Raw genomic sequence first — 55,113 nt, 5'->3', positions numbered from 1 at the left:
GCTGGAAGTCCTCGCGAATCGCTTCGGCGTTGTCGAGCAAGATTGTCTTGTACTCGCCCGAAACGGGGGCGTAGCTTGCGGATTCTTTAAGGACATGGTTGATCATGTCCCGCTTGGACATCGACGATCGCCCGACGAGAAAACTCTTGAACCGGGGATCGTTCTTGATCTCTGTCTTCGTTCGACCGAAGAAATCGGCGACGTTGATCTCGATCAGGTCGTTGTCCACGTCGTCGCCGTAGACGTCGCGAGCCAGCGCGCGCGCGGCCGCCGTCTTGCCGCTTCCAGGCGGTCCCTGGAGGATCAGGTTGATCGGCTCCTCGGACGCCCGCTCGAGGTACCTGCGGGCGTCGTCCTGTGGTAACTCCTCGAGAGTCGGGGCGTACGTCTCGGTCCACAGCGGCGCATCCATCGCCAGTCGGTACGAACGGGATGGGTAAGAATCGGTCGATTACTCTCGAGTGGCCGTCCTCTCGTTGCTGTCGCCCGCGTGTCCGTCCCGTTGCCGTGGCCTGCGTTCGCGTCGCGTCCCATTGCCGAGACCCGCGTTGACACCGCCGCTCAGTCGTCGTCCGTCTCGCCGTCTATTGTCATCGCCGTTCAATCGTTGTCCGTCTCGCCGTCCAGTTCCTCGAGCGTGAACTCGGCCTCGACGGCCTCCCCGTCTTCGGTCTCGATCTGCGTTGCGCCGGCGACATCGTTCGGATCGCCTTCGTAGAGGACCAACAGTAGTTCGTCGTCTTCACTGATCGAGTCCTCGAGGTCGATGGTGACGTTCTCGTACTCGCCGGGCGAGAGGTCCTCGCTCGTTCCGAGTGTCTGGGTGTCGTCGCTCGCACCGTTCGGACTCGGACCGTTTGCGTCGTCGGTATCTGCGTGTTCGACAGCAACGAATCCGTCCGCGGGTGTTGTCACGTCCGCCGCGATGCTCGTTTCGTTTCCATCGACCGGTTCGACAGCTGGTGTGCCGTCGAACTCGAGATCGATCGTATCCACTGCCCCGTCATCGGTCGTATAGACGCCGATCGTCTGCTCGCCGGGTTCGGCCCCGGTCGTCTCGATATCGAATTCTATTTCTCGGCTCTCGTCGGGTTCGAGTTCGAGTACCTGTCGCTCGAGGACGGCACCGTCTATCCGGAGGTCGACGTGTTGTTGATCGACCTCGTCGGTCGGATTTCTGATCTCCGCGGTCACGGTGATCGTTTCGTTGGTCGTGGCGGACGACGGGGCATCGATAGATTCGACGCTAAACGAGTCGCTGACGCCACCATTGTCTCGGTCAGCTATCGTCACCGTCGCGGTGTCACTGACAGGATAGCCGTCCTCGATGTACGGTTGGTCCTCCTCGCCGTCGGTTTCGTCGTAGGCGTACGTTTCGTCGCCGGTGCTGTCGAGGTGTGCAGTCGCGGTCAACTGTCCGACCATCTCGAGGCCGTCGTCGGCGGTTTGGTTGATGGTGACGTTTTCGTGTGTCCCCGCCTCGAGGTATTCCGAGACACCGACGCTGTTTCCGGTGCTGTCAGTCACGACGACGAAGCCGCCGTCCGAGACCGAGACCGACGTCACGGAGACGCTGGTTCCGTCGCTTTGTTGATCCTCGAATTCGATCGACGCCTCGGGGTCTTCGTCGACACCGAAGATAGCCGGAGCTTGTCCGATGACGGCACCCGCCGCGAGGACGACGACGAGGGCGAGCAAGATAGCAACGATTCGTTTGAGTGTACTGAATTCGGGTCTCGATCTCATGTCCCAAGTGGATACGAACCCTTTGTGGGCCGGAGATGTAAAACGTCGAGTTTGTTTGGTCAGTCACCGTCCCCTTCTTCATACGACCACTCAACTAGGGACCTATTATATTCGCTCGATTGAATATTTGTCAACATGTGCCAAGCTCACTTGAGTTCTCTGTGATTGGTTTCACTTAGCTGGGCTTCGATCACCGACGGTTGTTGCGATGGCACCGGTTTCGATCCGAAGCCGGTTTAGTCGCCGCGTTCCGAACCGTAGGTAATGCCATTGTGCGTGACGTTTCTCGGAACGAGTGGGGCGATTCCAACCGCACAGCGAAATCCCACCAGCATTTTCGTCGCGCGCGAAGGTGACGAGCTATTGTTCGATGCCGGTGAGGGAACCCAGCGCCAGATGATGCGGTTTCGGACGGGGTTTTCGATCTCTCAGCTCTTCATCACGCATCTTCACGGCGATCACGTCCTGGGAATCCCCGGATTGCTCCAGACGATGGCCTTTAACGACCGAACGGAACCGCTCGCGATTCACGCGCCGCGTGGAACTCGATCGCAAGTAAAGTCGCTCGTCAACGCCCTCGGAAACCAGCCTTCGTTTCCGGTCCGAATCAACGAAGTCGGGGGCGACGACGTCGCCTACCGCGCCGAGGAGTACGAGGTTCGCGTCTTCGAGACGGACCACGATACCCGCTCGGTCGGCTACGCGCTCGTCGAGGACGACCGGAAGGGACGCTTCGACCGCGAGCGGGCCGAAGAACTCGGCGTTCCGGTCGGCCCGAAGTTCTCGAGCCTTCACGAGGGCGAGGCCGTCGAACTCGAGGACGGCACCGTCGTCGAACCCGATCAGGTCGTCGGCGAGCCCCGCCCCGGCCGCTCGCTCGTCTACACCGGCGACACCCGCCCGACGACGGCGACGCTCGAGGTTGCCGAGGAACCGGACCTGCTGATCCACGACGCGACCTTCGCCGACGACCGAACCGAGCGCGCGACGGACACGGCCCACTCGACGGCTCGGCAGGCGGCCGAAATCGCTCGCCGAGCCGAGGCCGATCGACTGGCGTTGATGCACATCTCCTCGCGCTACGCCGGCGACGTCGAGGACCACCTCGCGCAGGCTCGAGACGTGTTCGACGGCGAGGTGCTGTTGCCCGAGGATGGGGATCGTATCGAAGTCCCGTACACGGATAACTGAACGTCAGAACGGGTGTTCTCTCGTACTGTCGGCTGTACGTCGTTCACAATTCTCGCCGCCCGGCGTGCGAGAATCTTCACACAATTGAATCGTATTTCTCCTCCTCGAGGTACCGAACCCGCGTCGGATTTATACCTTGCTCGCCCCTATAATCCTCCGTGAGCACGCGAACGAGTGCGTTGAACGCAGTCGTGTTCGGCGTCGACATTCAAAGCGGGGACGTCCGCGGTGACTCGCCTTCCTACGCGCTGGTCCAGTACAACGGTGAGGACCTCACTCGAGACGTCGTCACCCACCGCAAGCTCAGGCGATTGATCGACGACCACGAGCCGGCGATCATCGCGACGGACAACATGTACGAGCTGGCTTCGGACAAAGACCAGCTGATCCACTTTCTGGCCTCATTGCCCGCCGAAACGATGCTCGTGCAGGTGACCGGTGCGGAACAGCCCGAACCGCTTTCGCGCGTCGCCAAGCGCCACGGGATTCCCTACGGCAAGGATCCGATGAAGGAAGCCGAAGCCGCCGCCAAGCTCGCCGCCCACAACGTCGGTCACGAGGTATCGGCCTTCACCGACGAGACGACAGTGAAGGTCTCGAGGGGCCGATCGACCGGCAAGGGCGGCTGGAGCGAGGATCGCTACACTCGCCGGATTCACGGCTCCGTCAAGCGCCGCGCCCGAGAGGTCGAGTCCGAACTTGAGGAGGCGAACCTCGAGTACGACACCGACATTCGGGAGTCCTACGGCGGCTACGCGAACGCCGTCTTTACGGTACAGGCCCGTCCCGAGGACATTCCGGTCTCGAACGAGCGATCGGGGGACGTCCGCGTCGAGATCGAACGCGAACGCCGCGACGGCATCGAGTTCCGTCCGCTGGCGAAGCGACGCGACTACGTCGTCGTCGGGATCGATCCGGGAACCACTACCGCGGTCGCCATCGCCAGCCTCGAGGGCGAAATCCTCGATGTCTGGAGTTCGCGCACGAGCGACACCGCGGACGTGATCGAGTGGATCGTCGAGCGTGGGCGGCCGGTGATCGTCGCCGCGGACGTGACGCCGATACCCGAGACCGTCGAGAAGTTCCGCCGAAGCTTCGACGCCGCCGGGTGGACGCCCAACAGCGACCCGCCGATCGACGAGAAACAACACCGAACGCGCGAGCACTCCTACGATAACGACCATCAGCGCGACGCGATGGCTGCGGCGCTGTACGCGGTCGACGATCACAAAGACCAGTTCGAACGCATCGCCGACAAACTCCCGCCGGGAATTGACCGGGGTGAGGTGACCGCGCGAGTCGTCGCCGGCGAAGAGAGCGTCGAAGCCGTTCTGCGCGAGCTTACCGACGAGGACGAGACAGAAGAAGAGACGACCGAGCACGAACCGCGCGAGCTGACCACCGAAGAAAAGCGAATCAAGTCCCTCGAGCGGCAGGTCGAACGCCTCCAATCACACGTCGGGACGCTCGAGGATCGCATCGAGACCAAAGACGACCGAATCGAGGATCTCGAGGCTCAAATCACCGTTGCACGGACAGAAGAGCAGCGCAAGGTTCGAAAGGATCGGGAAGTCACCCGCCTCGAGCGAAAGGCAGAGCGCCTCGAGGACGAACGTGACGAGGCCCGCGAGACGGTCGACGAACTCGAGGACAAAGTCGAGCGGATGAAAGCCCTCTGGAAGCTCGACCACTCGAACTTCAGCGACGTTTCGGCCAAGAAAGAAGGATTGGTGCCGGTGAAGGTGATCGAACAGTTCACCAAGGGCGCGATCCGCGAGGCCGACGACCAGTACGGACTCGCGGCCGGAGACGTCGTCTACGTCCGCGACGCGAGCGGAGCCGGTAAATCGACCGCGGAACTGCTCGCGTCGTTCGAGCCGCGGGTCATCCTCAAAGATGGTGGACTCTCGGAGGCCGCCGATCGGATCCTCTTCGACGCGGACCTCCCCGTCGGCCCCGCGGGCGACGTCGCCATGCAGGAGGTCGACGAACTCGCCGTGGCTCGTGAGGAAGACATTGAAGCCGTCATCGACGACTGGCACGAACGCGCTCGAGACCGCCGGCGCGACCAGAAGGCGTCGATGGTCGACCAGCTCATCAGCGAGCATCGTGCCGGGGACAACGAAGCCGACTGACGGAGCAGCCCATCGATTTGATTGTCGGTCCGCCGACGGCTCACTCCGGCGTCTCGAGCGGCGAGAGAACTGCCGGGACGTCCTCCGGTTCGACTTCCTCGGTCAGGTCCTCGAGTTCGTCGACGGGGCCGTTGACGAACATCGCGTGGACCACGAAGCCGATGGCGACGACGGCAAAGACGGTGACAGAGAGCTCGAACGCGATTGGCGTCGCGTACCCGACGACGAAGCCGGCGGCGAGGCTCGCGGCGATACAGGCCAGCACCAGATCATAATACTGTAGCGTGTATCCCATACTCGTCTCTAGGCGGAGTGACGTCGTAAACCTATTTGAACGCGTTCCGTCCCCGGATACTCCTCGAACCAGACCTATTTCGAGCGTGGTCCCGTTGCTGCCTCACATCATGCCGAAGGCACCGAGCATCCCCGAAACGAGCGCCTTGACCGTGAGCGCCAGTCCGAGGAGCACGAGCGCCATGCCGCCAGCGACGAGTAAGCTTTCGATGGCGATGAGAACGATTCCGACGAGAACAATAGCGAGTCCTGCAATCCCCAGCGGGCCGAGCTTATCGAGCATACGCTTGAGTCGATAGCCGACGAAAATAAACGGCGTGGTTTGGCCTTTCAACGCGTCGGATGGTGAACGGAGATGAACGAGGATAATACATTTCCTCCGTCGTAATGACAACTGTAATGGTGGTTCGCCCTCAGATCTCCGATACCGACAGCATTCGTGTTAGGTTGTTTTACAGTCCATGCCTTCCGACAATAATTTACAGTATCTCGATTACGTCTTCGATATTCCGGGATCGACCAAGCGTTCGATAGCTTCGACGCCGGAACTACTCGTCCTGTTGCTCGGCGTTTCGTTCGTCCTCGTCGAATTTTACGAACTCGTCGATCAGTACAGTTGGCAGTTCGTCGCCCTGGCGTCACAACTCGCCCCGACGCTCTTCGAACAACAATACGTCTTTTCGCCGCGAACGCCGCTCGTTTTCGCGTTCGTCGTCGCGCTCGCACTCGCAATCGGTTGGCTGTTCGCGTTCGTCTGTGCAACCGGCGTGTGTCGAATCGCGGCGTCCACCAATAGTCGGTTACTCTCGCGCCTTACGGCTCTCCGTCGCGGCTTCGCCACGAGCCGTCGGACGTTCGTCCTTCTTTTCACGATACTGGTACTGACGGGAATTGGTATCCTGTTGCTCGTCGTTCCCGGCGTTATCGCCGCGATTCGATTGTTCGTCGCACTGCCCGTCCTCGTCCTCGAGGATCGATCCGTTCGAAGCTCGATTCGGAAGAGCTGGCGGGTAACTAGCGGTCAGGAGGTCAGAATCGGGCTCGTCGTGGCGTGTCTGGTCGGACTCACGATCGGTCTCGCGTGGATCCCCGTACTCGGTCCCGTGCTGGCGTTTGTCGGCGGTGGGTTCGTAACCAGTACCGCGACCGTGGCTGTCTACGACGCACTCGAGTGATCCACTCGTTTTTCGAGCGGTCACCACGCACGCTCGCTAACTAACAGTTTTAAAACCCTCGCCCTCCAACCACGGCGTATGAGCGAGGACGAGGGCAGCCGTAAAAACCTCCGAATGCCGGACGACGACGAGGTTTTTGCGACTGTCACGAACATGCTCGGGGCGAACCGAGTCACAGTACGATGTGCTGACGGGACAGAGCGCACAGCACGCATTCCAGGTAAAATGCAAAAACGCATCTGGATTCGTGAGGACGACGTCGTCCTCGTCGAACCGTGGGACTGGCAGGACGAGAAAGCCGACATCACCTGGCGCTACGAGAAGTCTGACGCCGACCAGCTCAGAAGAGAAGGGCATATTCAGTAACCAACCTTTTGCGCTGCGGTCTACCGCGTTCTGGCCAGTCATGACTGGCCAGAACGCGATGTCCCTCGGCAAAACGTTGATGAAAAGCACTCCTCCTTCTGTTCCGAACGCATAGCGTTCTCCACATCAGTCGTCGGCCCGAGCGCGAAGCGCTCACGGGCGTTGCCCGTTCGCTATTGCGGTTCTCGCCCTGTGGGCTCGAACCGCGCTTCGCTCGGTGAACGGCGTCGTTCGGGTTCTTCGAACCGCTCACTCGCCGAGAGTTTGCTGGTGGACCATTTCACGAGCCGAAATATCGTTTCATGTGTCGATCAGCGAGGGCAACTCTGTCTGGTTCGCTGTCTCTCGAGTTACCTTCTTCCATCCGCTATCAGTAAGTATATTGTCCTTCAGAACTTCTGTCATGATGGAAGCCGCGCGCTCCAAAACGTGGACGCGTGGGCATTCGTTTGAAATGCCCCGGGTGCTAGAACACCCGAAGCGTGTGGCTTCCAAGCGAGCACTTGGTTGCCATGTTTCAGTTGCTCCTACCGAGACAAAAAGCTCTCGAACGACAGTTCAGTATCACTTTCGATCAATTCGCGGAGTCGAACGGACCCCCATCCCCCGCAAATTACGCCTGGAGGACGCTCTGGAGGCGATTCGGATGACCTCGAGAATCGACGCAACGGACTCGAGTGTTGAAGGAACGAACTCGAGTGCTGGTTCCGAAGATGGGACGAGCGTCGACCGCTCCCCGCCAGCAGTTTGCTATCGGTGTGGCGAATCGGTTCCGGCCGGTCGCGTCCTCGCCGTTTCGACCAGCCCCGGCCCGGACCTCGCGGAGCGCTACGCCGCAGTCACTCGAGCGTGTTGTCCCGATTGTGCGGCCGCGATCGGCGTGTTGGCGCTTTCGAACGGGCCTCGAGCGGGTTCGTCACCGGATTCGGACTAACTCACCACCGTCGTCGACCGCTTCGGTTTTCGCGCTCTCGAATCATCTCACGTATTCGTCGGCTTCCTCGTTCGTGAGGATACCTGCCAGTTCGGTCAGAGAACGCTCGCCAGCGATACGCTCGACGGTATCTGAAAATGACTCGTCGATTCGTTTCTGGCTCTCGAGCGGGTGTGGGTGGCTAATCGGCGTGATCGCGATTTACGTTTGAGAGGCCGAAAACACAACCGTAGTCGGTTGTTTTCGGAGAATACAACCCTATACCGTTGTCTTTGAAACTGACGGATAACAAATACCGTTTTCAATGTCACCAAACAGCCCTGTCGATGCCGAGAAGTCCGTGATGCGTGGCGGTTCCACGACTGCTTCCGGCCACTCTTCGAGATGTCTCTACAAATCCGCGACGTCTTCGATCGCGTCGGTTAGCTCCTTGATGCTCTCGAGATCGTGCTCGCCCATGTGGCCGATGCGGAACGTCTTCTCGCCGAGTGCGGAGCCGTAGCCGTTCGAGAAGACCATGTCGTACTCCTCGCTCACGGCGTCGATGGTTTCGGCGACGTCGATCCCCTGGGTGTTCTCGATACAGCTCACCGTCCGGGATTCATAGCCCTCCTCGGGGAACATATCGAAGTGCTCGCGAGCCCACTCGCGGGTGTACTCGGCCATCTCCCGGTGGCGCTGGTCGCGCCCGTCGTGGCCTTCCTCAAGCATATGTTTCATCTGCTGTCGGTAGGCGAGCATGATCGGGATGGCGGGCGTAGAGTGGGTCTGGCCCTTCCGGTCGTAGTAGTCGATCGTGCGCTGGAAGCCGCCGTACCACGAGGCCGAATCGGACTCGAGTTCGGCCTCGTAGGCGTCTTCGCTGACGACACAGACTGCCAGGCCGGGCGGCATGGCGAAGGCCTTCTGGGTGGACGTGAAAATCACGTCAATGTTGTGCTCGTCGATGTCGACGTAGTCGCCGCCCAGCGCGGAGACGGCGTCGACGACGAAATAGGTGTCCGGATACTCGGCGATGACGTCGCCGATCTCTTCGATCGGATTGCGGACGCCGGTCGAGGACTCGTTCATGACGGTCGCGACCACGTCGTAGTGCTTGTCGCTCTCTTCGAGCGTCTCGCGGATGTCTTCGGGTTTGATCGCCTGACCCCACTCGTACTCGAGTCGGTCGACGGTTTTACCGAGCCGTTCGGCGACGTTGGCGTGGCGTTCGCTGAAGCTCCCACAGGTCGGGACGAGGATGTTCTCATCGACGAGGTTGAGCGTCGAGGCTTCCCAGAATTCGGTGCCCGAGCCCGTGAGGATGATGACGTCGTTGTCGGTGCCGAGGAACTCCTTCGTGTCCTCGACGATGGTCGTGTAGAGATCCGTCATTCGGTCCATGCGGTGGCCGAACATCGGCTCGCACATGGCCTCGATAACGTCCTCTCGAACTTCGGTCGGGCCCGGAATATACAGCGTCTTGTCGGGGTAGTCGTCTTGATACTCGCTTTTTTTGGTCACGAAAACCACCTGATAGGAGCTACTGGGTCGCGCGTCGGTATGGTACTTTTGATGGCGCACCGAATTCGGAGCGCCCGTCTCGATTTTACTCGCCCTCGAGTGAACGGGGAATGACGACCTCGATTGTCGATATCACCTCGCATCGACTCGCGTGTGATTCGAGAGTTCGATCGTCGCTTGGAGACGAATTCAGTCGACATCCAAAAGAGCGTTCAGTCGGCACCCGGAGACGAACGAGACTTCGGTGCCGAACGCCCCTCGTTGTTGCGATTCGTAGAGCGGACGTACGGATTCCGCCGGACCACAAACCCGTTCGTCGGCACCGACGGACGCGTGTATCCGTCCTCGACTATCGGCCGAACGAGCTTCCAGAGGCTGTCGATCTTACAGAGCGTAAAGCCGAGGACGATCAGGCCGAAGCCCGCGATCGTCGCGACCGTGATCGACTCGCCAAGCAGAAGCCAGCCGAAGACGGCGGCGATCACGGGGGAGGTGTAGTTGACCAGGCTGAGCTCCGTCGCGCCGACCCGCTCGAGCAGGACGAAGTACGCGAGGAAGCCGCCAGCCGTCGAGACGACCCCGAGGTACGCGAGTGCGGCGACGATTTCGGTCGTGAACGCCGACGTGACGAAGCGTTCTCCGGGGTGGAGTCCGCTCAGGCCGTGCAACGTGAGGGCACCGACCCCCATCGCCCACGTCTGGAGCGAGACGACGGGAAGCGTCCCCCGCGTTCGCTCGAGGACGACGGAACCGATGGCGATCGAGATCGCGGATCCGAACAACAGTCCCACGCCGAGGGCCTGGCCGCCGATCGAACCGCCCGAGAGGGCGATGACGACGACGCCGACGAGGCCCAGCATCAGGCCGACGGCGGCGGGCGGGCGAATCCGTTCGCTCGGGAGCAATGCGAGCGCGATCGGCGGCGTGACGATCGGCGTCAGGCTCAGCACGATCGCGGCGACGGCGCTCGAGACGTACAGCTGTCCGACGAACAGCAGTCCGTAGTGAGCGCCCACGAGGAGCACGCCGCCGACGGTGATCGCGATTACGTCGGCGCGCGTTCGCGGTCGCCACTCGAGGCCTAACACGGCGACGACGGCGACGAACAGGAGGGTGGCGACATCGAGCCGAAAGGCGGCAAAGAGGATCGGCGGAAGCGACGTGAGTCCGATTTCGATCGCACTGAACGCGGTTCCCCAAGCGAGTGCAAGCGCGGCGAAGAGGAGAATATCTCTCTGTGAATTCATTTTATTATGGGAGGTGACTCGAGCACTTGTATGTTGTTATGTCGGACATAGAGCTCCTCTACCTCCCAAATTCTTCGATAAATGTTATCGTGGAACGTGGGTGTGGTTGCGTATGGTACTAATTCCTATGACATACTCTGAACCGGTCGACTGTCAGCGAAACGGGATGCTCGAAAAGGGACTCGTCGTGTCGATAGGTACGGGTATTTGTCGAGGTGTCGACTTGTCGGCTCGATTTAGGACCCAATTTGACGGCACTGTCTAGATGAGAGTTTGAGGAATGAGCAGGTGGTGGCGAGAAGTGTCCAATGCAACTCGCCAACCTGCTCAGAGAGACCTTAGACGTGGATTGTGATGAGGTTTGGGAGAACGAGCGCACCCCGACACCCGTCAGGGTGTTCGGGGTGCGCCTGCATTCGATGGGATTGTCAGTTCGGGAGGTTGTCGCAGTCCTCGAATTACTCGGTATTGACCGTTCTCACGGCGCAATCTGGAACTGGACGCACAGATTATCAGAGGCCCAGAGCGACCCGCCGACGGCTGCGCCGTCGCGGGTCGCGGTCGATGAGAAACAGATCGAGGTAGACGGCGAGAAAAAGTGGTTGTACGCCGCGATCGACACAGAATCGAAGCTACTGCTCGAAATCGACGTCTACAGCCGCCGCGGGACTGACCCCGCGGCGGCGTTCTTGCACCGACTCACCGAGAAACACGAAATCGACGAGACAGAGTTTCTTGTCGATGCTGGCGGCTATCTGACTGCCCTCGCTCGTCACGAATTGAACGGTCAGCTCAACTACAGCGACCGAAACCACGTCGAAAAGTGGTTTCAGACCGTCTCAATGCGGATTGACCGCTTTCACTCCTTCTGGCGGGGCAGTCCGGCCAGCGCAAAACGCTGGCTCAGACGCTTCAGACACCACTACAACCACGATCGACCGAATCAAGCACTCAATGGCCGAACGCCAGCCGAGGAGGTGCTGAACTAGACAGTGCCAATTTGACGCATCGATCGACGGTCGAATGACTACCGACTCTGGTTTCCGAAAAAACGGACAGTACCGAACGGTTATTCGACGTTGATTTCGCCGTTCATCGTACTCGAGTGTGGTTCGCAGACGTACTCTGCCATGTCGTCGCTTGCTTCGACACCCTCGAGCGTCTCGGTCTCTCCCTCGCTCGAGCTGAAGTCAGTCTGGTACTCGTCGTCTACAAGCTCCCCGTCGTCGTCCCAGATTTCGAGGTTGTGCTCGTCGCCGTCTGCGTTCTCCCACGTAAAGTCGTACTCTTCGCCCTCTTCGAGGTTGAGTGTCGGGTTATCTTCGCCCTCGATTTCTTCGGGTGCGACGCCTTCCCAACCGCCAGTATAACCGAGGAGTTCGATTTCCGTTCCGGGTTCGATGGTCTCTCCACCGTCGTCGCCACCGTCATCGTCATCGTCGCCACCGTTCCCGTCGTCATCGTCACTGCATCCTGCGACCAGCGCGGTTGCCGCAGCAGCGCCTGTGACCTTCAGTGCGGTTCGCCGTGAGACCGTTCGCTTTCGTGCCATCGTGACTTTCTTGGTACTACGTACATAAAAAGTGATTCCCTCTGTCGTTACGCAGTCATGTGTGTGCATACCACATTACTGCCGACAACTTTCCGCAAATCAAACGGAAGACGAGTTCACGCGCCGGTGTAGATTTTATGCCTCGCCCTCACGAACATGTTTGTGTCCGGATAATGATAGTCTAAGGAAGATCGGAACGGCGACGAGCGCGATGGCGATTTCGAGGCCGCCGACGACGAGAAATGCCAGATCGTAGCCGTACGTGTCGGCGACGGTGCCGCCGATGAGGAACCCGCCCAGAAAGCCGAGGCTCCCTGCGAGGTTGAATCCGCTCATCGCGACGCCGCGTTCGTCGTCGGCGGCGATGTCGGTTACGAGCGCCATCGTCGCCGGAGAGACGAGCGCGCCGAGAATACCGACCGTAACCATCGCAAGCGCTGCGAGTGTCACCGTCGGTGCGACGTTAACGCCCAGAATCCCGACGCCATAACAGAGCGAGCCGACGACGATCGGAACCGTTCGGCCGATTCGATCCGAGAGGGCTCCCATCGGGTACTGCAAGAGCGCGAAGGGAGCGAAAAAGCACGCCAGCAAGAGCCCAGTCTGTGCGGGATCCAGTCCGAACGTGTCCTGAAAGTAAAGCGTCCCGACGAGGGCGAAAAACCCGGCCGTGAGTCGATCGATAAACCCGAACGCGTAGGGAATCGAGAGCGTCGGTCGCCGGCGAACGCCCTCGAGAAGGTCTCGAGCCGTCCGTTTACCGCTCGGTGCTCTATCGGATACGACAGTGACGAGCCCGCCGACACAGACGAGCAAGACCCCGGCGGCGACCAGCGGGGCGAGCGGGTGAACCGTCGTGAGTTGGCCCCCCATCGGAGCGCCGAGGGCCGCGCCGAGTCCGATCGCGATCCCCGCGGCACCCATATTCCTGCCGTGGCCCCCCTCGAGATCCATCAGCATCGTCATCGTCAGCGAGAACGCGCCGATGGTCATCGCGCCTTGAAGCACCCGCAGGAGGAGTACGCCTTCGAAGGGAACGGAGCCGAGCAGGGGCGCTACCGCGAGCGCGAGATAGCCGACGGCACCGGCGAGTGCGCCGATGACGATGAAGGGCGTTCGTCGGCCTGTCATGTCGCTTGCGGCTCCCCAGACGCCGACGAAGGCGACGTACGCCGCGAACTCCGCGACGAGGAACCACATGCTCGCGTCGAGCGCCGTCGTTGCGAACGGTGAGGACTCGCTACCTGGGTCGGCACCGAGGGCTTCGACGAGGGTCGCGACCCCCGGATAGAGCAGGAGCTGCGAGAACAACACCGCGAACACGACGGTTGCGAGGACGATCCGATCGCGACGACTCGAGGACACACTCGAGCGTAGCAACTACTCCCCTAAGAAATCGTCCGTCTCGGTACTGCGTGTCGTTCGCACTCACTAGTATGGCCTCATGTGCGAGATATCATCTCTCAAGGTCTGCGGTTTTTGCCGTTACTGAGACGCATAAGTCCGTGGGGAAGTATGCATGCAAAACATGAGCGACGACAGGAGCGACGGGACCGACGAACCCGAACGGTGTCGATTCGGAACGCGAAGCGTCCACGCCGGACAGTCTCCCGACCCCGAGACGGGCGCGATGGCCCCACCACTCTACCAGACGACCTCCTACGTTTTCGACGATGCCGACAGCGCTGCGGATCTTTACGCCCTCGAGAGCGAGGGGCACATCTACTCGCGGATTTCGAACCCCACCGTCGAGACCCTCGAACGGCGGATGGCATCGCTCGAGGGCGCACCCGGTGCGGTGGCGACTGCGAGCGGGATGGCCGCCCTCGACTCGGCGGTCCTCGTCCTCGCCGAGGCGGGCGACAACGTCGTCCTCTCGACGGACACCTACGGCGGGACGACCGCCTACTTCGCGAAAACTGCCTCCAGGCGGGATATCGAGACTCGACTTGTTCCCACGCTCGAGTACGACGCCTACGAGGAAGCAATTGATGAGGACACCGCCTTCGTCCACGTCGAAACGATCGGCAATCCCTCCCTTGTGACGCCCGATTTCGACCGTCTCTCGACCATCGCCCACGATCACGGCGTGCCGCTCGTCGTCGATAACACGTTCGCGACGCCGCATCTTTGCCGTCCGCTCGAACACGGCGCGGACGTCGTCTGGGAGTCGACCACCAAGTGGCTCCACGGCTCGGGGACGACCGTCGGCGGCATCCTCGTCGACGGCGGCGACTTCCCGTGGGGCGAACACGGTTACGACGAGATTTCCGGACAGAATCACGCCTACCACGACGTCGACTTTTCGCGGGACTTTCCCGACGCGCCGCTGGCCGCGACGGTTCGATTCCGTTCGACGCGCAGTCTCGGGAACCAGCAGTCGCCGTTCGACGCCTGGCAGACCCTGCAGGGACTCGAGTCCCTGCCCCTGCGGATGGACAAACACTGCGAGAACGCGACTATCGTCGCGGAGTACCTGGCCGATCACGACGATGTGGCGTGGGTCACGCATCCGGGCCTGAAGACCCACCCGACCCACGACAACGCCTCCGAGTATCTCTCCGATTTCGGCGGGATGATCGCCTTCGGACTGGAAGGGGGCTTCCAGGCCGGCAAACGCTTCTGCGAGGAAGTCGAGGTCGCCCAGTTCCTCGCGAACATCGGCGACGCGAAGACGCTCGTGATCCACCCCGCGAGTACGACTCACGGACAGCTTTCCCCGGAAGAACAGAAAGATGCCGGCGTCACGCCGGACCTGGTCCGACTTTCGGTCGGCATCGAGGACCCTGCGGATATCCTCGCGGATATCGACTCGGCGATCGAGACGGCGTCGGCGGCCAGTTCGGACTCGAGCACCGAGAATCGAGGAGAACCCGCGGAGGAGCGGCCATGACGACTAAAGAGACTGTCGACCTTGGCGAGTTCACCTTCGAGAGTGGCGAGTCGATCCCCTCGCTTGAGGTCGCCTACGAGACCTACGGCGAGTTCACGGGCGATAACGCAGTCTTAATCTGTCACGCGCTGACCGGCAGCGCCCACGTCGCCCGCCGCCCCGATTCGGGCGATCAGACCGCGGGACAGGCTCGAGCCTGGTGGGGCGACGTCGTCGGCCCCGGAAAGGCCATCGACACCACCGAGTACTACGTCGTCTGTGCGAACGCGCCGGGGTCGTGTTACGGGACGACCGGCCCCTCGAGTACGAACCCTGAGACGGGCGAGCCCTACGGCACCGACTTTCCGCCCGTCACGGTCGGCGACTGGACGCGCTCCCAGCGGAAACTGCTCGACGAACTCGGCGTCGGCCGCCTCCACGCAGTCATCGGGGGCAGCGTCGGCGGCATGAACGTCCTCGACTGGCTTCGACGGTACCCCGACGACATCGAGTACGCCGCATCGGTCGCGGCCGCGGCCCGACTTGACGCGCAGTGTCTCGCCCTCGATACCGTCGCCCGGCGAGCGATCACGACCGACCCGAACTGGAACGAGGGCCACTACTACGGCGGCCCCGAGCCCACCGACGGCCTCGCTCGAGCCCGCCAGATCGGCCACATCATGTACCTCTCGAAGGCCTCGATGGCCCGCAAGTTCGGTCGCCGATCGGCGGGTCGCGAGGCGACTCGAGAGAAGCCGACGGATCCGGCCGGCGCGTTCTTTCCGTACCGAGAAGTCGAGTCCTACCTCGATTACCAGGCGGAGAAGTTCACGGACCGGTACGACGCCAACAGCTACCTCTACCTGACTCGCGCGATGGACGACTTCGACCTCGCGGCGGGCTATGAATCCGACGCGGACGCGCTCGCGGCGTTCGAGGGCGAACTGCTCATCCTTTCGTTTACCGGAGACTGGCACTTCACCGTCGAACAGGCCGAGGTCCTCGCCGAAGCCTGTCGCGACGCGGGCGTCGACGCCTCCCACCACGTCGTCGAATCCGACCACGGCCACGACGCCTTCCTCGTCGAACCCGAGAAGGTTGGCCCGCCGCTGTCGGCGCTTCTCTCCACGGGCCTCGAGGGGCGTGCGATCACGGACACGGCCGAAGACGAGGAGGAACCGGAGGCGTTCGCGCCGGTACACACGAGTCTGTTTTCGAAGTAACTGGTCCGATTCGGCGTTCTCTCGTCGGCGGTCGATTCGACGTGCTTTATCGAAGTCAACGCCCGATTCCACTCCGCTAGACCGAAACGCACATTCCTTTTGCCTGAAATAATTGTGACAATGGACAGACAACTCGAGTACGACAAAGGCCCAGCGGTGGACGAACAGGAAGACGAGGTAGGTTCGGGCGACGCCTCGAGTGGCGGCGATGATCCGGGACGTGACGGACTCGCACTCGTCGGATCGGTCGTCCGCTCGAGTAAAGTCGGACTCGGGTTCGGCGTCGGTTCGTTCGTCGCGGTCTATGCGATATGTTACCAGTTAGTAGGGGCGATGTTCTCCGCCGGACTGTTCGCAGGGGGAGACCAGGAACCGAGCCGGTGGGTGGTCACCGGGCTAACCGTGTTAGGGAGTCAGGGTGCAACGATCATGAACGGCGAGGAGCCGATATAGATGGGGTTCAGCGTGTACAGTAGCCTTACGTCCCACGTAACGGCGCTCGTTCCGATCGTCGTGCTTTCGACCGCCGGCTTTCTCCTCGTCCAGACACTGCGGGAAGCGAGACTCAAGGAAACGGCCAAAAGCGGTGCGATAGCCGGAACGTTCTTCGTCTCGAGTTACGTTCTCCTCTCGGTCGTTCTTGCTGAGATTTCGACCTGGATTCCCGAGGAAGAGGGAACGGGGACCGCTACTGGCGGGGCGGGGGCCGAAGAGTCCGAAGCGATCGCGGTCGCCGTCGACTCGTCGCTGGTTTTGACGACGGTTGGCACCGTGCTCTCGATCGCGCTGATTGGGGGAGCAATCGCAGTGTTCGTCTATCACTTGTCTGGACGAACCGAGTCACCCCGTTCGCGAACAGCGGACTCGGTTCAGTCCGAGTCCGACGAGGTATCGTCGTAGCTCGTCTCACAGGAACCGACTCGGGAGAATCGATGTCGCTCGGACGACTATTCGTCTTTACGTTCGATCGAGGACGCCTTCGGCGAGCAACGTATCTCGAACCTCGGCCATCGACGTGACGACGACCTCGCAGGCCGGTTCGACGGCCGGTTTCGGATCGAACCCGATCGGAAGTCCGGCAACCTCGAGCATCGGGAGGTCGTTCGCACCGTCGCCGACGGCAACCGTTTCCGCCATCGAGACCCCGACGTCGCCGGCGAGGCTCTCGAGTGCGGTATCTTTCGTCCCTTCGATGAGGGGACCCTCGACGTCTCCGGTTAGTTCACCGTCTTCGATCGGGAGTTCGTTCGACACGATGTAATCGACGGCGACGCCCTCGCCCTCGAGCGCCGTCGCGACGCCGCGCTTGAAGCCGCCGGTCAGAATCGCGGTGGTGACGCCGGCGTCATTGAGCGATCGAATCAGCCCTGCCGTTCCCTCGCGGAGTTCGACCTCGTCGAAGGCGGACTGGGCCTCGGCTTCGGAGAGTCCCTCGAGCAGCGCTGCGCGATCGCGGAGACTCTTCGCGTAGCCGATTTCGTCGTTCATCGCGCGTTCGGTGATCGCTTCCATCTCGTCGGCGACCCCGCATCGGTCGCCGAGCAGGACGGTCATTTCTGAATCGGAGAGCGTTCCGTCGAAGTCGAAAGCGACGATGGTCATCGACCGATGGTTTTCAGGCCGGGAATAAACCAGTTCAGGTTTTCGGTCGGACAGTAGGAGCTGTCTCTAATCTCCTCGGTTGCCATCGAAATCTCCCCGACGGCGAAGTTGCGGCAGGGTTACACGGGGGACGACAGAACTTTGTGTTACTGTCACATGGTACCGAGTGCATCGACATGAAACCGTGCCAAAACTGTCAGGCGGTCATCGACGAGTATCTCTTGGACAAACAACTCGAACCCCTGCGTGAACTCACGGTCGACGATTTCAACGTCTGCGTCGACTGCGCGACCATCGTTTCTGATGCGTGCGTGGAGTGCAACGGTGCGGTCTACGTTCCCCGAAGTGCGACTGCGACGCCCGACTACTGCCCGGCGTGTCGATCCGACCTTATCGAACGGACCGGTCAGGATCCCGGGTGGAATCTCGAGACTCCGTCTGTCTGAACGGCGCGTCGTGATACTGTCACGGATCCGGCTTGCGGATCCACTGTTTCCTCGAGTGGACAGTGACGTCGCACCGCCAAACAGCGGGCTACTGTCTACCTATTCGGTTCTTTTGGCCGTCCGATGCCGACACGAGAGACAGCGACTTTAACGGACCGGCGTTTACCCTTGAGTAATGTCAGTCGCCGACGAATCTTCGGACGACAACCCCTACCTCCGAGATCCGCCGACGGAATTTGTCCCCCTCGAGGAGCTCTCGGCGGAGGAGGCCGAACATCAGGTCGAGCAGCTCCGGGCGGCCATCCGCGAACACGACCGTCGCTACTACGTCGAGAACGATCCGATCATCGCCGACAGAACGTACGACGCGCTCTTCGCCAGGCTTCGGGAACTCGAGGGCGCGTTCTCGCTCTCCCATCCCGACAGCCCGACCCGAAGCGTCGGCGGGGAGCCCATCGACGCGTTCGAGACCGTAGAACACGTCGCGCCGATGCTCTCGATCGACCAGAGCGGAGACGCCGAAGACGTTCGTGAGTTCGATCGCAGGGTTCGCAACGAGGTCGGCGAAGGCGAGGGCGTCGAGGATATCAGCTATGTCTGCGAGCCGAAGTTCGACGGCGTCTCGATGGAGTTCGTCTACGAGGAAGGGAGCTTGGTGCGGGCGGTGACTCGCGGTGACGGCCACGAAGGCGACGACGTGACCCGAAACGCGCGCACGATCGGTTCGGTTCCTCAGAAGCTCCACGGCGATCCGCCCGACTTCCTCGCCGTCCGCGGCGAGGTCTACATGCCCAAAGACGAATTTCAGGCCCACAACCGTGACCGGATCGAACGCGGCGAAGAGCCCTTCGCGAACCCGCGAAACGCGACCGCGGGAACCATTCGTCAGCTCGATCCGACCGTGGTCGCACAGCGCCCGCTCGAGGTCTTTTACTTCGACGTGCTCGAGTCGAGCGAGCTCGAGGACACCCACCGCGAGGAACTCGAGCGGCTCCCGGAACTCGGCCTGCGGACGAACGACCGCGTCGAGGTCGTCGAAAGCGCAGAACGGAGTTCCGCGGACGCCGCAGGTGACGAAGGATCGGGAGATGCGATCGAGGAGGCCATCGACTACCGGGATCGACTGCTCGAGGCTCGAGACGACCTCCCCTACGAAATCGACGGCGTCGTGATCAAGGTCGACGACCGCGAAGCTCGCGAGGAACTGGGCCAAACGGCTCGTCACGACCGGTGGGCCTTCGCCTACAAGTTCCCCGCACGCGCGGAGGTAACCCCGATCGTCGATATCGCCGTTCAGATAGGTCGAACTGGGCGGGTCACGCCAGTGGCCCTGCTCGAGCCGGTCGACGTCGGCGGCGTCACCGTCTCTCGAGCGAGCCTGCACAACCCCGACGAAATCGCTGAGAAGAACGTCAACGTCGGCGATACCGTCCGCGTCCAGCGAGCGGGCGACGTGATTCCCTACGTCGAGGAGGTAATCGAGAAAGCGAGCGAGGGCCACTACGAACTCCCCGAGCGCTGTCCGATCTGTGAGAGTCCGATCGAACGCGACGGCCCGATGGCCTTCTGTACTGGAGGCCTCGCCTGCGACGCCCAACTTCGGCGTTCGATCGAGTACTACGCGAGCGATGACGGCCTCGACCTCGAGGGCCTCGGCGAAAAGAGCGTCCGCCAGCTGGTCGAGGCCGGCCTCGTCGACTCCATCGCCTCGCTCTACGAACTCGAGCGGGCGGAACTCACGGCCCTCGAGGGCTGGGGCGAAACCAGCGCGGACAACCTGCTCTCGGAACTCGCCGAGGCCCGCGATCCGCCGCTTCCGGACTTTCTCTCGGCGCTTGGCATTCCCCACGTCGGCCCGGCGACCGCACGCGAACTCGCACGGGAGTTCGGTACGTTCGCCGCGTTTCGCGAGGTAGTCGAGGACGAACCGGATCAACTCGAGGGGGTCGACGACGTGGGTGAGACGGTCGCCGAGACGATCCACGAGTTCTTCGCGAGCGAGGCAAACGCCGAGGCGGTCGACGACGTGCTCGAGCACGTTTCGCCCCAAGAGGTGGACACCGAGACCGACGCCGGTAACGAATTCGACGGGCTCACCTTCGTCTTCACTGGCTCGCTCGAGGGCGTCACTCGAGGTGACGCACAGGAGACCGTCGAAGCCCACGGCGCGAACGCGACGGGAAGCGTCTCGGGGAACACCGACTACCTCGTCATCGGCGAGAGTCCGGGGGCGACGAAGCTCGAGGACGCCGAGGAAAACGACGTGGACGTGCTCGAAGAAGGCGAGTTCCGGGAGTTTCTCGTAGAGCACGGGATCGATCTCGAGGGCGAGTGAGGAAACGGCAATTTCCCTCTGAGTCACTTCGTCGGTGGTATGCAACCGGTCGGTGTCGACGACCCGTCGAAACGCTCGGCTGCCGGCCGGTTAGAGTTCCTGAATAGCGAGGCGGTCGATATCCACCCGTCGACGCCGCGCTCTCGAATCACGGCCCCAGTAATCGCTGTAGGTGTACTCCACGATTGCCGATGCGGAGGCCCGTAGTTCGACGCCGAATTGATGGATGCTTCCGTCGGTTAGCTCAAACTGCGCGGAACCCGTTTTTTCGTCCCCACTGGACCACCCCAGGTCTTCTATTCGTTCCTTTACGATCGTGTCGTTCGACATGTTTCGAAGCAAGATGAAGAGTTCCGTAGATGCGTTGCCCGTCGTGGAGGTGGTCGTTCCCCGGGCTTTGTAGTCGACGTTCACCTGGTAGCTCCCGCTCTCACCGCGGGCATCGGTAAGCAACCGAACGACGTACTCCGAGGTGCCTCCGACCACGGTTCCACAGCACCTATATTCTCACGCAAGATTTTAAATTTAAATATGGTGTCGTATATGCCGAGCTAAGCGTTTATGCTAATTGCAAATGGAAAGAGATAATTGGTCCCGGACAGAGTGACCATCATTGAGATGCCGTCGGATCGCCGTCTCTTGGCACTGTGTTTGCTCTCGGCAGCCGTCGGGTTCGCGAGTTGGAGGGTGTTTCTCAGCCATTTGAACGGAGGGGTGATTCTCCTCGTAGCGATCGCGACGCTCGCGGTCTTGATGTTCGTAGACGGGTTCTTCAGCTATTAACGGCGGTGGGTCGACGGTTCGTGAGGTACCGCGTGAAACTCCGACGACGCCACCGGTAACGTCTCCGGAACACTGATTCTTATCGACGAAGACCCGGATGAAATGCGATGCGGGATCGAACGACGCCCCGATCGTCAACGGAAACGAGCCCCTGGAGTCGTTGTTGGACGGCAATCGACCTCGAGCACGGACGTGGAGCGATGCACGAAGTGGGGATTCGGGTTCACGTATTAGCAGTGCAGAAATTTTATTCGAGCCGATTCGGAACCGCGTACTATCTCCTCCGAATCGGCACTTCTCACGCCCTTCAGGCGCGTTCTTCTCATCGCCGTCGTGGCCGTTGGACTCGTCACCACTCCGTTTGGGTCGCCGATTCGGGTGTTTTCATCGCGTGTGGTCGTCAACAGCATACCAAGTACGTGGCCTTCGAAGCTCACGGCTTTGCCGGCCAGATTGTCTTCAAAGACGGGTTTGAACTAATAGAAGAAATTACGCAGAGCTAGCTCTTCACCGCAATCGCCATGGTTGGCTGAGTCTGTCCGGTTTCCGTCACCGTCACGCTATTAACCAGCCGCTCCAATCATAGTCTATGAGTAACGGTAGCATTGATCGGGAGTTGGCCGACGAACTCGAGAGCGTCTGTCGAACGGCGGTCGGCGACGAACTCCGAAGTATCACCTACTTCACCAAAGACGACGTCGAACAGTTGTATCTCAGATCCGATCTCGAGCAGACCGCAGACCTCGTCGGCTTCGCCGAACACGAGGCGCTGGGCTTTCGGTCGCAGTCGGCCTACCGCAACTCCCAACTCGGGGAGTACGAAGCGACGATACGGATGTTCGAAAACGGCTACCTCACTCGCGTTATCGCCGGCGATGCTGGCATCTGGGTGACGACGGATCCGCTCTCGATAGAGCGGTTCGAGGAGCTTTCGACGGCGCTGCAATCGGTTCTCGAATCCGAGAAGTAGACGAGTTTTTCAATCACGACACTACAAACCGAAACAGATCGGTCACCCGGAAACGAAATCGTGAACGGTGGCGTCCGAGCGGACTACAGATCGGTCCGGTCGAACCACAAGAGTGCGACAACCACCGGAAGGACGATCCAGAGTAGCAAGACGACGAACGAGAACCAATCCTGCAGGAAGAACGGAATTCCGTCCGCGAAGGCTCGATCTTGGACCATCCCCGCTCCCTCTAATCCGCTCGCTTCTGTGGTAAGGGTTAGCGCGTTTGCGAACGCATTACCGGGGTCGATGTTGTTGATGAACAGGGCCCAATCGGGGAGCCGCTCGGTCTGGAACCGATTCCCGTTAGCCGTGAAGGTGTATTCGACACCCGAGATGTACCCCTGCATTCTCAGCATGTCGAGTCCGATAATCATGATATTCCAGATGATATAGAAGAGGGCAAAGACGAAGAAGCCGGCTGCGGCGGCGACTGTCGTCGATCGAGTCAGTGACGAAATCGAGACGGCGATACTCGTATATGCGATCCCGTAGATGATCGAAATCGCCAGCAGGCCGAGGAAGTCACCGATTGCGAAGGAACCGATCATTATCCCGACGACGGCACCTGCGAGGAGGAAGCCGATCACCAGCGAAACTGTCAGAACCGCCGATCGTCCGAGAAGCTTTCCGAGGATAACGTCCCGTCTGGAATGCGGCAACGACAGCAACACCTTGATGCTGCCCGACTCCCGCTCACCCGCAATGGCCTTCCAGCCGAGCACGATCGCGATAACCGGGATGATGAGTCTCGTGCTTTGACTCAAGATCGAAATCAGTGCTTCCGTGGAGAACTCGTCTTCGAGGTACCCGACGAGCGCACCGAGCCCGACGATGATGAAGAAGAAAAAGACGCTGAGTCCCCAGAACAGCCACGAACGCACGGCGTCCTGAAAGTCCTTCTTCGCGATCGCTCGAACGCTTCCCGGATTGACCGAACTCATACTCGAGCCTCCGTTGTGTACGATCGGAACACTTCATCGAGCGACGCTTCCTTGGTCTGGAAGTCTTTGACCTCGAGTCCCTGTTCTTCGATCTCGTTCAGCACCGTCGTCTTCGACCCGTTACACTCGACGATGAGCGATGGCGGGCTCTCGTCGGTTCTAATGGAGGATACCTCCGGAAGCGCGCGGATTTCGTTGACCACGCCGTTGTCGATGCGGTCGACGCTCACGCGGAGCGTGGTTCCGCCGCTGACGGAGTCACGGAGCCCTTCGACCGTATCGATCGCGACCATCTCTCCCTCGCGGAGGATGCCAACGCGGTCACAGACTGCTTCGACCTGCTCCATGATGTGACTCGAGAAGAAGATCGTTGCACCGCGGTCTGCTTCCTCGAGGACGATCTCTCGCATTTCGCGGGCCCCGTTCGGGTCGAGTCCCGTCGAGGGCTCGTCGAGGATGAGGAGATCGGGTTCGCCGATCAGCGCCATCGCGAGCATGAGTCGCTGGGACATCCCCTTCGAGTAGCCGCCTGCTTTCTTGTCGATCGCGTCGGCGATGCCGACGCGTTCGACGAGTTCGTCCGGATCGTCGTCGGCATTTTTCGAATCGAGGGCGAACTCGAGATGCTGACGGCCGGTGAGCCGGTCGTAGGTCTCGAATCCTTCAGGGAGGACGCCGGTTCGTTGGCGGATGTCTCGGCTCTGTGCCTGCGCGTCCATCTCGAGGACGCTTACTTCACCGGCGGTCGGCCGGATGAAGTCGAGGAGGATGTTGATCGTCGTGGACTTTCCAGCACCGTTGGGACCCAGAAAACCAAACACCTCACCCTCGCGAACCTCGAAGCTGAGGTTCTCGAGCGCGAGCGTTTGGCCGTAGGATTTTGTCAGGGCATTGGCTTCTATCGCGGCCATAGGTGGCCTCTCTCACTGGGAGCCGATAAGGTTTTTCCACTGACGATAACGACCAGAAAACCTGATAGGCATTCTAAAACCCTGTAAATCCGTGTTAGATCGACACGCTTAGATCGGATCGTCCGGATCGTACTTTTCTGCCGTTCGTTCGACTTCCGAGGCGTAGCGCTCTCGAGTCTCCTCATCGGACACCATCTCGAGTTCGTCCGTGTCGATATCTGTCGCCGCGGTCACCGCTGAACCCTGCTGTAAGGACATCGCCGATCGCTCCCGTTGGTGATACCGCGAGCCGTCGGGCGTCGCATAGACGATGGTCACGAGATTTCGATCATCGAACGTCCGCTCGACCAGCCAGCACCGTTCCGTCGAGTCACTCATGATTCGTTCTTGCGGGTCGACCACCGAGAAAGTATCGCGTCGGGGTTTTGGGGAAGTCGGTACCTCGAGTCGGTGTGGGAGACGCTGTGACGGTAGGCTGAAACCCCTCGACTCCCTAGGCCCGCCGATGAACGCCGAGACGGTTCGCGAGCGCGCGACATCGTTACCGCGAGAGCCCGGCGTCTACCAGTTTCGAGCCGACGACGTTACCGTCTACGTCGGCAAAGCCGTCGACCTCCGGGATCGCGTGCAGTCTTATGCCGATCCGCGGAGCGCGCGGATACGGCGGATGGTCGACCGCGCCGACGACATCGAAATCGCCGTCACGGACACGGAGACCCAGGCGCTGTTGCTCGAGGCGAACCTGATCAAGCGCCACCAGCCCCGTTACAACGTCCGGCTGAAAGACGACAAGTCGTACCCGATGGTGCAGTTGACCGACCACGTGGCACCCCGAATCGAGATCACGCGCGATCCCAACGAGTCCGCGACCGTTTTCGGCCCGTACACGAACAAAGGGCGGGTTGAAACGGTCCTGAAGGCCTTGCGGGAAACCTACGGCGTCCGTGGCTGTTCGGATCACAAGTACTCGGGTCGAGACCGGCCGTGTCTCGACTACGAGATGGGACTCTGTACCGCGCCCTGTACGCGAGAGATCGACCTCGAGAGCTATGGTGAGGACGCGACCGCGGTCGAACGATTCCTCGAGGGCGAGACGGGGATCCTTGCGGACCCACTGCGCCGGGAGATGGACGCCGCGGCCCAGGAGCAGAACTTCGAACGCGCGGCCAACCTCCGAGATCGCCTCGAGTCCGTCGAGGCGTTCCACGGCGAGGGCGGCGAAGCCGTCCAGTCGGCGGGCCACGAACGAGCCGTCGACGTGTTGGGCGTCGCCGTGGAGGGCGAAGACGCGACGGTCGCCCAACTCCGCGCCGAGGACGGCAAGCTGGTCGAACGCGATCGACACGGCGTCGACGCGCCGGCTCCGGACCACGAGAGCGAGCGCATCGCGTCTGTCCTCGCGGCGTTTCTCGTCCAGTACTACGCCGAACGGGACCTTCCCGACGCGTTGTTGTTGCCCGAACGCCACGGCGACGAGGAGGTCGCGGCCTGGCTCGAGGCCGAAGGCGTCGACGTCCGCGTTCCGGGTGCCGGCCGGGAGGCGAAGCTGGTCGACCTCGCGTTGAAAAACGCCCGCAGAAACGTCGGTGGCCGCGACGAGTGTGGCATGCTCGCCGACGCGCTCGGACTCGAGTCCGCCGACCGAATCGAGGGCTTCGACGTGAGCCACGCCCAGGGGAAGTCGGCGGTCGGGAGCAACGTCGCGTTCGTCGACGGCAACGCCGAGAAGGCCGACTACCGCCGGAAGAAGCTCACCGACCAGAACGACGACTACGACAACATGCGAGCCCTCCTCGAGTGGCGCGCCCGCCGAGCCGTCGAGGGTCGAGACGACCGCCCCGACCCCGACCTGTTGTTGATCGACGGCGGAGCGGGACAGCTCGAGGCGGCTCGAGACGCGCTCGAGACCGTCGGCTGGGACGTGCCAGCGATCGCCCTGGCGAAAGCCGAGGAGCAGGTTATCACCCCCGATCGGGAGTTTTCTTGGCCGTCGGACGCCCCGCACCTGCACCTTCTCCAGCGCGTGCGCGATGAGTCCCACCGCTTTGCGGTGCAGTATCACCAGACGATCCGCGACGAGGTGAAGACGGTACTAGACGACGTGCCGGGCGTCGGCCCCGAGACGCGAAAACAGCTCCTCGGGCGGTTCGGGAGCGTGGAGAACGTCCGCGAGGCGACCCTCGAGGATCTGCGGAGCGTCGCCGGTGTCGGGGAGAAGACGGCGGAGACGATCAAGTCGCGACTGTAGAGGATGTCGTCTCGATTACGCCGTCTCGCTGAACAGCCCGACAGCTGTCTGCTACTCGCCCTTGGGATGCAGGGTTAGGTCTATACCCCGCGGCGTACAATGGTACTCCGTGTCAAACGACGACCCGCTCGACGACTTACTCGACGAACTCGACAGTCAGGGAGACCTCGAGACCTCCCAACAGAAGCTCTCGATTCGGATGGAAACCCGCCGGTACGGGAAGCCGGTGACGATCATCGAGGGATTCGACCTCTCGAATTCGGAAGTTCAATCGGTCGCGTCGGATCTCAAGGGAGCAGTCGGAGCCGGCGGAACGGTCGACGATGGTCGGATCGAACTACAGGGCGACCATCAGGACCGCATCCCGGAGTTGCTTCGCGACCGCGGCTTTGAAATTCGGAGCTGAGCGAACTCCCTGCTCTCTGAACTGAAGTGAGCCCGCTTCTCTCGAACAAGGGGTCCATTGCAGCAGAGAGTAATTCATAGAACATCGAGAACACCTTTACCACTCTCCGCCCAATTTCGGGTATGCACGTTCGACTCGCGACGGCCGAGGACCTCGAGTCGATCAGCGACGTGGCCAGGGAAACCTGGCACGACACCTACGACGAACTCGAGCCCGAGACGATCGACTGGGCGATCGACGAGTGGTACGGCGAGGAGGCGATTCCGCTCGAGGCACCCGGAACAGTGGTGCTGGTCGTCGAACTCGAGGAGGAGGGCGAGAGAGGCGACAGTCAGACGGTCGAGGACGCTAACGACGGAACCGAACTCGAAAATGCTGGTCACGAAGCCGAAGAGGAGGCGGCGGACGATATCGTCGGCTTCGCTCAGGCCATCGTCCACGGCGACACCGCGGACGTGCTTCGGCTATACGTCCACCCTGACTATCAGGGCCGCGGGATCGGGACGACGCTTCACGAGCGACTCCGAATCCAACTCGAGGCCTACGATATCGAGCGCATTCAGCTGATCGACTTCGCGTTCAACGACGAGGGTCGGGGTTTCTACGAGTCGCTTGGCTTCGAGCAGACCGGGGAGGGCGAGGTCGAGATCGACGGCGAGTTCTACCCGGAACTGGTGTACACGCTCGAGGTGTGACGACGGCTCGAGCGGGTTTTGCACTCGGGCTCGAGTCTGACTTGCGGTCCCGGATCCCGAATTGAACCCCCTCAGTTCGGGTGGAAGTTCTTTCGTGATCGCTGTGGGAGGCACGACCATGGAGATCAGACCAGCCACGGAAGCCGACCGCCGGGCAATCCGCTCCGTCGCCCGGGAGACGTGGCACGACACCTACGACGAACTCGAGTTCGAGACGATCGAGGAAACGGTCGCAGAGTGGTACAGCGACGAGGCCCTCGAGCGCGCCCTCTCGAGACCGGGAACGGCCTTTCTCGTCGCCGTCGTCGACGACGAAATCGTCGGCTTCACCCACGGCGTCGTGGAGGGAGACGAGGGCGACATCCTTCGACTGTACGTCCATCCCGACCACCAGAACGACGGCATCGGAACCGGGCTCCACGAGCGCCTTCGGGCGAACCTCGAGGATTTCAACATGAATCGAATGCGAGCGATGGATCTGGCGGGCAACGAGGGCGGGCAGGCGTTCTACGAGTCACAGGGGTTCGAACGAACGGGCGAAGGAGAGGTCGAAATCGGCGGCAAGAAACGGCGGGAAGTAGTGTACACGCTCGAGTTGTGATGATCTCGGACGTTCGGTCATCCCTTTATGCCTCGTTTCATCTCCTCGGACACTGTCTGATTTTGTGCAACGAGGGAAAAATACCCGCTGTTGATTCACGTCGTATTGCAATCGATGCGAACGAGCGGCCTCCTCAGAACTCTTCTGCCGGCGGCGCGATTCCCTCGTCGCCGCCCTCGAGTTCGAACTCCTCGCGGACCTCTCGCATTCGGTCTCGAATGTCTGCCGCGAGTTCGAACTCGAGGTTCTCCGCGGCTTCTTCCATTCGATCTTCGAGTTCCTGTATGTACCGGGCGGCTTCGTCGTCGTCCTCGAGGTCGCGTCCGGAGACGCTCGAGGTGTCGGTCTTGCTCCCCGGCAGGTTCGTCTCGCTGACCTCCTTTTCGATGGTCGTCGGCTCGAGGTCGTGTTCTTCGTTGTGTCGTTGCTGGATTCGGCGGCGACGCTGGGTTTCCTCGATCGCGTCTTCCATTGCGCTCGAGGGCTCGTCGGCGTAGAGGACGACCTCGCCGTTGACGTTCCGGGCTGCACGGCCCATCGTCTGGACGAGGGTCGTCTCCGAGCGGAGGAATCCTTCCTGGTCGGCGTCGAGAATCGCGACGAGACTCACTTCGGGGATGTCCAGGCCCTCCCGGAGCAGGTTGATTCCGACCAGCACGTCGATCTCACCCAATCGGAGCGACCGGATGATCTCGTGGCGCTCGAGGGTGTCCGTTTCGTCGTGCATGTACGCCACGTTCACCCCGGCTTCCTCGAGGTACTCGGTCAAGTCCTCGGCCATCCGCTTGGTGAGCGTCGTCACGAGGGTGCGTTCGTCGCGCTCGATACGGCCGTCGATCCGATCCATCAGGTTGTCGATCTGTCCGCTGGCTGGCGAAACTTCGACCTCTGGGTCGACGAGGTGGGTCGGACGAACGATCTGTTCGACGATCTGTTCGCTCTCCTCGCGTTCGTAGTCGCTCGGCGTCGCCGAGACGTACAGCGTCCGGTCGGTCTTTTCCTCGAACTCCTCGAAGGTCAATGGGCGGTTGTCGTAGGCCGTCGGGAGCCTGAATCCGTTCTCGACCAGCGAGTCCTTTCGGGACTTATCGCCGGCGTACTGGCCCCGAATCTGGGGGATCGTCTGGTGGGATTCGTCGACGACGGTCAGGAAATCATCGGGGAAGTAATCGAGCAACGTGTAGGGTGCCTCTCCGGAGTCGCGATCCGAGAGGTACAGCGAGTAGTTCTCGATTCCCGAACAGTAGCCCGTCTCCTGCATCATCTCGAGGTCGAAAGAGGTCCGCTCCTCGATCCGTTGGGCGGCGACGAGGTCGCCCTTGCGCTCGAAGTAGCTGATTCGGGAATCGAGGTCGTCCCGGATCTCGTCCATCGCGTTCTCGAGTTTCGTCTCCGGAATGGAGTAGTGCTCCGCGGGGTGGACGAGCACGGCCTGCTGTTCGCCCTTGGCTTCGCCCTCGAGGGGATCGACCTTGATCATACGGTCGATTTCGTCGCCCCAGAGCTCGACGCGGACGGCGTAGCGGCCGTACATCGGGTAAATCTCGACGGTGTCGCCGCGCACGCGGAAGGTCCCCTGCGTGAAGTCTACGTCGTTGCGCTCGTAGTTCAGGTCCACGAGCTGGGCGAGCAACTCGTCGCGGCCGACCTCCTCGCCGACCTCGAGCCGCAGGGACATGTCGATGTAGTTTCGCGGGTCACCGAGGCCGTAGATCGCCGACACCGAGGCGACGACGATGACGTCCTCTCGAGTCAGCAAGGATCGCGTCGCGGAGTGGCGGAGGCGGTCGATTTCGTCGTTGATTGAGGCGTCCTTGTCGATGTAGGTGTCGCTCTGTTCGACGTAGGCCTCGGGCTGGTAGTAGTCGTAGTAGGAGACGAAGTACTCGACGGCGTTGTTCGGGAAGAGGCTCCGGAACTCCTCGTAGAGCTGGGCCGCCAGGGTCTTGTTGTGGGCGATAACGAGCGTTGGCTTCTGGATCTCCTCGACCGTCCACGAGACGGTGTTGGTCTTTCCGGATCCCGTCACGCCGAGCAAGGTCTGTCTGTCCATTCCCGAGAGGTATCCCTCGGCTAACTCCTCGATTGCCGTGGGTTGGTCGCCGGCGGGGTCGAAGGGTGCGTCGACCTCGAACGGCTCGGCGGCGTCAGGACGGTCCGGCTGTAGTGGGCCTCGAGTGTCGCTCACGATGACCCGAATAGGGACTCGAGGCACTTTACCCGCACGCTTGGCGCTCGAGGCGGGGGCTCGAGTCGATAGAAGATGGAGAATTGACCGAACGAACAGGTGCGCAATCGGGGTTAAGTAGTCGTACCGGAGCGATTGGACGTTGGTAAACAGAGCAGAAGCGAGATGAACCCAGCGCCGTACAGTGACTACCAAATACCATACAGAAGACTAATGGAAAAAACACTTATTAAGTATCGGTATTGATTGACACTATGAACGAATCTATACTGTCTCGTCGATGTGTACTTGCTACAATCGGTATTTCGACGCTCTCTGGTTGTTCAGATTCACTACCGTTCAGTTCTGATAGCGGTATTCGAATGGGGAATATGCTCGTCGATAATTTAACTGAAGATTCGCAATCTATACAGCTTCAGCTATCGCGTGACGGCGAACAAGTCTATGATAACACCGTCGAAGTTGATGCGAATACGTATGAGATCGTTGACTCATCGTGGTCAACAGAACCGGCAGAGTACTCGCTTCTCTATGCTACTGCAGAAGAATTAGAGCGGATTTCTATTCCAGAGGACGTTGAGAAAACGGTTACTGCGGATGATTGCAACCATATCTGGGTAACATTTGGTGGGCCACGAGAATTCAACGTGGAAGTCACCGGTGACAAGGGATACGAAGAATTAACGTGCTGATACTTATTCGCAGTCCATTGAACCCGTCCTTGATTCGTTCAGACATCCGCCCTCGACTTTTTGCTGATGGCTGTGACGACTGATTTCCCTCTCGATTAGTGCCACTCGAGCAAATTACCCCAATCCGGCCAGTAACCGAGCCGCTTACCGCCGTCGCCGGAGGCCCACGAGCACCGCAAGCAGTAGCGATCCGAGTGCAACGGCCGCACCGAAGCCGTGCATCGGCTCGTCACCCGTCGCTTCCTCGATCTCGATCGTTCCGGTCCGCTCGATCGCGTTCTGTCGGTAGTCTCCAGATGTGCCCGCCGAACTGTCCGTGAACTCGAGTTCGGTCGGACCCAGCTCGGCGTCTTCGTCGACCTCGAACGTGATCGTCGCGACCGGGGCGTAGTTCGTCGTGCCGTCACCGGGTGGATCGCGCTCTTTCTGGATCGTGACGTTGCCGGTCTCCTCGTCTACCTCGTTCGTCCGGTGGATCTCGACCTCGTCGCCGTCTATCTCCTCCTCGAACCAGGTACCGTACTCGACGTTCGCAACCGAGAGGTTGTCGGTGTCGTGGCCAACGGTCACATCGATATCGGTCACGCCGTTTCCTGAGCCGTCGCCGTGACTCGAGAAGAGCACGTCGACCTCGACGGTTTCACCTGGGGCGGCCGTCACGTCCTCGTCGTCGAACGACATGACCGCGGAGCCGTCCCCGGCACCGACCGGCGCGACCAAGAGCGCGCTCGCGACCAGACAGACCGCGACCACGACCGCGCCTCGAGCGAGCCGTCCCGTCGTCATTCGTCGACCTCCGGAACCGTCAGTTCGACCGGCGGCATGTCCAGAAACGCCGTGTCGTACCCCTGGTGGCGCGCGACCTGCGGGAACGAGTCGATCTCGACGGTCACGTCGTCGCCCGATTCAACGTCCTCGAGGGGCCCGCCGTAGTGGAGGTCGAACTCGTCGTCGATCGTCTGCTCGAGCGAGACCGATTCGCCGTCGTCGACGGACGCCGACAGCGACATGTCCGCCAGCGGAACGCGGTTGTACGGCGTCCGCGGAGAGACGAGAAGATACTGCTCGTCGCCGTCGACGAGCCGTGAACCGGGCTCGAACAGTGTCGTCACGAAAACGGCGTCGCCGCTCGTGGCCTCCTCGTCGCCGTCGGCCGGCTTGAGGTGGGTGCCCGGATACTCCTCGGCGGGCGGCAACTCGGAGTAGGGAACGTGTGCGTGATCATCGTGCTCGCCGTCAGCATCGTGTTCGTGGTCGTGATGATCGTCATCGTCGCCGTGTTCGTGGTCTTCCTCGTCGTGATGGTGACCGTCGTCGCCGTGTTCGTGATCGTCGTCTTCGTGGTGGTGATCTTCCTTGTCCCTGTGGTCGTGTTCTCCGTGGTCCATCGGCTCGAGCGCGCCGAGTTCGCCCCACTCGTCTTCATCGAAGTACTCGACGCCGGCGACGACCTCCTCGCGGAACTCCTGGTCGTACTCGAACTCGAACGAAAGCGTCTGGGTTTCCTCGTACTTGCCCTCGAGTTCGCCCGTCGTTCGAACGTCGAGCGGAGGAAGTGTCACCTCGGCCGTGTGGGTTCCGTCCTCCTCGAGAGTGACGTTGTCGCCGAAGTGAAAGCCCATCTGCTGGGAGATCATCGGCCAGGGAGTCCGCGGCGAGCCGACCTGTTCGCCGTTTTTCTCGACTCGAAGCTGTGCGCCGCTGTCGACGGGGAGGACGATGCCGGTGTCGGTGTCCCAGACGGTCATCATGAGGTGGACGCCGTTGCCGTCCTCGGGCACTTCTTCTTGGATTTCGTTCCCGCTGATGATCCAGAAGGGATGCGGGTACGAGAGCATCGGTGCGAGCGTGTACTCGCCCGCTTCGACCGGCTCGAGCATCCGCATCGCCTCGCGGTGAGTCGGCAGATAGACCGCGTCCGGTTTGTCCTCGATTTCGTAAAATTGGGGCATCGCGGGGTCGTCGCTCGGATCCGGATCCGCCGATTCGTCGTCGAGCTCGAGCGTACAGCCTGCAAGGCCCGCAATCCCTGCAGCTGCGCCTGCGTGTACGAGAAATCGTCGTCGATCGATTCGCCGCTTCGTGTTGTCTGTGTCTGACATTGGTTGGTGTAATCGTTCGCTTTGGGGTCGACTATTCGGGCGACGCCGGTGGCAACGAGCGATGGGATCGAGGCGGGACGAGGTAGTTCCCTCGTCGGTCGACGAAGATGTAGCCCATGATCCCGTTGTTGAGGGTCTGCACGTCGAGATCTGCACCCGTCATCGCGTCTCGAACAGCCCGGAACTCCGTGAGTTCGCGCTGGAGCGAGAGGAAGTGCAAGCCCGGACTATCGCCGTCGACCGTGTTGAAGTCCCGCCGCAAGAGAAGCGGATTGCCGTTTTCTCGAGCCCGCGCGGCCTTCTGGGCGTGTCCCACGACGCCGGGGTTCGTCGCGTCTGCTTCGGTCGCCTCGATCCGCTCGTCGGTGAGTCCGCTCGAGGCTCCCAACGCTTCGCCGACCTCGCCCACCAGATCCTTTTCTGCGTGTTCCGGGCTGAACGTCTTCATCACGCGCTGGGTGTGGTTTTCCTGTTCGAACCAGACCTCGAGTTGAATCCCCATCGAGGAGAGCTGCTGGGTCGTCCCCCCGGCGAACGGCCCCGCTTCGATGGTGACCCGGTCTTCGGTCGCCTGACTCTCCCGAAAGCCGGATCGAAAGCCCATGAAAAACGGAGCGTCCTCCGGAACGGAGTCCGGAACGCCACCGACGTCCGTGTGTTCGGCCGGGAGGCCCTCGCCGACGAACCCGGTTCGGCGGTGGTCGTCGAGTCGCTCGAACACGCCCGTCAGATCGTCCTCGACCGGTTCGTCGTTTAGCTCCTCGAGTTCGCCAAAGAGCGCCTCTTCCGCCCGGAGCACGACATCGGCATGGTCGCTCGCGAGGTGGATCACCGCGTCGAACTCGTCGAACGCCGGATCCTCGCTGACGGTCAACGGCTCCGGCTCCGGTAGGTCGACGGCTTCGGGGAGCTCCCCGTCGAATCGGTCGAAGTACGAAGGCGTGTAGCCGATCGTAAACAGCAGTCCGTCGTTGCTCCACTCGTAGGCTCGCTCGAGCGTTCGGAGACTTGTCTCGACGGTTTCGCGCGCGTCGTCGAACGAGTCGCCGTCGCCATCGTCGAGTTTGGCCTCGAGGGAAAGTGCAACCAGCACGTGGTGTTCTGGCGGCTGGACGTTGCCGTCATCGTCGGTCTCGAGAAACCCGTCCCAGGCGTGTTGGCGCTCGGGAAGCGAGTCGTCGTCGGTTCCCGTCGGAACGTCGATATCGTCCTGCTCGTCGACGCAGGCGCTGATGGCGCTGGCTCCGCCGACCGCGACGGCCATTCGGAGGTAGTCCCGACGAGAGAGTCCGTTCCGCGCTGGAACTGTCACTGTCGAGGTGTTGGTCTCGAGAAATATATATGTGTATTTCGGGGTCGATTCCCACCGTTACCGTGAACGGACTCGCGCCGTTTTTCCGGAACTGACCTCCTCTTCAGCCGTACAGAGGCTCGATTCTGGCCGTCTCGGTGAGACCGAACGCTATTCGGCCGTCGTCAAACTCGGCAAAGGTTGCGACGGTTCCTGGTTCTCCCGCTTCGACCCGAGCGACTGAACCGAACTGGTTCGGCAGTCTTCGAAGGGGACCCACAGCGTTTTGGGCGATGTCGTGGTGGCGTCTGGGTATGGCCGCTACCAAACTTCAGAACGCTCGCACGGAACTCGAGGACGCCGTCGAAACCGCGGACGACGACGTTCGCGACGACCTTCGCGACGCGGCGGGCGAGTTCGCCGAACTCGCATCCGACGCCGACGACGTGGATCACGCGGTCCTCGATACCCACCTCAACACCCTTCGTCAGCTAAAGAAACGAGCGGGCGGCGAAACCGAGTCGGCCGTCGACCGCGCGCTCGAACACGCCGAGGACTACCGTGAGAACCTCGATCAGGCCTGAGTAGCGTATTCTCGCCGTCCCGAATAACCGATACTCGAGACGGCCTCGATACGATTCCCTCGACGATCGATCTTGCACGTCCACCTCGGCGTTCGTCTCGGCTAGCAACTCCTCGAAGCCGATGTGCTCGAACTGGTCGACTCGAGCGACGAACTCCGACTTGGGAAACCGACGGCCCGACCCGCCGTCAGTGAGCGGACCGCTCAACTCCCTCGGAAGCTGTGCCGCGATGTCGGTCGCCTGATCTTCGCTCAACCGCCCGCGTCGCGTCAATCGCGGTCTCGTCGTAAATGCCGCCCCGCTTTCCCCCGTCGATTCGTTCGTTCACGGCCTCGAGAAACTGCATCTGGTCCATGTCCGGCCCCACAGCGGGCCGCTCCCTGAGGGGTTGGGGAGCACCTGCAGGCGGCGCTCTCGTTACCGGCCCTCCCGCTTACTCGGTCGCGACCGTGTCGAGATCCTCGAACAGATCGTCGTAGCCAAAGGCCTCGAACCGGTCCAGAAGCGTCTCTCGCTCCGTTTCGTCGACGTGTTCGATCACCGTCGAGACGACTGCCAGCGTGATCGTCTCCGTCTCGCCCGTATCCGCCCTGTCGGTGCGCTTTTCGATGCGCCGGAGAAACTCCTCGGTGGCGAGTCGTTCGTCGTCGCTCCCGTGCGTGAGTTCGTCGCCGATCTTCTCGGGTAGTTCCCCGTGGAGTCGTTGTGCATCGGCGGTCTCGAGTTGCTCGCCGAGGGTTCCCAATACGGCTCGAGTCGCGTCAGCCGCGTCGTCGCGGTCCGCGAGCTCTGCCCGCCGTTCGATGGTCTGATAAAATTCGTCTCGCTCCATATCGGCGATACGGCCGGCCGACCGGTGGGCGTTCGGCTGGCGAATGCATGTCGGAACGATACGCGGAGAAGCGTCCGCCGCGAGCTACTCGAGCCGATCCAGCACCGCCTCTTTCTCGTAGGCGAGCGTCAACGACCGTGATCGACCGCGGCCGTCGATTTCGGCGTAATCGGCTTCGATCAGCCCGAGTTGGTCGAGTTTATTGACGATTTCCGAATACCGGGTGTAGCCCAGTTCGGTTTCTTCGCGGAAGGCCTCGTAAACGTCGCCGGCCTGTTCGCCGTCGTTGGTGGCGATGACCTCAAGCAGAGCACGTTCCGTGTCGCTGAGCCCGGAGAGGCTCTGGGAGAGGCTCACGTATTTGGACTTCTCATAAGCGTTCTCGACGTCTTCGCGCTCGACGACGCGACTGGCGCGCATCTCGGCGGTGAGTCCCGCCCGTCGAAGCAGGTCGATGCCGACCCGGAGGTCGCCGCTGTCGGCGGTCAGTTCGCCGACGTATTCGAGGGTATCTCGGGTGATAACGCCCTCGTTGAACCCCTTGCGGACTCGTTCGTCGAGGATGTCGACGATCTCGGGCTGGTCGTACACCGGGAAGTAGACGTCCTCGGGGCGGAACACGCTCTGGACGCGCGAGTCCAGTTCGTCGATCACCTCGAGGGTCGGATCCGAGGAAACGACGACGACGCCGATCTTCGCGCCGGGATACTCCTCGTGAGCCCGGAGCAAGGAGTAGAGCGTATCCGAAGCCTCGTTTTCGTAGAAGAGGTAGTTCACATCGTCCAGTGCAACGACGAGGACGCGATCCTCCTCAACGAGTTTCTCGGCGATCTGGCCGAACAGCTTCTTGAAGGAAATACCTGAAGAGGGTGGCTCGTAGTCGAAGGTTCCCTCGAACAGTCTCGAGAACACCGAGTAGCGCGTCGAGTTGACCTGACAGTTGACCCGAATCGTCCGAATGTCCCCGGTCTGTGCGCCGACTTCATCGAACAGTTTCTGAATCGAGGTGGTCTTGCCGGTCCCGGGCGGTCCCCGAACCATCACGTTGAGCGGGCGCGACCCTCGAACCGCAGGGCGCAAGGCGTAGGTCAGGCTCTGGGTCTGACTCTCGCGGTGTTTGAACGTCTCAGGGACGTAGTCGATCTCGAAGACGTGTTCGTTGCGGAACACGGATTCGTCCCACGACAACATCCCCTCCTCGGGGTCCCCATCCATTAGTTTCACCACGCTCTCCGAGCTACTTAGTTGTTTTTGGCGTACGGGCGGTTCCGTTTCCGATAATATCCCGTTTCAGGCCGTCTCGATCGGTTTGATCCATCGGTCGAGATCTGCCGGCGCGATCCGGGAACTGTGAGCGACTCGAGCGTGTGCTCGGGCTAGCGTTTCCGCCTCCCCGTCGCCGTCGGCCCGGAGCATGAACGAACAGCGCTCCCGCGGGCATTCGAATTGGTATGGCATACCCGTAGGTTCGTGCGAACGGGAATAGCCGTTGTACTTGCACATCCGTGGCGGGGGTATCGGAATTTTGCAGATTCCAAAATTGCGTACCGATTCCTGTATTACCCGTCGAACAGGACGATTCCGACGATAACCGCGGTCACGGCCATGAGCGCCCCGCCGGTCAGAAAGAGCATCGCGTAGGAGCTGACCGAGAGCAAGAATCCGAACGCGACCGGCGACACCGAAATCGCACCCGTCTTTCCGACCTCAAGGACGCTGACGATGCGCCCGCGGACGTCGGCGGGGGCGCTCATCGTGACGATATCGTTCGCGACCGGATCGAAGAGGCCGTCGCCCATGCTCGTCAGTCCGAGGATGGCGATGACGGCCCAGGTATCGGTCGTCAGGAGGAGTGCCCAGGTTCCCGCGCCGAAACAGAGTAGACTCGAGACCAGAATCGTCGGGCGGCTGATGCGGGTGGCGAGCCATCCGGCGTAGGGGGCGGCGACGAACCGTCCGATCCCCAGGACGGCGACCGCCACGCCGCCGATCAACTCGCTGGTTCCAAGCACCGTCACCGCGTACAGTGGGATGAACGTAAACAGCGCGTAGCGCACGAAAAAGAGGACGATAACGCCGAAGATGACGATACCGGCCTCCCTCGTGAGCGCGTTCCAGACTTCCCGTACCATCGTGCCAATGCGGGAACTAACGGCCGGAGCGGGCGTGTCGCCCAACGGGAGCGTGTCCGGGTTTCCAGGCGTTCCAGTGCCGGGGTTCTCGAGCGTTCCAGCCTCAGGGTTCGGCGAGGCGTCGGATTTGCTGCCGGCAGAAACTCCCTTCGAAGAACCAGGGTCTGGCGACGAATCGGGTTCCGGGAGCCAGAAATAGCACATGACGAACGCGACGAACGTGATGCCATACAACAGGAATGGGAGCCGCCAGGAGACGTCCACGAGAACGCCGGCGGCCAGCGGCGAGACGATGCCGCCGAGGCCGGTAATGCTCGTGAGATACCCTTGCGCCGTGGTCGCGGTAGCTCCGTCGTAGAGGTCGCCGATCAGCGTAATCGCCATCGGAAGCAGGCCCGGGAAGGCACACCCCTGAACCGCACGGAGGAGCAGGATTACCGCGAAGGTGTCGACGAACCCGATCAGCACCCCGGCCGCGCCGTAGACCAGCAGCGACCACAGAAACACCGTCCGTCGACCCCAGATATCCGTCACGGCGCCGACCGTCGGGATAGCGACCACCGCCGTCAGGAAGAAGGCGGTCATCACCATCCCGACTCGAGCCTCCGTCAGGTCGAACGTCGACGCCATCCCCGGCAGCGCCGGGGAGACGAGCGTACTCGAGAGCACGCCGACGCCGGCGAGCGCGAGAATAGCGTAGAGCTTCGGATCGGCTTTCAGTGCGTTCGATCCCGTCATTGGACTACCCCGCAGTCGGCGGCTCGACTCTCGGCAGACGCCCTATTCTTGTCACGTGTTGGCAATCAACCACGATCGAACGTAACTCGACAGGTTGTAAATAGGTGCCGACTTTCGAAGATTCCGCGACCGCTAGTGGATACTCGGTAGCGGAAGAACCGCCATCGGGCCTCATTCGACATGCTTCGGCCTCACTCGAACTTCTCGAGCAGTCGGTCGTAGAACACGGCCTCGCTTTCGTCGGCTAGCTTCTCGACGATCAGCTCCGGCGTTGAGCGCGCGAGGTGATCCTTGATCGGCGAGCGGTTGACCTCGAGTTCGCCATCAACCAGTCCAACGGCTTCGATGCCGTCGACGGTCACGTCGTAGGCGGCCATCTCGCGGATTTCCCCCGCGAGGTGGGAGACGAACACCGCCGTCGCCCCGTTTTCGGATAACGCCTCGAGAATTCCCGCGATAATCTTCGCCGACGCGCCGGGTTCGGTGATGCTCTCGAGTTCGTCGACCAGCACCAGCGATCCCTCGCCGCCGTCGGCCAGGCCGGCGAACTGCTGAACCGTCGACTCGAACGCGCCCGCGTCGAGGGTGCCCTGGGTCTTAGCATGATAGTGGAGGTCATCAAAGCGTTCGAGCCGAACCCGATCCGCCGGAACTGGAAGTCCCATGTGGGCAAGCACGACAACGCTCGCAACCAGATCGAGCGTCGAGGTTTTCCCGCCGCTGTTGACCCCCGACAGGAGGGCGACGCCGGCAACGTCGTAGTCGACCGGCTCGATCTCCTCGAGCGGTTCCGAGAGCAACGGCGAGCGGCCGCCGTCGATCTTGAACCCGCCTTTCTCGCCCCGATTGTCAGCGTTCGCGCTCGTCGAACCGTCCGACTCCTCGCCGATGAACTCCGGCATCGTACACTCGAAATCGCGGGCGAACCGGGCGATCGCGAGCTCGACGTCCAACTCGAGAGCGGACCGGACGAGTCCCTCGGCACTCTCGCGTCGATCGGCAAGGTCCGCCGCGAGATCGCGTTTCAGCCGCGCGCCACGGCGTTCTTTAGTCGCCGTGAGTTCCTCCCGAAGTCGGCTCACGGTCCCTTCGTCCCGTTCGACCGGAAACGTCGGCTCGTCGCCGAAGGCTCGGCGGGCGAGTTCGGCCTCGCCCGCATCCAAATCGAGCGCATCGATCAGGTGTTTGCGGGCGGCCTCGACGGCCGCGGCGTACTCGTCTGCCAACTCTCGAGAGAGCAACGAGTCGACGCCGGCTCCCTGTTCGACCAGCGAGAGCAAATCCGATCCTTCGATCGTGACGTCCTGCTCGCGGATCGCCTGTCGAAGGTGATCGTTGGCGACGGATTCGCCGGCTCCGACTGCCGCGTCGAGGTCGTCGATGGCCGTCGCGAGCCGATCCAGCTCCTCGTCGCCGGCGACCGTTCCGTCTCCGTCCACCCGCGACAGGCCGTCCTCGAGCGCATCGAGATCACAGTCCGTCTCGAGGTCGGCGTTGCGGTGGACGGAGATCGCCGCCCGCAAGCTGTCGCGATTGCGCGCGAAAAAGGCTAACGAGCGTTCGGGGACGACGTCCGCTGGGTTCTCGAGGGCGTCGGGACGAACCTGTACGTCGCCCTCGACGGTGACGCCGGCGAACGCCTCGTCGAGCGCGATCACTGTCGAGTAGCCCCGAGCGAGCTCGGCCAGTCCCTGTGCGTCTTCGACAACCTCGACGGAGAGTTCGGGAATCGCCTCTCGAGCGGCCGTATACCGCTCGGCGTCGGTCGTCGCCAGACACCGCTCGCGGACCTGTACGTCGCCGCCGGTCTCGAGCGGCTCGACCCCTTTGAGCGCCTCGAGAACTGCCGGGTCGGGGTCGCGCTCGAGCGCCTCGCGCGCGAACCTTTGTACTTCTTCGATCCGCGACCGGCACGGACTCGGGTAAATCGTCTCGAGACGCTGGGCACCGTAGGCGGTTACGGTGCGGTCTTTGCACAGCGAAAGGACCTCCCGGTAGATCTCGCGCGCACGATCGGTCGCGAGAAAGCCGCCGGGATCGTCGTGTTCGCGTCGAATCGCCCCGCGCGCGATGCGGGCGGCCCGCCCCTGCGTGATCCCCGGGGCTTGTGCGAGCGCCGCCACGTCGCCCGTTCTAAGCGCCTGCTCGGGGTCGTCGAGCGCTGCCAGCGAACGTGCGGTCTTCTCGCCGACGCCCGGAATCGTCTCGAGCTCCATCGACCGGGCTATTCTATCGAAACGAGAAAAAGGTCCCGTCCGCGCGGTGGGTCACTGCTCGAGTCGCGCTCCGGACGGGGTGGTCCGTCCGATTCGCTCTATTGCCTCTCGAGGCGTCGTTACCGGTTTAAATCGCCGGTTCCGGGGGTTCGGAGAGCGCATCTTTCATTACTCGCTGGCCCTGACCACCGATTGTGGATCTCTCCATCGTCGACCTCGCGCCGATACCCGAGGGCGGGTCAGCAACGGAAGCGTTCGAGAACACGGTAGAGCGAGCCCGGAATGCCGAGGAACTCGGCTACTCGCGCGTCTGGGTCGCCGAACATCACGATTTTACCGATTCATTGGCGAGCACGACGCCCGAGGCGCTCATCCCGCATATCGCCGCCAAAACGTCGGATATTCGTGTTGGGTCTGGTACCGTTCTGCTCAACCACTACAGCCCGTACAAAGTCGCGGAGTCGTTCAGCGTCCTCGACGCGCTCGCTCCCGGTCGGATCGATCTCGGGCTCGGTCGCGCGACCGGAAACCCGGTCAGCGACCGCGCGCTCCAGACCGATCGGAGCCAACACCGTGCAGGTTCCAACGACGACCACCGGGAGAAAATAAACGAGGTCGCCGCCCACCTCTACGACGGCTTCCCGGACGACCACTCGTTCAGCCAGCTCGAGCTCGCCCGCGCACGCGAAACTATCCCCGATATCTGGGTCCTCGGTTCGAGCCCATCGAGCGCCGCAATCGCCGGCCAGCTCGGGCTTCGATACTGTTTCGCGGCGTTCATCAGACCCGGTCCCGCTGTTCGGGCGCTCGAGGCTTACCGGGAGAACTTTCAGCCGTCCTCGTTCGGTGCCGGGCCCGACGAACCCCACGGCATGATCGCGGCGAACGTCACCTGTGCTGAGACTGACGAGGAGGCCGCTCGGCTCCGCGCCACCACCGAAGCGACTCATCAGCGACTCCGGCAGGGAACGATCGACCGGCCGCCGATCCGTTCGACCGAAGCCGCGATCGACGAACTGGGATACGTTCCCGACCCGACGCCGACCTCGCTCGAGCCGGGTCAGTGGCCCCGACAGATTTCCGGTAGCCCGGCTACGATGCGGGAGCTGTTGGATCAGATGACGGACCAGACTGGCGTTGAGGAGGTCGTCATCCAGCAACAACTCGCCGACCCCGACGACGTGCTTCGGTCACACGAACTGTTGGCCGACGCGGCGGATCTCTCTCCGCGTTGATCCTCTCCCACAAATATAATATATTTGTCATATGTGGTTGCGTGTTGTGGGATACTGGTGACGGATCGGGAATCGGTCGGGTGACTGCACTCGAGCTTTCGGATCGCGGCGCGAGCGTCGTCGTTGGAGATCTCGGCGTCGAAGGCGGCTATCTGAGCCAGTAGGACGCTTTTCGATCGGGTTCCGCTTTGGAGGTCACTTCACCGACTCAGCGCCGATAGCCTGGCTGTGTGTGCACCCCAAACGAACTTCCTCGTTCGGACGGTAGGACGCCCATGGTTCGTCTCCCACGATTCGGCCGGAACAAGCCGGACACGATAGTCCAGAACTCGACGGCTGAAGACCAGCGAGAGGGTTCTTCGTCCAGCGCTGGACGTAGACGTAAGCTCGTCCTCGCGCTCGGAATCGGCGCGATCGCGTATCTGGTGGTTCGCCGGCGAAACCGCGAGGGTCCGAGCCTCGAGAAGCGGTTGGCGGAATCGCTCGAGTCGGACGACGCTGACGGCGACGGACTCGAGGGTGCACAGAAAATTGCAATCGGCGAACCGGCTTCCGAACCGGACGAAAGCGAGACTGGCATGGATGGAGACGAGACGAGTACGGACGAAGACGAGCCAGCTATCGAGACGGACTCCGAGGACGTCTCGACGACGGAACGATCGGACGCCGAAATCGACGAACGTACAGAGACGGACGTTCAGGAAGAACCCGCAGAGCCGGGTGAGATGACGATCGACGAGGATGTCGCGGAGGAAGTCGTCGACGACGAAACCGGCGAGACGGACGAACGCGAAGGGGAGCATGAATCGCGCTCCGATATCGACGACGTAACCGACACCGACGAGGAGTGAACCCACCGAGACGGATAGGTAGTCCAGTCAAGCTATTCCAACCCGAAGGGATCGAGTCGTTCCGGGCACGGCGTCGAGTCATCGACTCGAGTGCGTCGAACGCTGTCCGGGCTTGCGTGCTCCGGCGCCGTCGTTATTTCGTTGGCTCGGAAAGAACACGTATGGCACTCACCCGATTCCTCGGCTCGAAAGCGACTCGCTCGCTGACGGTTGTCTCGGTCCTCGTCGAAGCGAAGCGATCGTTCGACCGCGGAAAACGAACTCGAGGCGCACTCCTGCTCGTCGTCGCCGTCTTCGCCTGGAAGTGGGCCCTCATCGGGATGGCCGCTCAGGGCGTCGTCAAACTGCTTCGGGGCGGACGCTCCTCGAAAGCTAGCTCAGGTTAATCTTTTTCGGAGTCGGAGATGTCCCGTGGATATGCTTCGTTAGATGAGTCCCGTGATAAACGCGATCCCCATCGCCACGAGGACGATTGCGGTAATCGTCGGCAAGTACGGCGTGTACCGCTCGATCCGTTTTTGATGATGTTCATAGCCCGCGATCAACAGAAGCGTCGGAGTGACGATGGCGATGATTACCGCGATCGAATAGAGTAGCATCAACTCGAGACAGCGCTCCGTCCCGACGCAGATCGCCAGGATCTGGATCGGTTCCTCGTGAGCGAATCCCAGCAACAAGGCGGTCATTCCGAGCGCGTAGAGCCCCCGCTGTGCGTGTTCTTCCTCGAGGTGTTGGTGTCCGCCACCGCCGGGGAGGTGCCGTCGCACGCGGCTGAAAACGCTGGTTTCGGAGTCGTCCTCGTCTCGAGCATCGTGGTGGTGCTGAGAACGGTCTCCAGTGTGGTGCGTCTCGTCTCCACCGTCCGTGTGGTGGCTGTGGCCGCTGTTTCCGTGTTCGTGAGTGTGATCGGAATCGTGGCGGTCGTCGCCGCGCTCGTCGGTTTGTTCGCCGTCGTGATGCTCGTGCCCTTCGTGATCGTGTTCGTCCATCGCGTGGCCGCCGTGGCGATACTCGTGTACGCCGAGTAAGATCAGGAGCGTCCCGGCGACGTATCGCATCCACGGTCCCTCAGCGAAGGCGGCGAACGTGCTGAACCAGAAGTACGCGAGGACCAACAGGACACTGCTCACGAGGTGGCCCACGCCGAGGATGAGAGCCGCAACGAACCCGTAAAATAGCCGTCGCTGTTTGTTCAACGCATAGGTCGCCGCGATCGGCCAGCCGTGATCTGGCAGGACGCCGTGGACGAACCCAATGACGATAACGCCGAGGACGACCCCGATCTCCATACTGTATCCGCGGGCGGTTGTCGGTATACAGGTTGTTATGAACGTTCCCGAGAAGCCGTAATACCGCTGTTAACGGTTGCTAACCTATCCTGGACGTATGCTAGGAACACGACCACCTCCAAGCCTGTTTTCACAACAAGCCAACGGCTCAGTTGCCGTCGTCGTATTCGTACTCTGCTACCGGATCTTCGACGCCTTCGGTTCGCGAGCCGACCCACGCGCCGAGTGCAAGTCCGTAGACGAGGTGCCCGGCGTGAAACAGCGCGAGCTCGTCGTTCTCGAGTCGGATGTCGAGAACCTCCTTGAGCATGACCTGGGAACCGAACGCCGAGAGAACCATTCCGTACACCGACCCCCAGACGATCCCTCGCTGTTCGGCCTCGATCGAGCGCTCGGCGTCCTGGAGTGCAAAGAGACCGCCGAAGACCGCCCCCGCGCTCATCCCGTAAACGAGGTGCAAGAAGAGTCCGGCAACCGGATGATCGTCCGGATCCCCGTCGGCGACGTACTGGGTCCAGAAGTTCGCCGACGGCGGGAGCGAACGAAGGATCGGGAGCCGGAACGCAGTCATGATACAGGTCGCGACGAATCCGGCTTGCAGCCCTCGAACGGAGGCAACTGCGGTGTGTTCAGCGCGCGACCGTGTGTCGTCGTCCTCCGTATCGTTACTCGACTGCAACTGGCGTAACCGATCGAATGCGAACATTGTAGCCTCCAGACCAGTCACACAACCTGTAGAAACTTAACGTTCGTGCGCGCACTAGCCACCACTTGCCTATATTTCGTCTCTGTTGTCGCTATTTGTCGAGCCTTCTCGCGTCGTAATTGATACGTTACGAGCCGCTTGCGTTCGTCGTGAAACTGCTCTCTCTACAGACTCAACGTGAGCACTCTCTGTACGTCTAGTGTACTCACACCACGTCTACGGGGAACTGACGATCGAATGAGCTGTTTCGGAAACAAATCAAGAAATCCAACGAACACAGATGAATTGGGAGAATAACCGAATCAAACAATAGAATATTCTACTGAGGTGTCGGAATTTCTTCTATTGGGGTTTTTCTGCTCTATCTTACAGAAATATATAACACAAGCATTATACGGCTCGTGGCACTTGATGTAATTGTAATGGCGAAAGGCAACGTTGATTTCTTCAACGACACAGGCGGCTACGGTTTCATCGAGACAGACGACGCGGACGACGACGTGTTCTTCCACATGGAAGACGTTGGCGGCCCGGACCTCGAAGAAGGCACAGAGATCGAATTCGACATCGAACAAGCACCGAAAGGTCCCCGCGCAACCAACGTCACCCGTTTGTAAACGGGTCCGCGTTCAGTAGCCGGTTTTACTTTCTTTAACACTCGAGAGCCATTGCGCTCTCGAATTCCGACTTACCGCCCTTGAGTGACAACTGCTCTTCTCGAGTCACGTCCCCGGAATCGCTTTTTCATGTTTCCTCGAAAATTGATCGTATCGTCACACTCGTCATATTCAACTAGCCCGTTGCACTCGTCGTATCCAACCAGGCCGTTGTTGACATGTCCAGATCACTGCCCAACTCGCTGGCAACGCACGTTGCACTCGTCGTATCCAACCAGGCCGTTGTTGACAGGGGTATGAGAGAACATCACCATCACGATTTTCACTGTCGGTCACCACCACACTGGTATGAGCAGTTCGCGAAAGCCCGAGTGGCTGAAGACTCAGCCACCATCGGGTCGAGAGTTCGCCGATATCCGGGAGACCTTGCGGGAGCAAAACCTCCATACCGTCTGTGAGGAGGCAAACTGTCCGAATCTCGGCGAGTGCTGGTCCGGCCGCTCAAGTACACCTGCCTCTAGCGGGGATGCTGGAGGCGGACAGACCGGCGGCGGGACGGCGACGTTCATGCTTCTGGGAGACCGGTGCTCTCGGGGCTGTAACTTCTGCGACGTCGAGACTGGCGGAATGGAGCCGCTCGACCCGGACGAACCGGAAAACGTCGCAAGCGCCGTCGCGGAGATCGGGCTCGATTACGTCGTCCTCACGAGCGTCGATCGGGACGATCTGCCGGATCAAGGTGCGGGTCAGTTCGCGGCGACTATTCGGGAGATCAAACGACGCCATCCCGGTATCCTCGTCGAAGTCCTCATTCCGGACTTTCAGGGCGAAAAACGGCTTCTCGAGAAGATAATCGACGCCGAACCGGACGTTATCGCCCACAACGTCGAAACTGTCGAACGGCTCCAGTACCCCATACGAGACCGTCGCGCGGGCTACGAACAGAGCCTCGGGGTGCTCGAGTACGTTGACCGGAACGCGGATATCTACACTAAGACCTCGATCATGCTCGGCCACGGCGAGTACGATCACGAGGTCTACCAAACTTTAGCCGACCTCCGCGAGCGCGGCGTGGATATCGTCACGCTGGGACAGTATCTCCAGCCGTCGCGATCACACCTCGACGTAAAACGGTACGACCATCCCGACAAGTACGAGACGTGGCGACGCGTCGCCGAGGAGGAACTGGGATATCTCTACTGCGCCAGCGGCCCGATGGTTCGTTCGTCGTACAAAGCCGGCGAACTGTTCGTCGACGCGGTGTTGCGCGAAGGCGAGAGCGTTGAGCGTGCGCGTGAGTGCGCTCGAGGAAGTCACGGTAGCCGCGTCTAATTTACGGCTCTCGGGGCTAATCTGCCCCAATCTGTTCGCTTCACCTGCCTCCCCCGACCGTTCACCGCATACCCTGTTTTCCTGACTAATCTGATTCAGGGGGCTCCACGCCATCTCGTCTCCGAGTTCGATTTCGTTGGGGCCTCCAGAGTTGAGAGCTGGTCGTCCGTCCAAAACGTGTGTGAAAATTCGTTATCTTTTGGACACCGTTCGATGATAGTTCGAGAAATAAGACATTCGTCCGTTCGATATCCGGCTCACTGAACACATCTGTGCAATGATGGCAATTTTCCTTCTAACAGTAAATTATTTACGAAAATTCTTTACCTCGAGCGGTTGTTGATACGAGTATGCTACGGAGGTTCTTTCCATGAGTACGTTACAACGCGATCCTCGAGAGAAGGTGCAGGTGCTCGACGACTCCGGCCAACTCCGCGAGGGGGAGTCGGTGCCCGATATTTCGGCCGAGGAAATGGTCGAGATGTACGAGGAGATGCGACTGGTTCGTCACTTCGACCAGCGCGCGGTTAGCCTCCAACGACAGGGTCGGATGGGAACGTACCCGCCGCTGTCGGGACAGGAGGGCGCACAGATCGGGAGCGCGCATGCGCTCGCGGACGACGACTGGGTGTTCCCGAGCTACCGCGAGCACGGAACGGCGCTCGTTCGGGGCACGTCGCTCAAGCGGACGATGCTGTACTGGATGGGTCACGAACTCGGCAACCGAATCTCCGAGGACTCGAACACGTTCACCGTCGCGGTTCCGATCGCAACCCAGATTCCCCACGCGACGGGTGCCGCGTGGGCGTCGAAACTCAAAGGCGAGGAGAAAGCCTTCCTCTGTTACTTCGGCGACGGAGCGACCAGCGAGGGGGACTTCCACGAGGGACTGAACTTTGCCGGCGTCTTCGACACGCCGTCGGTCTTTTTCTGTAACAACAACCAGTGGGCGATCTCGGTTCCCCGAGAGCGCCAGACCGCGAGCGCGACTCTCGCACAGAAGGCCTCTGCGTACGGATTCGAAGGCGTTCAAGTCGACGGGATGGACCCGCTGGCGGTGTACAAGGTCACCAGCGACGCCGTCGAGAAGGCGAAGGATCCGGGCCAGGGCGAACTCCGTCCAACGCTGATCGAGGCCGTCCAGTACCGCTTCGGGGCACACACCACGGCCGACGATCCGTCGGTCTACCGGGACGACGACGAGGTCGAACGCTGGAAACAGAAGGACCCGATCCCGCGCCTCGAGACGTTCCTGCGGTCGGAAGGGATCCTCGACGACGAACGCGTCGACGCGATCGATTCGCGAGTCGAGAACGAGGTTGCGGAGGCGATCGAGGCCGCCGAAAACGTCGAGCGCCCCGACCCGGAGGAAATCTTCGCCCACGTATACGAGGGAATGCCCAAACGATTACAGGAACAGCTCGAGTGGTTCGAAACGATTCGAGAGCAACACGGTGACGACGCGCTCCTGGAGGACTAACAATGGCAGCAGAATCCACGGCGGAGGTCGAAAATCTCACGCTCGTACAGGCGGTCAGAGATGGATTGTATACCGAAATGGAACGCGACGAGGACGTCCTCGTCATGGGCGAAGATGTCGGCAAAAACGGCGGCGTCTTTCGCGCGACCGAAGGGCTCTACGACGAGTTCGGCGAAAATCGAGTGATCGACACGCCACTGGCCGAGTCCGGTATCGTCGGCACGGCGATCGGGATGGCGGCCTACGGGATGCGTCCCGTCCCCGAGATGCAGTTCATGGGATTCATCTACCCTGCCTTCGACCAGATCGTCAGCCACGCCGCTCGCCTCCGTACGCGCTCGCGCGGGCGATACACGTGTCCGATGGTCGTTCGAGCCCCCTACGGCGGCGGTATTCGCGCCCCCGAACACCACTCCGAGTCGACCGAAGCGATGTTCGTTCACCAACCCGGGCTCAAGGTCGTCATCCCCTCGACGCCCTACGATACGAAAGGGCTCCTGACGAGCGCGATCCGGGATCCGGACCCGGTCATCTTCCTCGAGCCGAAGCTCATCTACCGGGCGTTCCGCGAGGAAGTCCCCATGGAGTCCTACGAGGTGCCACTCGGCGAGGCGGCGGTCCGGCGCGAGGGATCCGATATCTCCGTGTTCACCTGGGGTGCTATGACGAGACCGACCCTCGAGGCCGCCGAGAACCTCGATGGCGAAATCGACGTCGAGGTCGTCGATCTGCGGACGATGTCCCCGCTGGACGTCGACACCATCGTCGATTCGTTCAAGAAAACCGGACGAGCGGCCGTCGTCCATGAAGCGCCAAAGACGGGCGGACTCGGCGCGGAGATCGCCGCGACGATTCAGGAGGAAGCGCTCCTCTATCAGGAGGCACCGGTCGAACGTATCAGCGGCTTCGACACGCCGTTCCCGCTGTACGCGCTCGAGGATTACTATTTGCCAGAACCCGCACGCATCGAGTCGGGTATCCGAGACGCGGTGGGGTTCTAGATGGTTCACGAATTCAAACTCCCCGACGTCGGCGAGGGAGTCGCCGAGGGCGAACTCGTCTCGTGGTTGGTCGAAGAAGGCGAGGCGGTCTCGGAAGACCAGCCCGTCGCCGAGGTCGAGACGGACAAAGCTCTCGTCGAGGTTCCGTCTCCGGTCGACGGTTCGGTCAGGGAACTCCGGGCCGAGGAAGGCGAAATCGTTCCCGTCGGCGACGTGATCATCACGTTCGACGTCGAGGGCGAGGAGACCGCTGACGCATCCACCGACGCCGAAGATGGTGATAGCGCGTCGGAAACAGCGGACTCCACGGTGACAGCTGATTCCGGATCTGACTCCAAGTCCTCCACCGAAGCCGAACCTGCCGGCGACCCCGGCGCGACGGGCGGCGATATCGAGGAGGTCGCCACGCCCGAAGGGCGAATCTTCGCGCCCCCGCGCGTGCGACGCACGGCGCGCGAAGAAGGCATCGACCTCGAGTCCGTCCAGGGGAGCGGCCCCGGCGGCCGGATCACCGAGGGGGACGTTCGGGCGGCCGCCGACGGCTCGGCGGAGACCGATTCCGTGACTCAGGCCGCATCCGGATCGAGTGGCGAAACCACCTCGAGTGCCGACTCCGCCTCGAGCGGTGGCGCTTCCGCGAGCGCCAGCGCCGCTTCTGGGAACGAAGCCGAAGCCACGGACTCGAGTGCGGTAGCGGATGCGGCTAGTGAGGTCACCCAGTCGCGGACACACGTCGAGTCGGCCGACCGCGACCAAACGCTCGCGGTACCCGCGACGCGTCGACTCGCTGAAGAGGAAGGGATCGACATCGACGCCGTTCCGACGGACGAGACACGAGACGGCGAGCCGTTCGTCACGCCCGAAGCGATCGAAGAGTACGCGACGATGCAACGGCAGGCCCAGGAAGCCGATGCGGCCGCCGTTTCCTCGGCCGGCTCGGCCGCCGACGAATTTGAGGGCGAACGCGAACGTCGGGAGCCGTTCAAAGGCGTTCGAAAGGCCATCGCCGACGCGATGGTCGAATCGAAGTACAGCGCGCCACACGTCACCCACCACGATGAGGTCGACGTCACCGAACTCGTCGAAATCCGAGAGCGGCTCAAGCCCCGCGCCGAAGCGCAGGGAATCAAGCTGACGTACATGCCGTTCATCACGAAGGCCGTCGTCGCCGCCCTCGAGGAGTTCCCCGAAATGAACGCGGTGATCGACGAGGAAAACGAGGAGGTCGTCTACCGGAATTACTACAACATCGGCGTCGCCACGGCGACCGACGTCGGGCTGATGGTCCCCGTTGTCGACGATGCGGACGGGAAAGGGCTGCTCCAGATCGCCTCGGAGACGAACGAACTCGTCCAGAAGGCTCGAGAGCGCTCGATCTCGCCCGACGAACTGCAGGGATCGACGTTTACGATCACGAACGTCGGCGGCATCGGTGGCGAGTACGCAACGCCGATCCTCAACTACCCAGAGTCGGGCATCCTCGCGATCGGCGAGATCAAACGCAAACCTCGCGTGGTCACCGACGAGGACGGCACCGAATCGATCGAACCGCGCTCGGTCATGACCCTTTCGCTGTCGTTCGACCACCGGCTGATCGACGGCGCGGTCGGCGCGCGGTTTGCGAACGCACTGATGGAGTACCTCGAGGACCCCGAACTGCTACTGTTGAAGTAGCGGGCGGGCGAAGGGACACGCAAGCGGACAAAGAGACTCACTACAATGGTCGTTGGAGATGTCACAACCGGAACGGACGTACTGGTAATCGGCGCTGGACCCGCGGGCTACGTGGCCGCGATCCGTGCCGGACAACTGGACCTCGACGTCACGCTCGTCGAAAAGGACGCCTACGGCGGAACCTGTCTGAACCACGGGTGTATCCCCTCGAAGGCGCTGATCTCGGCGACGAACGTCGCCCACGAGGCGAGCCACGCCGAAGAGATGGGCATCCACGCGAACCCCGCGATCGATCTCTCGGGAATGATGGGCTGGAAAGACGAGGTTGTCGACCAGCTTACGAGCGGCGTCGAGAAACTCTGCAAGGCAAATGGGGTCAACCTGCTCGAGGGAACCGCCCAGTTCGACGGCGAAAACACGGTCCGGGTCTCCCACGACGGTGAAGGGCAAGGGAGCGAGAGCCTCGAGTTCGAAGACGCGATCATCGCGACCGGCTCCCGTCCCATCGAGGTCCCCGGCTTCGAGTACGGCGACGAGCCCGTTCTCGACTCGCGGCAGGCGCTTGCCCTCGAGTCGGTTCCCGACTCGATGGTTATCGTCGGCGCGGGCTACATCGGAATGGAACTGGCGGGCGTCTTCGCGAAACTCGGCACCGACGTGACCGTGATCGAGATGCTCGAGGACGCGCTTCCGGGCTACGACGACGACCTTTCGCGTCCCGTTCGCAAGCGCGCGGAGGAACTCGGCGTCGACTTCGAGTTCGGCTACACCGCCTCGGAGTGGCACGATCTCGAGGACGGCGACGAGATTCGCGTCGTCGCCGAACCCGCCGAGGAGGCGGCCGCTGATGGCGGCGAGATGGAAGCCCCCGAGACCGAATCCCTCGAACTCGATACCGAGAAGGTTCTCGTCGCCGTCGGCCGCGAGGCGGTTTCGGACACGCTCGACCTCGAGGCTGCGGGGATCGAGACCGACGACCGCGGGTTCATCCCGACGGATGACCGAGCGCGGACCAACCGAGAGCACGTCTACGCGGTCGGCGACGTCGCCGGCGAACCTATGCTGGCTCACAAGGGATCGATGGAGGGACAGGTCGCCGCCGAAGTGATCGCCGGCGAGCCGTCAGCGATCGACTATCAGGCGATGCCCGCCGCCGTCTTCACGGAGCCCGAAATCGGAACCGTCGGCTTGACGGCAGACGAAGCGGCCGAGCAGGGGTTCGACCCGCTCGTCGGCGAGTTTCCGCTTCGAGCGAGCGGGCGCGCGCTGACGATGAACGAATCCGACGGGTTCGTTCGCATCGTCGCCGACGAGGAGGCCGGATTCGTGCTCGGCGCGCAGATCGTCGCCCCCGAAGCGTCCGAACTGATCGCCGAAATCGGCCTCGCGATCGAACTCGGAGCGACCCTCGAGGACGTCGCTCGAACGGTACACACCCATCCGACGCTCTCGGAATCCGTGATGGAAGCAGCCGAAAATGCGCTCGGACACGCGATCCACACGCTCAATCGGTAGGGCGGTAGCCGTCCGAGCGCCACCCGACCGTTTCCGTACTCTTCGACGGCTACACCCTCATCTTTCTCGCTTTTTCCCGAGTCGTAGGAACTCCCATACGACTCCTTCACCCCTCGGTGTGAATTCGCAACTGTACCATGGGGAACCTGAATTCGACTGCAACCGTTCGACGTCGCACCGTTCTTTCAGCTGCCGGTGCAGGTGGGCTGATGGCGCTCTCGGGATGTACTTCTTCGTTCTTCGAAGAGGATCCCGACGTTTCCGAGTCTGACGATGGCGACGAAGACGATGAACCGCTGACCGACCATCCCTACACGGCACCACCCCAAATCGTGTATCTCGCCGATCAGGGATACGAATCGACACTCCGGACGGTCTCCGCACGCCACGAACTCGTGACCGAGGAGGCCAGTGGTGGCCCATTCGAGCTTCCCGAGGTATGGGCCTGGCAGGCAGACGATCTCGAGCCGTCAGTTCCCGGCCCGATCTATCGAATGGAAGAAGGGGAGACGTTCGAGCTCACGTACGACAACGACCACACCCGACCGCACACCGTTCACGTCCACGCCGTCGGGAAGGTGTGGGACGACGACGGCGCACCCGTTACCAACCGCGACCGCGTCGGGGCTGGCGAGAGCCACACCTACACGCTCGAGGGTGACGTTCCGGGAACGCACGTCTATCACTGCCATTACCAGACTCACAATCACCTCGATATGGGAATGTACGGTATTATCCGGGTCGATCCGGAGGGATACGAACCGCCGGACCGGGAGTATTTCCTGACGCTTCGCGACTGGGATACTCGCCTTCACGAGCAAAACGCCGGCGGCGACGCCGATTACTCGCCGACGGATCGCTCTTCGGACGCCTACACGATCAACGGACGGAGCGCTCCCTCGACGTTTCATCCAGAACTCGGATCGCCGCTGATCGTCTCCGCGGGAGAGACGGTTCGCCTCCACATCGCGAACAACGGTTACGAAAGTCACCCGTTCCACACCCACGGCCACCGGTTCACGGTCGTCGAAAAAGACGGCTCGCCGATTCCCGAATCGGCGCAGTACGACGAAGACGTCGTCAATATCGCCCCCGCCGAACGGTTCACCCTCGAGTTCGAGGCGGACGCCGACCCCGGCATCTATCCGGCCCACTGTCACAAGGTCCATCACGTTACCACCAACGGCAGCTATCCGGGCGGAATGGCGACCGCGATCGTCTACGAAGAAGCGATGGAAACCGAGGAGTTCGGTGAAATCATGGACGACGCGGGATACGAAGGATAGAGCTCTCTTACAGTCTTTTTACTGTACGTACAGCGAGTATGCGATGATCGTAAATCCGACGAGTACCATGAGGCTCTCGACGAGAATTCCCACCGTCAGCCCGATATTCAACACTTCGTGAACCATTCCCGCGAGAACGAATCCGAGCGTGACGATTCCGAACCCGGCCGTGAGATAGCCGAGTGCGGGCTGGCGCGTTCGGCGGTATGCCTTGAACGCGAAGTAAGTAATTATGCTCCCAACGACGAGTAATAACGTTTTAACGACCATCAACGCCATCGAGGCGGTGGTCGGTTCGATTAGTTCCGTGCTCATGTTTCCTTTCGCACCTCCGACCACAGTTCCGCGAGCCGTTCGTCAGCAGTCCGGGCCGGTCGCTCGATTCGGACTGCGAGCGACCGGTCGTCCTCGAGAACGAGCGTAATCTCTTCGAACGAGACCGTGTACTTGCTCGCGTGGTGGCCGTCGCGTCTGATGTCGGTCGACTCCTCAAGTAAGGTTGCGTCGGTGAGTAACTCGAGTTTCCGATACAGCGTCGATTGTGGAATTTCACACCGCTCGGTCAGCTCGGACGCTGTCAGCGGTTCGTCGAGATTCCGGATAATCTCCCGACAGTCGGGGTCGTCGAGCGCAGCACAAATCTCTTCGGCCGAGGGCATCGACTCCGAAGCGATCGGGTCCCGGACCATTCGTCTCCCTTTAGTCACTCCCGTGATTTATTCGCATCGATGCTGATCACCGCTGTTGCCTGCTGACGCCTCGAACACGAACATCTTCGCCTTTGGTTCTGGGCGTGTCACGACGCCTGGCTAACCGAGATACCCCAGGATTCGTCGGTATTCGAAAGAAAGAGTTCTTGCGTGCGCGCTCGAATAGGAAACTGCGCGGGTATCATTCGGTTAGACCGTGTCTGCAAGGACGGAATGATTGGCCGACCTCCGCCCGCGCGATATTACTATCTCCTCTCGAGCGGATGCGCTATTTTTTCCTGTCTCCATTTATTAGTGTCAGCGGAGTAATTGACGGGTGGAAAACCGTGCCATGGTAGCGGGATGCGGAGGGAAGTTCGTTCGACGGCCTTATGTAGGGACCGTCTCCTCGTTATGAATGTAAACGACGTGACGCAGGATGTCG

Annotated in this window: 59 protein-coding genes (1 of these 59 only partly in view); 30 read left to right on the top strand and 29 right to left on the bottom strand. The window is 61.5% G+C overall.

The window, feature by feature from the left end; translation table 11 throughout:
* Positions 1-412, bottom strand: the beginning of a protein-coding gene (locus QNM96_RS11375) for an AAA family ATPase (protein WP_283836456.1). Its footprint begins 596 nt before the window's first position; only the first 412 of its 1,008 coding nucleotides appear in the window; it begins with the start codon at positions 410-412; its stop codon lies beyond the left edge, outside the window.
* 188 nt (positions 413-600) lie between these two features.
* Positions 601-1,746: a CARDB domain-containing protein gene (locus tag QNM96_RS11370; RefSeq protein ID WP_283836454.1), complete on the bottom strand. Its 1,146-nt coding sequence runs from the start codon at positions 1,744-1,746 to the stop codon at positions 601-603.
* 264 nt (positions 1,747-2,010) lie between these two features.
* Between QNM96_RS11370 and rnz the strand changes: the two genes are divergently transcribed.
* Both rnz and QNM96_RS11360 read left to right on the top strand, forming a co-directional pair.
* Complete coding sequence (gene rnz, locus QNM96_RS11365) at positions 2,011-2,937, top strand: ribonuclease Z (protein WP_283836452.1); 927 nt, start codon at positions 2,011-2,013, stop codon at positions 2,935-2,937.
* A gap of 158 nt (positions 2,938-3,095) precedes the next feature.
* Positions 3,096-5,072 (top strand): DUF460 domain-containing protein, encoded by a 1,977-nt coding sequence (locus QNM96_RS11360; protein WP_283836451.1) that lies wholly within the window; start codon positions 3,096-3,098, stop codon positions 5,070-5,072.
* A gap of 40 nt (positions 5,073-5,112) precedes the next feature.
* On the opposite strand, the gene QNM96_RS11355 is transcribed toward QNM96_RS11360, so the two are convergent.
* Together QNM96_RS11355 and QNM96_RS11350 are read right to left on the bottom strand one after the other, a co-directional pair.
* The gene (locus QNM96_RS11355; RefSeq protein ID WP_283836450.1) at positions 5,113-5,367 is read right to left on the bottom strand and encodes a hypothetical protein; all 255 of its coding nucleotides are present in this window, start codon (positions 5,365-5,367) and stop codon (positions 5,113-5,115) included.
* Positions 5,368-5,469: 102 nt separating this feature from the next.
* Complete coding sequence (locus QNM96_RS11350; RefSeq protein ID WP_283836449.1) at positions 5,470-5,649, bottom strand: hypothetical protein; 180 nt, start codon at positions 5,647-5,649, stop codon at positions 5,470-5,472.
* 178 nt (positions 5,650-5,827) lie between these two features.
* Here QNM96_RS11350 and QNM96_RS11345 point away from each other — a divergent pair, with 178 nt between their 5' ends.
* The 3 genes from QNM96_RS11345 to QNM96_RS11335 all read left to right on the top strand — a co-directional run bounded on the left by QNM96_RS11345 (position 5,828) and on the right by QNM96_RS11335 (position 7,841).
* Positions 5,828-6,541 carry a YciC family protein gene (locus QNM96_RS11345; RefSeq protein ID WP_283836448.1) on the top strand — a complete coding sequence of 238 codons (714 nt, stop codon included), beginning with the start codon at positions 5,828-5,830 and terminating at the stop codon, positions 6,539-6,541.
* Positions 6,542-6,619: 78 nt separating this feature from the next.
* Positions 6,620-6,907 carry a translation initiation factor eIF-1A gene (eif1A, locus tag QNM96_RS11340; RefSeq protein WP_283836447.1) on the top strand — a complete coding sequence of 96 codons (288 nt, stop codon included), beginning with the start codon at positions 6,620-6,622 and terminating at the stop codon, positions 6,905-6,907.
* Positions 6,908-7,553: 646 nt separating this feature from the next.
* Positions 7,554-7,841 (top strand): hypothetical protein, encoded by a 288-nt coding sequence (locus QNM96_RS11335; RefSeq protein ID WP_283836446.1) that lies wholly within the window; start codon positions 7,554-7,556, stop codon positions 7,839-7,841.
* 42 nt (positions 7,842-7,883) lie between these two features.
* Here QNM96_RS11335 and QNM96_RS11330 read toward each other — a convergent pair whose 3' ends face one another.
* From QNM96_RS11330 to QNM96_RS11320, 3 genes are all read right to left on the bottom strand, one after another.
* Positions 7,884-7,958, bottom strand: a complete 75-nt coding sequence (locus QNM96_RS11330) for a hypothetical protein (RefSeq protein WP_283836950.1) — start codon at positions 7,956-7,958, stop codon at positions 7,884-7,886.
* A gap of 273 nt (positions 7,959-8,231) precedes the next feature.
* On the bottom strand, positions 8,232-9,344 hold the full coding sequence (locus QNM96_RS11325; protein WP_283836445.1) for an alanine--glyoxylate aminotransferase family protein: 1,113 nt from the start codon (positions 9,342-9,344) through the stop codon (positions 8,232-8,234).
* Positions 9,345-9,556: 212 nt separating this feature from the next.
* The gene (locus tag QNM96_RS11320; protein WP_283836444.1) at positions 9,557-10,591 is read right to left on the bottom strand and encodes a DMT family transporter; all 1,035 of its coding nucleotides are present in this window, start codon (positions 10,589-10,591) and stop codon (positions 9,557-9,559) included.
* 308 nt (positions 10,592-10,899) lie between these two features.
* On the opposite strand from QNM96_RS11320, the gene QNM96_RS11315 reads away from it, so the two are divergent.
* Complete coding sequence (locus QNM96_RS11315; RefSeq protein ID WP_283836443.1) at positions 10,900-11,580, top strand: IS6 family transposase; 681 nt, start codon at positions 10,900-10,902, stop codon at positions 11,578-11,580.
* A gap of 80 nt (positions 11,581-11,660) precedes the next feature.
* Here QNM96_RS11315 and QNM96_RS11310 read toward each other — a convergent pair whose 3' ends face one another.
* Positions 11,661-12,143: a plastocyanin/azurin family copper-binding protein gene (locus tag QNM96_RS11310; RefSeq protein WP_283836441.1), complete on the bottom strand. Its 483-nt coding sequence runs from the start codon at positions 12,141-12,143 to the stop codon at positions 11,661-11,663.
* 135 nt (positions 12,144-12,278) lie between these two features.
* Positions 12,279-13,508 (bottom strand): MFS transporter, encoded by a 1,230-nt coding sequence (locus QNM96_RS11305; RefSeq protein ID WP_283836440.1) that lies wholly within the window; start codon positions 13,506-13,508, stop codon positions 12,279-12,281.
* A 163-nt stretch (positions 13,509-13,671) separates the two neighbouring features.
* Here QNM96_RS11305 and QNM96_RS11300 point away from each other — a divergent pair, with 163 nt between their 5' ends.
* The 4 genes from QNM96_RS11300 to QNM96_RS11285 all read left to right on the top strand — a co-directional run bounded on the left by QNM96_RS11300 (position 13,672) and on the right by QNM96_RS11285 (position 17,138).
* The gene (locus QNM96_RS11300; RefSeq protein WP_283836439.1) at positions 13,672-15,036 is read left to right on the top strand and encodes an O-acetylhomoserine aminocarboxypropyltransferase/cysteine synthase; all 1,365 of its coding nucleotides are present in this window, start codon (positions 13,672-13,674) and stop codon (positions 15,034-15,036) included.
* Complete coding sequence (gene metX, locus QNM96_RS11295) at positions 15,033-16,238, top strand: homoserine O-acetyltransferase (RefSeq protein WP_283836438.1); 1,206 nt, start codon at positions 15,033-15,035, stop codon at positions 16,236-16,238. Before QNM96_RS11300 ends, metX begins: the two co-directional genes overlap by 4 nt.
* Before the next feature lie 120 nt (positions 16,239-16,358).
* Positions 16,359-16,691 (top strand): hypothetical protein, encoded by a 333-nt coding sequence (locus tag QNM96_RS11290; protein WP_283836437.1) that lies wholly within the window; start codon positions 16,359-16,361, stop codon positions 16,689-16,691.
* Complete coding sequence (locus QNM96_RS11285) at positions 16,692-17,138, top strand: hypothetical protein (RefSeq protein ID WP_283836436.1); 447 nt, start codon at positions 16,692-16,694, stop codon at positions 17,136-17,138.
* Positions 17,139-17,195: 57 nt separating this feature from the next.
* On the opposite strand, the gene serB is transcribed toward QNM96_RS11285, so the two are convergent.
* Entirely contained in the window at positions 17,196-17,840 is a 645-nt protein-coding gene (serB, locus tag QNM96_RS11280; RefSeq protein WP_283836435.1) for a phosphoserine phosphatase SerB, read from the bottom strand.
* A 176-nt stretch (positions 17,841-18,016) separates the two neighbouring features.
* Between serB and QNM96_RS11275 the strand changes: the two genes are divergently transcribed.
* Together QNM96_RS11275 and ligA are read left to right on the top strand one after the other, a co-directional pair.
* Positions 18,017-18,286 (top strand): hypothetical protein, encoded by a 270-nt coding sequence (locus QNM96_RS11275; RefSeq protein WP_283836434.1) that lies wholly within the window; start codon positions 18,017-18,019, stop codon positions 18,284-18,286.
* Between the two features lie 175 nt (positions 18,287-18,461).
* On the top strand, positions 18,462-20,621 hold the full coding sequence (ligA, locus tag QNM96_RS11270; RefSeq protein WP_283836433.1) for an NAD-dependent DNA ligase LigA: 2,160 nt from the start codon (positions 18,462-18,464) through the stop codon (positions 20,619-20,621).
* A 90-nt stretch (positions 20,622-20,711) separates the two neighbouring features.
* Here the strand turns inward: ligA and QNM96_RS11265 are convergent, their stop codons facing one another.
* The gene (locus QNM96_RS11265; protein ID WP_283836432.1) at positions 20,712-21,107 is read right to left on the bottom strand and encodes a hypothetical protein; all 396 of its coding nucleotides are present in this window, start codon (positions 21,105-21,107) and stop codon (positions 20,712-20,714) included.
* 886 nt (positions 21,108-21,993) lie between these two features.
* Between QNM96_RS11265 and QNM96_RS11260 the strand changes: the two genes are divergently transcribed.
* Positions 21,994-22,374, top strand: coding sequence for a hypothetical protein (locus QNM96_RS11260; protein WP_283836431.1), 381 nt, complete (start codon positions 21,994-21,996; stop codon positions 22,372-22,374).
* Between the two features lie 83 nt (positions 22,375-22,457).
* On the opposite strand, the gene QNM96_RS11255 is transcribed toward QNM96_RS11260, so the two are convergent.
* From QNM96_RS11255 to QNM96_RS11245, 3 genes are all read right to left on the bottom strand, one after another.
* On the bottom strand, positions 22,458-23,357 hold the full coding sequence (locus QNM96_RS11255; protein ID WP_283836430.1) for an ABC transporter permease: 900 nt from the start codon (positions 23,355-23,357) through the stop codon (positions 22,458-22,460).
* Positions 23,354-24,268 carry an ABC transporter ATP-binding protein gene (locus QNM96_RS11250; RefSeq protein WP_283836429.1) on the bottom strand — a complete coding sequence of 305 codons (915 nt, stop codon included), beginning with the start codon at positions 24,266-24,268 and terminating at the stop codon, positions 23,354-23,356. Before QNM96_RS11250 ends, QNM96_RS11255 begins: the two co-directional genes overlap by 4 nt.
* Positions 24,269-24,376: 108 nt before the next feature.
* Positions 24,377-24,646, bottom strand: a complete 270-nt coding sequence (locus QNM96_RS11245; RefSeq protein WP_283836428.1) for a hypothetical protein — start codon at positions 24,644-24,646, stop codon at positions 24,377-24,379.
* A 127-nt stretch (positions 24,647-24,773) separates the two neighbouring features.
* On the opposite strand from QNM96_RS11245, the gene QNM96_RS11240 reads away from it, so the two are divergent.
* The 4 genes from QNM96_RS11240 (at position 24,774) to QNM96_RS11225 (ending at position 28,218) form a co-directional block, all read left to right on the top strand.
* A complete protein-coding gene (locus QNM96_RS11240; RefSeq protein ID WP_283836427.1) occupies positions 24,774-26,516 on the top strand; it encodes an excinuclease ABC subunit C in 1,743 nt (580 codons plus the stop codon).
* A 109-nt stretch (positions 26,517-26,625) separates the two neighbouring features.
* The gene (locus QNM96_RS11235) at positions 26,626-26,922 is read left to right on the top strand and encodes a translation initiation factor (protein ID WP_283836426.1); all 297 of its coding nucleotides are present in this window, start codon (positions 26,626-26,628) and stop codon (positions 26,920-26,922) included.
* A gap of 122 nt (positions 26,923-27,044) precedes the next feature.
* The gene (locus tag QNM96_RS11230; protein ID WP_283836425.1) at positions 27,045-27,617 is read left to right on the top strand and encodes a GNAT family N-acetyltransferase; all 573 of its coding nucleotides are present in this window, start codon (positions 27,045-27,047) and stop codon (positions 27,615-27,617) included.
* A gap of 118 nt (positions 27,618-27,735) precedes the next feature.
* Positions 27,736-28,218 (top strand): GNAT family N-acetyltransferase, encoded by a 483-nt coding sequence (locus tag QNM96_RS11225; protein ID WP_283836424.1) that lies wholly within the window; start codon positions 27,736-27,738, stop codon positions 28,216-28,218.
* Positions 28,219-28,351: 133 nt separating this feature from the next.
* Here the strand turns inward: QNM96_RS11225 and uvrB are convergent, their stop codons facing one another.
* Positions 28,352-30,406 carry an excinuclease ABC subunit UvrB gene (gene uvrB / locus QNM96_RS11220; protein WP_283836423.1) on the bottom strand — a complete coding sequence of 685 codons (2,055 nt, stop codon included), beginning with the start codon at positions 30,404-30,406 and terminating at the stop codon, positions 28,352-28,354.
* 254 nt (positions 30,407-30,660) lie between these two features.
* Here uvrB and QNM96_RS11215 point away from each other — a divergent pair, with 254 nt between their 5' ends.
* Positions 30,661-31,098 (top strand): hypothetical protein, encoded by a 438-nt coding sequence (locus QNM96_RS11215; protein ID WP_283836422.1) that lies wholly within the window; start codon positions 30,661-30,663, stop codon positions 31,096-31,098.
* A 144-nt stretch (positions 31,099-31,242) separates the two neighbouring features.
* Here QNM96_RS11215 and QNM96_RS11210 read toward each other — a convergent pair whose 3' ends face one another.
* Genes QNM96_RS11210 through QNM96_RS11200 form a run of 3 tightly spaced genes read right to left on the bottom strand, consistent with a single transcriptional unit; the run spans position 31,243 to position 34,512 of the window.
* Complete coding sequence (locus QNM96_RS11210) at positions 31,243-31,884, bottom strand: cohesin domain-containing protein (RefSeq protein ID WP_283836421.1); 642 nt, start codon at positions 31,882-31,884, stop codon at positions 31,243-31,245.
* Complete coding sequence (locus QNM96_RS11205) at positions 31,881-33,200, bottom strand: hypothetical protein (RefSeq protein ID WP_283836419.1); 1,320 nt, start codon at positions 33,198-33,200, stop codon at positions 31,881-31,883. The genes QNM96_RS11210 and QNM96_RS11205 overlap by 4 nt, the downstream gene beginning before the upstream one ends.
* Positions 33,201-33,231: 31 nt before the next feature.
* On the bottom strand, positions 33,232-34,512 hold the full coding sequence (locus QNM96_RS11200) for a Tat pathway signal protein (RefSeq protein ID WP_283836417.1): 1,281 nt from the start codon (positions 34,510-34,512) through the stop codon (positions 33,232-33,234).
* Between the two features lie 293 nt (positions 34,513-34,805).
* Between QNM96_RS11200 and QNM96_RS11195 the strand changes: the two genes are divergently transcribed.
* Complete coding sequence (locus tag QNM96_RS11195; protein WP_283836416.1) at positions 34,806-35,075, top strand: hypothetical protein; 270 nt, start codon at positions 34,806-34,808, stop codon at positions 35,073-35,075.
* On the opposite strand, the gene QNM96_RS11190 is transcribed toward QNM96_RS11195, so the two are convergent.
* The 7 genes from QNM96_RS11190 to QNM96_RS11160 all read right to left on the bottom strand — a co-directional run bounded on the left by QNM96_RS11190 (position 34,983) and on the right by QNM96_RS11160 (position 40,993).
* Positions 34,983-35,282 carry a hypothetical protein gene (locus tag QNM96_RS11190; protein ID WP_283836949.1) on the bottom strand — a complete coding sequence of 100 codons (300 nt, stop codon included), beginning with the start codon at positions 35,280-35,282 and terminating at the stop codon, positions 34,983-34,985. The genes QNM96_RS11195 and QNM96_RS11190 overlap by 93 nt on opposite strands.
* Positions 35,263-35,421: a hypothetical protein gene (locus QNM96_RS11185; protein WP_283836965.1), complete on the bottom strand. Its 159-nt coding sequence runs from the start codon at positions 35,419-35,421 to the stop codon at positions 35,263-35,265. Before QNM96_RS11185 ends, QNM96_RS11190 begins: the two co-directional genes overlap by 20 nt.
* 87 nt (positions 35,422-35,508) lie before the next feature.
* Positions 35,509-35,907, bottom strand: a complete 399-nt coding sequence (locus QNM96_RS11180) for a DUF2267 domain-containing protein (RefSeq protein WP_283836415.1) — start codon at positions 35,905-35,907, stop codon at positions 35,509-35,511.
* A gap of 84 nt (positions 35,908-35,991) precedes the next feature.
* Positions 35,992-37,122, bottom strand: coding sequence for an ORC1-type DNA replication protein (locus QNM96_RS11175; protein ID WP_283836414.1), 1,131 nt, complete (start codon positions 37,120-37,122; stop codon positions 35,992-35,994).
* Between the two features lie 75 nt (positions 37,123-37,197).
* Complete coding sequence (locus QNM96_RS11170) at positions 37,198-37,365, bottom strand: hypothetical protein (RefSeq protein ID WP_283836413.1); 168 nt, start codon at positions 37,363-37,365, stop codon at positions 37,198-37,200.
* 101 nt (positions 37,366-37,466) lie between these two features.
* Positions 37,467-38,777, bottom strand: coding sequence for an MFS transporter (locus QNM96_RS11165; protein WP_283836411.1), 1,311 nt, complete (start codon positions 38,775-38,777; stop codon positions 37,467-37,469).
* Positions 38,778-38,968: 191 nt separating this feature from the next.
* Complete coding sequence (locus QNM96_RS11160; protein WP_283836409.1) at positions 38,969-40,993, bottom strand: helix-hairpin-helix domain-containing protein; 2,025 nt, start codon at positions 40,991-40,993, stop codon at positions 38,969-38,971.
* Positions 40,994-41,187: 194 nt separating this feature from the next.
* Between QNM96_RS11160 and QNM96_RS11155 the strand changes: the two genes are divergently transcribed.
* The 4 genes from QNM96_RS11155 (at position 41,188) to QNM96_RS11140 (ending at position 43,465) form a co-directional block, all read left to right on the top strand.
* Positions 41,188-42,228, top strand: coding sequence for an LLM class flavin-dependent oxidoreductase (locus QNM96_RS11155; RefSeq protein ID WP_283836408.1), 1,041 nt, complete (start codon positions 41,188-41,190; stop codon positions 42,226-42,228).
* Between the two features lie 41 nt (positions 42,229-42,269).
* The gene (locus tag QNM96_RS11150; protein WP_283836964.1) at positions 42,270-42,392 is read left to right on the top strand and encodes a hypothetical protein; all 123 of its coding nucleotides are present in this window, start codon (positions 42,270-42,272) and stop codon (positions 42,390-42,392) included.
* A 111-nt stretch (positions 42,393-42,503) separates the two neighbouring features.
* Positions 42,504-43,079 carry a hypothetical protein gene (locus tag QNM96_RS11145; protein ID WP_283836407.1) on the top strand — a complete coding sequence of 192 codons (576 nt, stop codon included), beginning with the start codon at positions 42,504-42,506 and terminating at the stop codon, positions 43,077-43,079.
* 161 nt (positions 43,080-43,240) lie between these two features.
* Positions 43,241-43,465 (top strand): hypothetical protein, encoded by a 225-nt coding sequence (locus QNM96_RS11140; RefSeq protein ID WP_283836406.1) that lies wholly within the window; start codon positions 43,241-43,243, stop codon positions 43,463-43,465.
* A gap of 39 nt (positions 43,466-43,504) precedes the next feature.
* Here the strand turns inward: QNM96_RS11140 and QNM96_RS11135 are convergent, their stop codons facing one another.
* Both QNM96_RS11135 and QNM96_RS11130 read right to left on the bottom strand, forming a co-directional pair.
* Positions 43,505-44,368, bottom strand: coding sequence for an ABC transporter permease (locus QNM96_RS11135; RefSeq protein WP_283836404.1), 864 nt, complete (start codon positions 44,366-44,368; stop codon positions 43,505-43,507).
* A 148-nt stretch (positions 44,369-44,516) separates the two neighbouring features.
* Positions 44,517-45,074 (bottom strand): hypothetical protein, encoded by a 558-nt coding sequence (locus QNM96_RS11130; RefSeq protein ID WP_283836402.1) that lies wholly within the window; start codon positions 45,072-45,074, stop codon positions 44,517-44,519.
* A gap of 422 nt (positions 45,075-45,496) precedes the next feature.
* Here QNM96_RS11130 and QNM96_RS11125 point away from each other — a divergent pair, with 422 nt between their 5' ends.
* From QNM96_RS11125 to QNM96_RS11095, 7 genes are all read left to right on the top strand, one after another.
* On the top strand, positions 45,497-45,691 hold the full coding sequence (locus QNM96_RS11125; protein WP_006182670.1) for a cold shock domain-containing protein: 195 nt from the start codon (positions 45,497-45,499) through the stop codon (positions 45,689-45,691).
* A gap of 348 nt (positions 45,692-46,039) precedes the next feature.
* Positions 46,040-47,023: a lipoyl synthase gene (lipA, locus tag QNM96_RS11120; protein ID WP_283836399.1), complete on the top strand. Its 984-nt coding sequence runs from the start codon at positions 46,040-46,042 to the stop codon at positions 47,021-47,023.
* 370 nt (positions 47,024-47,393) lie between these two features.
* Positions 47,394-48,503 (top strand): pyruvate dehydrogenase (acetyl-transferring) E1 component subunit alpha, encoded by a 1,110-nt coding sequence (pdhA, locus tag QNM96_RS11115; RefSeq protein WP_283836398.1) that lies wholly within the window; start codon positions 47,394-47,396, stop codon positions 48,501-48,503.
* Positions 48,504-48,505: 2 nt separating this feature from the next.
* Positions 48,506-49,504, top strand: coding sequence for an alpha-ketoacid dehydrogenase subunit beta (locus tag QNM96_RS11110; protein ID WP_283836397.1), 999 nt, complete (start codon positions 48,506-48,508; stop codon positions 49,502-49,504).
* A complete protein-coding gene (locus QNM96_RS11105) occupies positions 49,505-51,178 on the top strand; it encodes a dihydrolipoamide acetyltransferase family protein (protein WP_283836395.1) in 1,674 nt (557 codons plus the stop codon).
* Between the two features lie 45 nt (positions 51,179-51,223).
* Positions 51,224-52,693 (top strand): dihydrolipoyl dehydrogenase, encoded by a 1,470-nt coding sequence (lpdA, locus tag QNM96_RS11100; protein ID WP_283836393.1) that lies wholly within the window; start codon positions 51,224-51,226, stop codon positions 52,691-52,693.
* A gap of 209 nt (positions 52,694-52,902) precedes the next feature.
* On the top strand, positions 52,903-53,979 hold the full coding sequence (locus QNM96_RS11095) for a multicopper oxidase domain-containing protein (RefSeq protein WP_283836392.1): 1,077 nt from the start codon (positions 52,903-52,905) through the stop codon (positions 53,977-53,979).
* Between the two features lie 18 nt (positions 53,980-53,997).
* Here QNM96_RS11095 and QNM96_RS11090 read toward each other — a convergent pair whose 3' ends face one another.
* Together QNM96_RS11090 and QNM96_RS11085 are read right to left on the bottom strand one after the other, a co-directional pair.
* On the bottom strand, positions 53,998-54,294 hold the full coding sequence (locus QNM96_RS11090) for a hypothetical protein (protein ID WP_283836390.1): 297 nt from the start codon (positions 54,292-54,294) through the stop codon (positions 53,998-54,000).
* Entirely contained in the window at positions 54,291-54,668 is a 378-nt protein-coding gene (locus tag QNM96_RS11085; RefSeq protein ID WP_283836388.1) for a helix-turn-helix domain-containing protein, read from the bottom strand. Before QNM96_RS11085 ends, QNM96_RS11090 begins: the two co-directional genes overlap by 4 nt.
* Positions 54,669-55,113: the final 445 nt, after the last annotated feature.

Origin of the sequence: Halostagnicola sp. A-GB9-2 (assembly GCF_030068615.1) — an archaeon.
Classification (GTDB): Archaea; Halobacteriota; Halobacteria; order Halobacteriales; family Natrialbaceae; genus Halostagnicola.
This window is presented reverse-complemented; position numbering and strand designations above follow the sequence as displayed.

Excerpts from the sequence above, each read along its gene's own strand:
- QNM96_RS11370 (WP_283836454.1), bottom strand. The coding sequence starts at position 1,746 with ATGAGATCGAGACCCGAATTCAGTACACTCAAACGAATCGTTGCTATC.
- QNM96_RS11290 (WP_283836437.1), top strand. The coding sequence starts at position 16,359 with ATGGACAGACAACTCGAGTACGACAAAGGCCCAGCGGTGGACGAACAG.
- QNM96_RS11135 (WP_283836404.1), bottom strand. The coding sequence starts at position 44,368 with ATGGAGATCGGGGTCGTCCTCGGCGTTATCGTCATTGGGTTCGTCCAC.
- QNM96_RS11315 (WP_283836443.1), top strand. The coding sequence starts at position 10,900 with ATGCAACTCGCCAACCTGCTCAGAGAGACCTTAGACGTGGATTGTGAT.
- QNM96_RS11105 (WP_283836395.1), top strand. The coding sequence starts at position 49,505 with ATGGTTCACGAATTCAAACTCCCCGACGTCGGCGAGGGAGTCGCCGAG.
- QNM96_RS11310 (WP_283836441.1), bottom strand. The coding sequence starts at position 12,143 with ATGGCACGAAAGCGAACGGTCTCACGGCGAACCGCACTGAAGGTCACA.
- QNM96_RS11350 (WP_283836449.1), bottom strand. The coding sequence starts at position 5,649 with ATGCTCGATAAGCTCGGCCCGCTGGGGATTGCAGGACTCGCTATTGTT.
- QNM96_RS11230 (WP_283836425.1), top strand. The coding sequence starts at position 27,045 with ATGCACGTTCGACTCGCGACGGCCGAGGACCTCGAGTCGATCAGCGAC.
- QNM96_RS11320 (WP_283836444.1), bottom strand. The coding sequence starts at position 10,591 with ATGAATTCACAGAGAGATATTCTCCTCTTCGCCGCGCTTGCACTCGCT.
- QNM96_RS11250 (WP_283836429.1), bottom strand. The coding sequence starts at position 24,268 with ATGGCCGCGATAGAAGCCAATGCCCTGACAAAATCCTACGGCCAAACG.
- pdhA (WP_283836398.1), top strand. The coding sequence starts at position 47,394 with ATGAGTACGTTACAACGCGATCCTCGAGAGAAGGTGCAGGTGCTCGAC.
- QNM96_RS11195 (WP_283836416.1), top strand. The coding sequence starts at position 34,806 with ATGGCCGCTACCAAACTTCAGAACGCTCGCACGGAACTCGAGGACGCC.
- QNM96_RS11110 (WP_283836397.1), top strand. The coding sequence starts at position 48,506 with ATGGCAGCAGAATCCACGGCGGAGGTCGAAAATCTCACGCTCGTACAG.
- QNM96_RS11180 (WP_283836415.1), bottom strand. The coding sequence starts at position 35,907 with ATGGAGCGAGACGAATTTTATCAGACCATCGAACGGCGGGCAGAGCTC.
- QNM96_RS11145 (WP_283836407.1), top strand. The coding sequence starts at position 42,504 with ATGGTTCGTCTCCCACGATTCGGCCGGAACAAGCCGGACACGATAGTC.
- QNM96_RS11185 (WP_283836965.1), bottom strand. The coding sequence starts at position 35,421 with ATGCAGTTTCTCGAGGCCGTGAACGAACGAATCGACGGGGGAAAGCGG.
- QNM96_RS11210 (WP_283836421.1), bottom strand. The coding sequence starts at position 31,884 with ATGACGACGGGACGGCTCGCTCGAGGCGCGGTCGTGGTCGCGGTCTGT.
- QNM96_RS11085 (WP_283836388.1), bottom strand. The coding sequence starts at position 54,668 with ATGGTCCGGGACCCGATCGCTTCGGAGTCGATGCCCTCGGCCGAAGAG.
- QNM96_RS11165 (WP_283836411.1), bottom strand. The coding sequence starts at position 38,777 with ATGACGGGATCGAACGCACTGAAAGCCGATCCGAAGCTCTACGCTATT.
- QNM96_RS11355 (WP_283836450.1), bottom strand. The coding sequence starts at position 5,367 with ATGGGATACACGCTACAGTATTATGATCTGGTGCTGGCCTGTATCGCC.
- QNM96_RS11175 (WP_283836414.1), bottom strand. The coding sequence starts at position 37,122 with ATGGATGGGGACCCCGAGGAGGGGATGTTGTCGTGGGACGAATCCGTG.
- QNM96_RS11255 (WP_283836430.1), bottom strand. The coding sequence starts at position 23,357 with ATGAGTTCGGTCAATCCGGGAAGCGTTCGAGCGATCGCGAAGAAGGAC.
- rnz (WP_283836452.1), top strand. The coding sequence starts at position 2,011 with ATGCCATTGTGCGTGACGTTTCTCGGAACGAGTGGGGCGATTCCAACC.
- QNM96_RS11205 (WP_283836419.1), bottom strand. The coding sequence starts at position 33,200 with ATGTCAGACACAGACAACACGAAGCGGCGAATCGATCGACGACGATTT.
- QNM96_RS11285 (WP_283836436.1), top strand. The coding sequence starts at position 16,692 with ATGGGGTTCAGCGTGTACAGTAGCCTTACGTCCCACGTAACGGCGCTC.
- QNM96_RS11240 (WP_283836427.1), top strand. The coding sequence starts at position 24,774 with ATGAACGCCGAGACGGTTCGCGAGCGCGCGACATCGTTACCGCGAGAG.
- lpdA (WP_283836393.1), top strand. The coding sequence starts at position 51,224 with ATGGTCGTTGGAGATGTCACAACCGGAACGGACGTACTGGTAATCGGC.
- QNM96_RS11170 (WP_283836413.1), bottom strand. The coding sequence starts at position 37,365 with ATGCCATACCAATTCGAATGCCCGCGGGAGCGCTGTTCGTTCATGCTC.
- QNM96_RS11160 (WP_283836409.1), bottom strand. The coding sequence starts at position 40,993 with ATGGAGCTCGAGACGATTCCGGGCGTCGGCGAGAAGACCGCACGTTCG.
- eif1A (WP_283836447.1), top strand. The coding sequence starts at position 6,620 with ATGAGCGAGGACGAGGGCAGCCGTAAAAACCTCCGAATGCCGGACGAC.
- QNM96_RS11125 (WP_006182670.1), top strand. The coding sequence starts at position 45,497 with ATGGCGAAAGGCAACGTTGATTTCTTCAACGACACAGGCGGCTACGGT.
- QNM96_RS11245 (WP_283836428.1), bottom strand. The coding sequence starts at position 24,646 with ATGAGTGACTCGACGGAACGGTGCTGGCTGGTCGAGCGGACGTTCGAT.
- QNM96_RS11090 (WP_283836390.1), bottom strand. The coding sequence starts at position 54,294 with ATGAGCACGGAACTAATCGAACCGACCACCGCCTCGATGGCGTTGATG.
- serB (WP_283836435.1), bottom strand. The coding sequence starts at position 17,840 with ATGACCATCGTCGCTTTCGACTTCGACGGAACGCTCTCCGATTCAGAA.
- QNM96_RS11275 (WP_283836434.1), top strand. The coding sequence starts at position 18,017 with ATGAAACCGTGCCAAAACTGTCAGGCGGTCATCGACGAGTATCTCTTG.
- metX (WP_283836438.1), top strand. The coding sequence starts at position 15,033 with ATGACGACTAAAGAGACTGTCGACCTTGGCGAGTTCACCTTCGAGAGT.
- QNM96_RS11095 (WP_283836392.1), top strand. The coding sequence starts at position 52,903 with ATGGCGCTCTCGGGATGTACTTCTTCGTTCTTCGAAGAGGATCCCGAC.
- QNM96_RS11130 (WP_283836402.1), bottom strand. The coding sequence starts at position 45,074 with ATGTTCGCATTCGATCGGTTACGCCAGTTGCAGTCGAGTAACGATACG.
- QNM96_RS11345 (WP_283836448.1), top strand. The coding sequence starts at position 5,828 with ATGCCTTCCGACAATAATTTACAGTATCTCGATTACGTCTTCGATATT.
- lipA (WP_283836399.1), top strand. The coding sequence starts at position 46,040 with ATGAGCAGTTCGCGAAAGCCCGAGTGGCTGAAGACTCAGCCACCATCG.
- ligA (WP_283836433.1), top strand. The coding sequence starts at position 18,462 with ATGTCAGTCGCCGACGAATCTTCGGACGACAACCCCTACCTCCGAGAT.
- QNM96_RS11335 (WP_283836446.1), top strand. The coding sequence starts at position 7,554 with ATGACCTCGAGAATCGACGCAACGGACTCGAGTGTTGAAGGAACGAAC.
- QNM96_RS11140 (WP_283836406.1), top strand. The coding sequence starts at position 43,241 with ATGGCACTCACCCGATTCCTCGGCTCGAAAGCGACTCGCTCGCTGACG.
- QNM96_RS11260 (WP_283836431.1), top strand. The coding sequence starts at position 21,994 with ATGAGTAACGGTAGCATTGATCGGGAGTTGGCCGACGAACTCGAGAGC.
- QNM96_RS11225 (WP_283836424.1), top strand. The coding sequence starts at position 27,736 with ATGGAGATCAGACCAGCCACGGAAGCCGACCGCCGGGCAATCCGCTCC.
- QNM96_RS11215 (WP_283836422.1), top strand. The coding sequence starts at position 30,661 with ATGAACGAATCTATACTGTCTCGTCGATGTGTACTTGCTACAATCGGT.
- QNM96_RS11300 (WP_283836439.1), top strand. The coding sequence starts at position 13,672 with ATGAGCGACGACAGGAGCGACGGGACCGACGAACCCGAACGGTGTCGA.